The following is a 56,036-nucleotide window of genomic DNA, read 5'->3' as shown; positions in this document are numbered from 1 at the left end:
TCTCCCGCAGCGCATGGAAGCGGCCCTTGCGGGTGGTGAACACCATCTCGGCGTTCTGCACTTCGATGAATTGGCTGGTCATGGTGCTGTCCTCAGTCGTCGAAGGAGAAGCGGCGGGCCACCAGCATCAGCATCTGCTCGAGCAGCAGCCCGACGATGCCGATCACGAAGATGGCGATGATGATGTGCTGGACGTTGAGGTTGTTCCACTCGTCCCACACCCAGAAGCCGATGCCCACGCCGCCGGTCAGCATCTCGGCGGCCACGATCACCAGCCAGGCCGTGCCCACGGAGAGGCGCACGCCGGTCAGCATGTAGGGCAGCACGGCGGGGAACAGGATGCGGGTGATGATCTTCCACTCGCTGAGGTTCAGCACCCGCGCCACGTTCAGGTAGTCCTGCGGCACGCGCTGCACGCCCACGGCGGTGTTCACCACCATCGGCCAGATGCTGCAAATGAAGATGGTCCAGATGGCGGCCGGGTTGGCCGCCTGGAACACCAGCAGGCCGATCGGCAGCCAGGCCAGCGGGCTCACCGGCTTGAGCAGGCTGATCAGCGGCGAAAACATGCGGCTGAAGAACTCAAAGCGGCCGATGATGAAGCCCAGCGGAATGCCCACCAGCGCCGCCAGGCCGAAGCCGATGGCCACCCGCTGCAGGCTGAACAGGATGTTCCAGCCGATGCCCTGGTCGTTCGGGCCCTTGCTGTAGAAAGGGTCGGCGAACAGCTTGACCGCGGCGTCGAAGGTCTTGGCCGGTGACGGGAAGCTGGTGCTGTTCATCGTCAGCAGCGCCCAGACGCCGACCAGCAGGGCCATGCCCAGCACCGGTGGCAGCACCCGCATCGTCAGCTCGCGCCAGTCGAAGGGCTCGCGCGGCGGCTTGGCGGGCCGCTCGGCCGGCGTGGCCGCGGGCGTCGCCGCTGCACGCGGCGGGGACTCGGTGGCGGGACGGGGCTCGGTGGCGGCCGCGGCAGCAAGGCGGGGCTCGGCTGCCGCGGCAGCCTCGAGCGGGGTGTGGAAGACGGCACTGACCATGGGGGGCTCCTTCATGCGGTGGCTGGGCGCGCCGGCCTCAGGCCTTGATCTTGAAACCGTCGGCGTACTTGGCCGGGTCCTTGCCGTCCCAGACCACGCCGTCGATCATCTTGGTGCTGCGCATCACGTCCTTGGGCACGCTGATCTTCATCGCCGAGGCGACCTGCTTGTAGAGGTCGACCTGGTTGACCTGCTTGGCCACCGCGAGGTAGTCGGGGTGGTCCTTCAGCAGGCCCCAGCGCTTGTGCTGGGTGAGGAACCACATGCCGTCGCTCAGGAACGGGAAGTTCACCAGCCCGTCGTTGAAGAACTTCATGTGGTTGGGGTCGTCCCAGGTCTTGCCCATGCCGTTCTGGTAGCGGCCCAGGATGCGCTGGTTGATCGCGTCGACGCTGGTGTTGACGTAGCTCTTGTCGGCCACCGTCTCGGCCATCTTCATCTTGTTCTGCAGGCCGGCGTCGATCCAGCGGCCGGCCTCGATCACGGCCATCATCACCGCGCGCGTGGTGTTGGGATACTTCTTGACGAAGTCGCCGGTGGTGCCCAGCACCTTCTCGGGGTGGTCCTTCCAGATGTCCTGGGTGGTGTTGGCGGTGATGCCGATGCCGTCCATGATGGCGCGGTGGTTCCAGGGCTCGCCCACGCAGAAGCCGTCCATGTTGCCCACCCGCATGTTGGCCACCATCTGCGGCGGCGGCACGGTGATCAGCTTGGCGCCGCTGACCGGGCTGATGCCGGCGGCGGCCAGCCAGTAGTTGATCCACATCGCGTGGGTGCCGGTGGGGAAGGTCTGGGCGAAGGTGTAGTCGCGCTTGTCGCTGGCCATCAGCTTGGCCAGGCTGGGGCCGTCGACCGCGCCCTTGTCCGCCAGCTTCTTGGACAGCGTGATGGCCTGGCCGTTGTGGTTCAGGTTCATCAGCACGGCCATGTCCTTCTTGGGGCCGGCCGTGCCCAGGTGCACGCCGTAGACCAGGCCGTACAGCACATGGGCCATGTCCAGCTCGCCGTTGACCAGCTTGTCGCGCACGCCGGCCCAGCTGGCTTCCTTGGTGGGGATGATCTTCACGCCGTACTTCTTGTCGAAGCCCAGCACGCTGGCCATCACCACGCTGGCGCAGTCGGTCAGCGGGATGAAGCCGATCTTGACCTCCTCCTTCTCGGGCTTGTCCGAGCCCTGGGCATAGACGGCGGCCTGCAGGCCGGGAATCAACCCGGTGGCGCCCAGCGCCGCGCCGGCGCGGATCAGGCTGCGGCGGCCGGTGTCCACACCGGCATCGGTGGGCGCGGGGGTCGGGGTCGGGGGCAGGGCGGTCATGGGGCGGGCTTTCCGTGGAGACAAATGAAAAGGCGTCCGCACCGGGCAGCTCTGCAGAGCCAAAGGTGGGGACGCCATCGTCCGGTGCCGGTCGGGCGCGCACAGGGCGCCGGCGGCAGATCAGGGAAGGCCGTCGTTGACCTTCATGCCCATCCTCTCGCAAACCCTGTGCCAGGGCCTTGGCCCGGGGACGGACCGGCCCGGACATGCTGCGATGCACCAAAGGCGGATGCCTGCGGCTGAAATTTCGCACCACGGCGCCGCATTCCAGTGCGCCCGCACCGCCAGGCGGCCTGCCGGCTGGCGCCGGGTCGGCCCGTACACTCCGCCGCCATGCAAGTGCTGGGCATCGAATCCTCCTGCGACGAAACCGGCGTGGCCCTGGTGCGCACCCGCGCCGTCGGCACGCCGGAGCTGCGCGCCCATGCCCTGCACAGCCAGATCGCCATGCACCAGGCCTACGGTGGCGTGGTGCCCGAGCTGGCCTCGCGCGACCACATCCGCCGGGTGCTGCCGCTCACCCGGCAGGTGCTGGACGAGGCCGGCGCCACGCTGGCCGACGTCGACGTGGTGGCCTTCACCCGCGGCCCGGGTCTGGCCGGTGCGCTGCTGGTGGGCGCAGGCGTGGCCTGCGCGCTGGCCGCGGCGCTGGGCAAGCCGGTGCTGGGCGTGCACCACCTGGAGGGGCACCTGCTGTCGCCCTTCCTGTCAGCCGACCCGCCGGAGTTTCCGTTCGTCGCGCTGCTGGTGTCCGGCGGCCACACCCAGCTGATGCGGGTGGACGCGGTGGGCCAGTACACCCTGCTCGGCGAAAGCATCGACGATGCCGCCGGCGAGGCCTTCGACAAGAGTGCCAAGCTGATGGGCCTGGGCTACCCGGGCGGGCCGGCGCTGTCCAGGCTGGCCATCACCGGCCGTGCCGATGCGTTTGCCCTGCCGCGGCCCTTGCTGCACAGCGGCGACCTGGATTTTTCGTTCGCCGGCCTGAAGACGGCGGTGCTCACCCAGCACCGCAAGCTGGGGGACGCACCCACGCCGGCGCAGCTGGCCGACCTGGCGGCCAGCACCCAGGCGGCCATCGTCGAGGTGCTGGTGAAGAAATCCATCGCCGCGCTGAAGGCCACCGGCCTGCGGCGGCTGGTGGTCTCCGGCGGCGTGGGCGCCAATGCCGAGCTGCGCCGCCAGCTGGATGCCGCCGCACTGAAGCGCGGCTGGCGTGTGCACTACCCCGAGCTGGCGCTGTGCACCGACAACGGCGCCATGATCGCCTTGGCCGCGGCGATGCGGCTGCAGGCCGGCGCCGGCCAGGCGTCGATGGACCATGCCTTCGACGTGCGGCCGCGCTGGCCGCTGGACCAGATCGACAGCCCGGCAGCCCCGCGCGTCAGTTGACGGTCAGCTGCGTGGCGCGCACCGCGCCGCGCTTGGCCAGCTGCAGCGTCAGCACGCCGTGCTCCATCTTTGCGCTGGACTCGGCCTGGTCCACCTCCACCGGCAGCGTGAAGCTGCGGGCGAAGCTGGCCACCGAGCGCTCGGCGTACAGCACCCGCTCGCCATCCTTCTTCTCGCTGCTCTGCACTGTGCTGGCTTCCACGGTGACGCGGCGGCCCTCGATGGCGATCTTCACGTCTTCCTTGGTCACCCCAGGCAGGTCGAGCTTGACGGTGTAGCTGCGCTCGGTCTCGGCCACGTCCAGCGCGGGGCTGCGGGTGGCGGGGGCCTCGGCGCGGCTGGGCACGCCGAACAGGTTCTCGTCGAACAGGCGGTCGAAGCTGCGGGCGAGGTCGGCGCTGTGGCGGGTCAGGGGCACGAGAAACATGGTCAACTCCTGGATTGGTTGCGGGTGTCGGGCGGTGCGTGGCGGGTGTCCGCCGTGCTGCCCATGCCCCTGAATTGACCCCGCCGCGGCCTCTTTCAAGAGGCCATTTTTTGTGCTGGCGCAAGCCGCCGCACCCTTGAAATCGCCAGCCCTGACCACCATGCGCTCCACCATCGCCCAGCTGCCCGGCAGCAAGATCCGCGACGTCGCCAACGCCGGCCTGGGCCGGCCCGATGTGCTGGCCTTCTGGTTCGGCGAGAGCGACGAGGTGACGCCCGCAGAGGTGCGCCAGGCGGCCGCTGAGTCGCTGCAGCGCGGCGAGACCTTCTACAGCCACAACCTGGGCATGCCGGAACTGCGCGAGGCCCTGCGCGCCTACACCGCCGGCCTGCATGGCGACCCCGGGCCCGACCGCATCGCCGTCACCTCGTCGGGCGTGACCGCGCTGATGACCGCGATGCAGCTGCTGGTGGATGCCGGCGACGAGGTGGTGGTGGTGGTGCCGGTGTGGCCCAACCTGCCGGCCCAGCCGGCCATCCTGGGCGCGAACGTGGTGCGGGTGCCGCTGGCACCCGATGCCGCCGGCGCCTGGCGGCTGGACCTCGACCGCCTGCTGGCCGCGGTGACACCGGCCACCCGGGTGCTGCTGTTGAACGCACCCAACAACCCCACCGGCTGGGCGCTGAGCCGCACCGAGCAGCAGGCGCTGCTGGCCCACTGCCGCCGCACCGGCACCTGGATCGTGGCCGACGAGGTCTATGACCGTGTCTGGTTCGGCGCCGGCCGTGCTGCCCCCAGCTTCTCCGACATCAGCACCCCCGACGACCGCCTGATCGTCGTGCACAGTTTCTCCAAGAGCTTCCTGATGACCGGCTGGCGCCTGGGCTGGCTGCTGCTGCCCGCCGGCCACCTGGACGCGGTGGGCAAGCTGATCGAATTCAACAGCAGCTGCGCGCCGGTGTTTGTGCAGCGCGGCGGGCTGCAGGCGCTGGCGATGGCCGATGACTTCGTCCCGCCGCTGGTGGCGCGGCTGCGCGCCGGGCGCGATGCGCTGTGCCCGGCGCTGGCGGCGCTGCCGGGCGTGCAGTCGGCCACGCCGGACGGCGGCATGTATGCCTGGTTCCGCGCGCCGGGCGCCGGCGATTCGCTGGCCTTTGCCAAGCACCTGGTGGCCGATCACGGCCTGGGTCTGGCGCCAGGGGCCGCCTTCGGGCCCGAGGGCGAAGGCTGGCTCCGCTGGTGCTTTGCGTCACAGGACACGGCGCGCCTGCTGGCCGGCGTGGACCGGCTGAAGCACGCGCTCAGGCTATAATCCGCCGGTTTTGCGCGCTGGGGCCCTGCCTTGGTGCGTGGAACACAGCACGGCGCAGGTTGGTTTCACCCGCGACCGCAAGTCAAAACCGGAAACCGCCCCAGCATCGGAAATGGCTGGAGACGGCGGCTTCCATTCCAACAGGAAACACCATGTCCATCGACAAGGCCATCCGCGCCGACATCGTCAGCAACAACGCCCGCGGCACCGCCGACACCGGCAGCCCCGAAGTGCAAGTGGCGCTGCTGACCGCCCGCATCAACGACCTGACGCCCCACTTCAAGACCCACCTGAAGGACCACCACGGCCGCCGCGGCCTGCTGCGCATGGTCTCGCGCCGCCGCAAGCTGCTGGACTACCTGAAGGGCAAGGCGCCCGAGCGCTACACCGCGCTGATCGCCAAGCTGGGCCTGCGCAAGTAAGGTGTTGACACGATGAAGAGCCTGTCTGGCATTCCCCAGCACAGGCTCTTCTTGTTTTGGAGCTGAACTCCGCTTCGTCAACGGCAGTGCTGTGTCATTCCAACGGCGTCCTGGTGGACATCACTGGAATGGCATCCCGCCCACGAGGCTCTCCGCTCCCGGTTTCCATCGGCGCCACCGCAAGTGCGCCTGACAACCAAAGGAGATGATTCCATGGGTCTGTTCAACAAAGTCACCAAGTCCTTCACCTGGGGCAACCACCAGGTCGTGATGGAAACCGGCGAAGTCGCCCGCCAGTCCAGCGGCGCCGTCATCGTCGACATCGAAGGCACCGTGGTGCTGGCCACCGTGGTGGCCAAGACCGAGGCCAAGGCCGGGCAGGATTTCTTCCCGCTGACCGTCGACTACATCGAGAAGACCTACGCCGCCGGCAAGATTCCCGGCAGCTTCTTCAAGCGTGAAGGCCGCCCCAGCGAGCTGGAGACCCTGACCAGCCGCCTGATCGACCGCCCGATCCGCCCGCTGTTCCCCGAGGGTTTCTTCAATGAAGTCCAGGTGGTGGTGCATGTGCTGAGCCTGAACCCCGAGGTGCAGGCCGACATCGCCGCGATGATCGGCACCAGCGCCGCGCTGTCGATTTCCGGCATCCCGTTCACCGGCCCGATCGGCGCCGCCCGCGTGGGCTACGTCAACGGCCAGTACGTGCTGAACCCGGGCAAGACCGAGCTGGCCAACAGCCAGATGGACCTGGTGGTGGCCGGCACCGAAGCCGCCGTGCTGATGGTCGAATCCGAAGCCAACCAGCTGAGCGAAGAGGTGATGCTGGGCGCCGTGGTCTATGGCCACGACATGGGCAAGATCGCCATCAATGCCATCCACGAGCTGGTGCGCGACGCCGGCAAGCCCGAGTGGACCTGGGCCGCCCCGGCCAAGAACGAGCCGTTCATCGCCCGCGTGACCGAGCTGGCCGAAGGCCCGCTGCGCGCCGCCTACCAGATCCGCAGCAAGCAGGCCCGCACCCAGGCCTGCCGCGAGGTCACCAGCAACGTGATGGCCGCACTGAAGGCCGACGGCACCACCTTCGACAAGGTGGAAGTCGAAGGCCTGCTGTTCGAGATCGAAGCCCGCATCGTGCGTGGCCAGATCCTGGCCGGCGAGCCGCGCATCGACGGCCGCGACACCCGCACCGTGCGCCCCATCGAGATCCGCAACGGCGTGCTGCCGCGCACCCACGGCTCGTCGCTGTTCACCCGCGGCGAGACGCAGGCCCTGGTGATCGCCACCCTGGGCACCGACCGTGACGCCCAGCGCATCGACGCCCTGGCCGGCGACTTCGAAGACCGCTTCATGCTGCACTACAACATGCCCCCGTTCGCCACCGGCGAAACGGGCCGCGTGGGCAGCCCCAAGCGCCGCGAAATCGGCCACGGCCGCCTGGCCAAGCGCGCGCTGATCGCCGCCCTGCCCAGCAAGGAAGACTTCCCGTACACCATCCGTGTGGTGTCGGAAATCACCGAGTCCAACGGCTCCTCGTCGATGGCCTCGGTCTGCGGCGGCTGCCTGGCGCTGATGGACGCCGGCGTGCCGATGAAGGCCCATGTGGCCGGCATCGCCATGGGCCTGATCAAGGACGGCAACCGCTTCGCGGTGCTGACCGACATCCTCGGTGACGAGGACCACCTGGGCGACATGGACTTCAAGGTGGCCGGCACCACCGGCGGCATCACCGCCCTGCAGATGGACATCAAGATCCAGGGCATCACCAAGGAAATCATGCAGGTGGCACTGGCCCAGGCCAAGGAAGCCCGCCTGCACATCCTGGGCGTGATGCAGGGCGCCGTGGGCGAGGCCAAGGCCGAGGTCAGCCAGTTCGCCCCGCGCCTGTACACCATGAAGATCAATCCGGAGAAGATCCGCGACGTGATCGGCAAGGGCGGCGCCACCATCCGCGCGCTGACCGAAGAGACCGGCTGCACCATCGACATCGGCGAAGACGGCACCATCACCATCGCCAGCACCGACGGCGAGAAGGCCGAGTTCGCCAAGAAGCGCATCGCCGAGATCACCGCCGAGGCCGAGATCGGCAAGGTCTACGAGGGCCCGATCACCAAGATCCTGGACTTCGGCGCCCTGGTCAACATCCTGCCCGGCAAAGATGGTCTTCTGCACATCAGCCAGATCGCCCACCAGCGCGTGGAGAACGTGACCGACTTCCTCAAGGAAGGCCAGGTCGTCAAGGTCAAGGTCATGGAGACCGACGAGAAGGGCCGCATCAAGCTGAGCATGAAGGCCCTGATCGAGCGGCCCGAAGGCATGGAAGAAGAGCGCTTCGAGCGCCCGCGCCGCGAGTTCGGCGACCGCCCGGACCGCGGCCCCCGCGGTGACCGTGGCGACCGCCCGCCGCGCCGTGAGCGCAGCGAGCGCCCGGAGCGCAGCGATGCCCCGGCTGCCGATGCCGCACCGGCTGCTGACGCACCGGCCGCTGCACCGGCCCCGGCCGCCCCGGCTGCCGACAGCGGCACCGGCCAGGCCTGATCGCCCCCGCACGGCCCCAGGAGCACCCCATGCGCGCCATTGCCATGACCGCCGCCGGCGGCCCGGAAGTCCTGGTCGAGACCACCCGTCCCGACCCGGTGCCGGCCGCTGGTGAACTGCTGGTGCAGGTGAGCGCCTCCGGCGTGAACCGGCCCGACGTGCTGCAGCGCAAGGGCGCCTACGCGCCCCCGCCCGGCGCGTCGGACCTGCCGGGCCTGGAGATCGCCGGCACCATCATCGGCGGCGATGCGGCCGAGCTGGCCGCGGCCGGCTTCAAGCTGGGTGACCGGGTGTGCGCGCTGGTGGCCGGCGGCGGCTATGCCGAGCGCTGCACCGCGCCCATCCCGCAGTGCCTGCCGGTGCCCACGGGCCTGACCGACATCGAGGCGGCCAGCCTGCCCGAGACCTTCTTCACCGTGTGGTCCAACGTCTGGGACCGCGGCCGCCTGCAGCCCGGCGACACCCTGCTGGTGCAGGGCGGGTCCAGCGGCATCGGCGTCACCGCCATCCAGCTGGCCAAGGCCATGGGCAGCAAGGTGATCGTCACCGCCGGCAACGACGACAAGGTGGCCGCCTGCATCGCCTTGGGTGCCGATGTGGGCATCAACTACAAGACGCAGGACTTCGTCGCCGAGGTCAAGGCCGCCACCGGCGGGCAGGGCGTCAACGTCGTGCTCGACATGGTGGCGGGCGACTACCTGGCGCGCGAGCTGCAGTGCGTGGCCGACGACGGCCGCATCGTCATCATCGCGGTGCAGGGCGGCGTCAACTGCGCCGTCAATGCCGGCGAGGTGCTGCGCCGCCGGCTCACCATCACCGGCAGCACGCTGCGCCCGCGGCCTGTCCGCTTCAAGGGCGCCATCGCCGCAGCGCTGCGCCACCATGTCTGGCCGCTGATCGATGCCGGCCGCATCAAGCCGGTCATCCACACCGTGTTTCCCGCGGCCCAGGCCGCCCAGGCCCATGCGCTGATGGAAACCAGCCAGCATGTGGGCAAGATCATGCTCGACTGGACCGTCTGAGCAGTGCAAGCAAGGACCGACACCATGCGTCGCAAATTCGTCGCCGGCAACTGGAAGATGAACGGCAGCCATGCCGCCAATGCCGAGTTGCTGGCCGGCATCACCGCGGCGCGGCCGTTCGGCTGCGATGTGGCGGTTTGCGTGCCGTTTCCCTATCTGTCCGAGGCGGCCGTGGCCCTGTCCGGCAGCGACGTGCGCTGGGGCGCGCAGGATTGCTCGGTGCATGCGTCGGGCGCCTACACCGGTGAAGTGTCGGTCGGCATGCTGGCGGAGTTCGGCTGCCGCTATGTGATCGTCGGCCACAGCGAGCGCCGCCAGTACCACGGCGAGACCGACCAGCTGGTGGCCGACAAGGCCAAGGCCGCACTGGCCAAGGGCGTGACACCCATCGTGTGTGTGGGCGAGACCCTGGCCCAGCGCGAGGCCGGCGAGACCGAGGCGGTGGTCAAGCGCCAGCTGTCGGCCGTCATCCATGCCCTGGCGCACTGCGCCGGCGAGATGGTGGTGGCCTATGAGCCGGTGTGGGCCATCGGCACCGGCAAGGTGGCCACGCCCGAGCAGGCGCAGGCGGTGCACGCGCTGCTGCGTGCGCAGCTGAAGGCAGCCACGCCCAAGGCCGATGCGATGCAGATCCTCTACGGCGGCAGCATGAAGCCCGACAACGCGGCCAGCCTGCTGACCCAGCCCGACATCGACGGCGGCCTGATCGGCGGCGCCGCATTGAAGGCGGCCGATTTCGTCGCCATCTGCCGCGCAGCGGGCTGACCGCCCGGCCGCGCAGAACCCAAGTTATCTGGAGCAATCAAGTCATGCAAGTTTGGATGAACCTCGTGCTGGTGGTGCAGCTGCTGGCCGCCATCGCGATGATCGGCCTGGTGCTGGTGCAGCACGGCAAGGGTGCCGACATGGGCGCCTCGTTCGGCAGTGGTGCCTCGGGCAGCCTGTTCGGTGCCACCGGCAGTGCCAACTTCCTGTCGCGGTCCACCGCGGTCTGCGCCGCAGTGTTCTTCCTGTGCACGCTGTCGCTGGCCTACATGTCCAACAGCGTGGCCGGCCGCGCGCCCACGGAAGGCAGCAGCATCCTGGAGCGGGCAGCGCCGGCCAGCGCACCAGCAGCCAGCGGCGCAATGATCCCGGCCGTGCCGGCACCGGCCGCTGCGTCGGCACCAGGCACCATCCCCACGAAGTGACCGCCGGGTGGCTGGCGCCGCATGCTGGTGCAAGAACCCGACTGAAGCTCCGCACAAACCCTCAGATGTGGGGATTTCCGAGATAGAATTCAAGGCTGTTCAACAAGCAATGCCTCATGCACGTTGAGCAGTCATGCAGTGGGTCAGGCTTCGGTCTGGCAACTGTGCCGTCGTGGTGAAATTGGTAGACACGCTATCTTGAGGGGGTAGTGGCGAAAGCTGTGCGAGTTCGAGTCTCGCCGACGGCACCAACACAGATCCTGGCAAGCCAGCCCCTCATCCGGCACTGGCTTGCGCGCCCTCCGTCACTGCAGGGAGCACGAGCGGCGCGCACCGCAGGCAGCCACATGGTGGTTGCGGGCGGCGCGCCATTTTTTTGGCCGGATGAGACTGCTTCGATCACTGCCGCCGACACCATGGACCTGCAACAGTACCTCCCTGTCATCCTGTTCATCCTGGTCGGTGTGGCGGTTGGTGTGGCACCCCAGCTGCTGGGCTACCTGCTCGGTCCGCAGCGGCCCGATGCGGCCAAGAACAGCCCCTACGAATGCGGCTTCGAAGCCTTCGAGGACGCGCGCATGAAATTCGACGTGCGCTACTACCTCGTGGCCATCCTGTTCATCCTGTTCGACCTGGAAATCGCCTTCCTGTTCCCCTGGGCGGTCGCGCTGCGCGACATCGGGGCGTCAGGCTTCTGGGCGATGATGGTCTTTCTCACCATCCTCGTGGTGGGCTTTGTCTACGAGTGGAAGAAGGGCGCGCTGGACTGGGAATGATGGCGCACCGCACTGGAACACACGAGGAATCCCATGGGCATTGAAGGCGTCCTGAAAGAGGGCTTTGTCACCACCTCGGTCGACAAGCTGATCAACTGGTCGAAGACCGGCTCGCTGTGGCCGATGACCTTCGGCCTGGCCTGTTGCGCGGTGGAGATGATGCACGCCGGCGCGGCGCGTTATGACATCGACCGTTTCGGCATGCTGTTCCGGCCCAGCCCGCGGCAGAGCGATCTGATGATCGTGGCCGGCACGCTGTGCAACAAGATGGGGCCGGCGCTGCGCAAGGTGTATGACCAGATGGCCGAGCCGCGCTGGGTGCTGAGCATGGGCTCCTGCGCCAATGGCGGCGGCTACTACCACTACAGCTATTCGGTGGTGCGCGGCTGTGACCGCATCGTGCCAGTGGACGTCTACGTGCCGGGCTGCCCGCCCACGGCCGAGGCGCTGCTCTACGGCATCCTGCAGCTGCAGGCCAAGATCCGCCGCGAAAACACGATTGCCCGGGCCTGAGCCCGCCCACGCTCCATGACCCAACGACTGGACAAGCTGCAGGCGGCGCTGGACGCGGCCCTCGGCGACAAGATCAAGACCTGTGTGCGTGCCCGCGGCGAGATCACGCTGACGGTGACCGCCGCCAATTACCTGGCTGTGGCCACCATGCTGCGCGACCACCCGACACTGAAGTTCGAGCAGCTGATCGACCTCTGCGCGCTCGACTACAGCAGCTGGAAGGACCAGCCCTGGGATGGCCCGCGCTACTGCGTGGTCAGCCACCTGCTGAGCGTCAGCCTGAACTGGCGGGTGCGCCTCAAGGTGTTCGCCACCGATGACGACGTGCCGGTGGTGGCCTCGCTGAGCGACCTGTGGGCCGGCGCCAACTGGTTCGAGCGCGAGGCCTTCGACATGGTGGGCGTGATCTTCGACGGCCATGTCGACCTGCGCCGCATCCTGACCGACTACGGCTTCATCGGCCATCCGCTGCGCAAGGACTTCCCGGTGTCGGGCCATGTCGAGATGCGCTACGACGCCGAGAAGAAGCGCGTGATCTACCAGCCGGTCAGCATCGAGCCGCGCGAGATCACGCCGCGCATCATCCGCGAAGACAACTACGGCGGACTGCACTGACCATGGCCGAGATCAAGAACTACACCCTGAACTTCGGCCCCCAGCACCCGGCCGCCCACGGCGTGCTGCGCCTGGTGCTGGAGCTGGATGGCGAGGTCATCCAACGCGCCGACCCGCACATCGGCCTGCTGCACCGCGCCACCGAGAAGCTGGCCGAGAGCAAGACCTATATCCAGAGCCTGCCCTACATGGACCGGCTGGATTACGTCTCGATGATGTGCAACGAGCACGCCTACTGCCTGGCCATCGAGAAGCTGATGGGCATCGACGTGCCCGAGCGTGCGCAGTACATCCGCGTGATGTTCAGCGAGATCACCCGCCTGCTGAACCACCTGATGTGGCTGGGCGCGCACGGGCTGGACTGCGGTGCGATGAACATCTTCATCTACTGCTTCCGCGAGCGTGAAGACCTGTTCGACATGTACGAGGCGGTGAGCGGTGCGCGCATGCACGCGGCCTACTTCCGCCCGGGCGGCGTCTACCGTGATCTGCCCGACAGCCTGCCGCAGTACAAGGTCAACAAGCTGCGCAACGAGGCCGCGATCAAGGCGATGAATGCCAACCGCAGCGGCACGCTGCTGGACTTCATCGACGACTTCACCCGCCGCTTCCCGAAGCAGGTCGACGAGTACGAAACCCTGCTGACCGACAACCGCATCTGGAAGCAGCGCACCGTGGGCATCGGCGTGGTCACGCCCGAGCGGGCGCTGAACCTGGGCTTCACCGGCCCGATGCTGCGCGGCTCGGGCATCGCCTGGGACCTGCGCAAGACCCAGCCCTACGACGTCTACGACAAGATGGACTTCGACGTGCCGCTGGGCGTGAATGGCGACACCTACGACCGCTACCTGGTGCGGGTGGAGGAGATGCGTCAGAGCAACCGCATCATCCAGCAGTGCAGCCAGTGGCTGCGTGCCAACCCCGGCCCGGTGATCACCAGCAACCACAAGGTGGCGCCGCCGCCGCGGGTGGACATGAAGAGCAACATGGAGGAGCTGATCCACCACTTCAAGCTCTTCACCGAAGGCTTCCATGTGCCCGAGGGCGAGGCCTATGCCGCCGTCGAGCATCCGAAGGGCGAGTTCGGCATCTACCTGGTCAGCGACGGGGCCAACAAGCCCTACCGGCTGAAGATCCGCGCGCCCGGCTTCGCGCACCTGTCGGCCATGGACGAGATGTCGCGCGGCCACATGATTGCCGACGCGGTGGCGATCATCGGCACCATGGACATCGTGTTTGGCGAGATTGATCGATGAGCGGCCCCATGTCCTCCCTTCCCAAGACCGGCCCGCTGAGCGACGCGGCCTACGCCCGCTTCGCCCGCGAAGTGGCCAAGTACCCGGCCGACCAGAAGCAGAGCGCGGTGATGGCCTGTCTGTCGATCGCCCAGCAGGAGCAGGGCTGGGTCTCGCCCGAGAGTGAGGCGGCAATCGCCGCCTACCTGGACATGGCGCCGATCGCGGTGCGCGAGGTGACCACGTTCTACAACATGTACAACCAGCAGCCGGTGGGCCAGTTCAAGCTCAACGTCTGCACCAACCTGCCGTGCCAGCTGCGCAACGGCCAGGCGGCGCTGGAGCACCTGTGCCAGAAGCTGGGCATCGAGCCCGGCGGCACCACGCCCGATGGGCTGTTCACCGTGCAGCCCTGTGAATGCCTGGGGGCCTGCGCCGATGCGCCGGTCCTGCTGGTCAATGACCGCCAGATGGTCAGCTTCATGCACAACGACCGGCTCGATGACCTGGTCGACACGCTGAAGGCGCAAGCCCAATGAAGAACGCCGTTCTCGATCTGTCGAAGTTCCAGGCCCGCGGCCTGGAGACCTGCTTCCACGACCGCCACATCAACGCCCAGATCTACGCGGGCCTGGACGGCCGCAACTGGCGCCTGAAGGACTACGAGGCGCGCGGTGGCTACCAGGCGCTGCGCAAGATCCTGACGGCCAATGCCGAAGGCGCGCCGGGCATGACGCCCGACCAGGTGGTGGCCGAGGTCAAGGCCAGCGGTCTGCGTGGCCGCGGTGGTGCGGGCTTTCCCACCGGCCTGAAGTGGAGCTTCATGCCGCGCGCGCTGCCGGTGCAGAAGTACCTGGTGTGCAACAGCGACGAGGGCGAGCCGGGCACCTGCAAGGACCGCGACATCCTCGCCTACAACCCGCACATCGTCATCGAGGGCATGATCATCGCCGCCTACGCGATGGGCATCTCGGTGGGCTACAACTACATCCACGGCGAGATCTTCGAGATCTACGACCGCTTCGAGGAGGCCCTTGAAGAAGCCCGGGCCGCCGGCTACCTGGGCGACCACATCCTGGGCAGCAAGCACAGCTTCCAGCTGCATGCCTTCCACGGCTTCGGCGCCTACATCTGCGGCGAAGAGACGGCGCTGCTGGAGTCGCTCGAAGGCAAGAAGGGCCAGCCGCGCTTCAAGCCGCCGTTCCCGGCCAGCTTCGGCCTGTACGGCAAGCCGACCACGATCAACAACACCGAGACCTTCGCCGCGGTGCCGTGGATCATCCGCAACGGGGGCCCGGCCTACCTGGAATGCGGCAAGCCGAACAACGGTGGCACCAAGATCTTCTCGATGGTCGGTGACGTCGAGCGGCCCGGCAACTACGAGATTCCGCTGGGCACGCCGTTCAGCAAGATCCTGGAACTGGCCGGGGGCGTGAAGGGCGGCAAGAAGCTCAAGGCGGTGATCCCCGGCGGCTCATCGGCCCCGGTGCTGCCTGCGTCCATCATGATGGACTGCACCATGGACTACGACAGCATCGCCAAGGCCGGCTCGATGCTGGGCTCGGGTGCGGTGATCGTGATGGACGAGACCCGCTGCATGGTCAAGAGCCTGCTGCGCCTGTCGTACTTCTACAGCCATGAGAGCTGCGGCCAGTGCACGCCCTGCCGCGAGGGCACCGGCTGGCTGTGGCGCCTGGTCAACCGGCTGGAGCACGGCCAGGGCAAGGCCGAGGATCTGGCCCTGCTCGACAGCGTGGCCGAGAGCATCATGGGCCGCACCATCTGCGCGCTGGGCGACGCGGCGGCCATGCCGGTGCGCGGCATGCTCAAGCACTTCCGCGACGAGTTTGCCTACCACGTCGACCACAAGACCTGCATGGTCCCGGCCTACGTCTGAGAGCCGGGCTAGAACATGATCGAAATCGAACTCGACGGCAAGAAGGTCAGCGTCGCCGAAGGCAGCATGGTGATGCATGCGGCCGACGCGGCCGGCACCACCATCCCGCACTTCTGCTACCACAAGAAGCTCAGCATCGCGGCCAACTGCCGCATGTGCCTGGTCGACATCGAGAAGGCGCCCAAGCCCATGCCGGCCTGCGCCACGCCGGTGACCCAAGGCATGGTGGTGCGCACCAAGTCCGACAAGGCCATCAAGGCGCAGAAGTCGGTGATGGAGTTCCTGCTCATCAACCATCCGCTGGATTGCCCGATCTGCGACCAGGGCGGTGAATGCCAGCTGCAGGACTTGGCCGTGGGCTACGGTGGCAGTGCCAGCCGCTACCAGGAAGAGAAGCGCGTCGTCTTCCACAAGAACGTCGGACCGCTGATCTCGATGCAGGAGATGAGCCGCTGCATCCACTGCACCCGTTGCGTGCGCTTCGGCCAGGAGATGGCCGGCGTGATGGAGCTGGGCATGCAGCACCGCGGCGAGCACAGCGAGATCACCACCTTCCTGGGCCGCACCATCGACAGCGAGCTGTCGGGCAACATGATCGACATCTGCCCGGTCGGCGCGCTCACCAGCAAGCCCTTCCGCTACAGCGCCCGCACCTGGGAGCTGTCGCGCCGCAAGAGCGTGAGCCCGCATGACAGCACCGGCGCCAACCTGGTCGTCCAGGTCAAGGGCAAGCAGGTGCTGCGGGTGGTGCCGCTGGAGAACGACGACGTCAATGAATGCTGGATCGCCGACCGCGACCGCTTCAGCTACGAGGCGCTGAACAGCGACCAGCGGCTGAAGACGCCGATGGTCAAGCAGGGCGGCCAGTGGGTGGCCGTCGACTGGAACACGGCACTCGGCTATGTGGCCGACGGCCTCAAGCGCATCAAGGCCGAGCACGGCGTGGTGGGCATCGGCGCCGTGGCCAGCGCCCACCGCACGGTGGAAGAGCTGCACCTGCTGGCCAAGCTGGTGCGCGGCCTGGGCAGCGAGAGCATCGACACCCGCACCCGCCATGCCGATTTCGCCAACACCGCCGCGGCGGGCAAGGCGCGCTGGCTGGGCACGTCGATCGCGTCGCTGTCCAGCCTGGACCGCGCCTTCGTGGTCGGCAGCTTCCTGCGCAAGGACCATCCGCTGTTCTCGCTGCGCATCCGCCAGGCGGTGCGCAAGGGTGGTGCCCTGCTGAGCCTGCACGCGGTGCAGGACGACTGGGCCATGCCGGTGGCCGCCAGCATCACCGCGGCGCCGTCCGCCTGGGCCCAGGCGCTGGCCGATGTGGCTGGATACGTCGCCACCGCCAAGGGCGTGGACGCACCGGCACCGGCCCTGGTCAGTGCCGAGGCCGAGGCCATCGCCCAGGCCCTGCTGTCGGGCGAGCGCAAGGCTGTCCTGCTGGGCAACGCCGCCGCGCAGCATCCGCAGGCCACCACGCTGCTGGCCCTGGCCAGCTGGATCGCCGCGCAGACTGGCGCCACCGTGGGCTACCTGGGCGAGGCTGCCAACAGCGTCGGCGCCCAGCTGGTCAAGGCCCTGCCGGGTGCCGGCGGCCTGAACGCCGGCCAGATGCTCGGCCAGCCGATGAAGGCGCTGCTGCTGCTGGATGTGGAGCCGCCGCACGACGCGGCAGATGCCGCTGCCGCGCAGGCCGCACTGGCCGGTTCCGGTCTGGTGGTGGCGCTGACGTCGTTCCAGGATGCCGCCGTGCCCAACGCCGACGTGCTGCTGCCCATCGCCCCGTTCACCGAGACTGCCGGCAGCTTCGTCAATGCCGAAGGCCGGCTGCAGAGCTTCACCGGCGTGGTGCAACCCGCCGGCGAGGCCCGCCCCGCCTGGAAGGTGCTGCGTGTGCTGGCCAATCTGCTGGGCCTGTCGGGCTTCCAGCAGGAGACGGTCGACGACGTGCGTGCCGAAGCCCTGGGCGATGCGGCCAAGCTGGCCATGCGCCTGGACAACACCAGCGCCGCTGCCATCGCGCTGCCGGCCGCCACCGACGGTCTGCAGCGACTGGCCGACGTGCCGATCTACGCCACCGATGCGCTGGTGCGGCGTGCGCCGTCGCTGCAGCTGACCGCCGATGCCAAGCTGGCGCCGCAGGCCAGCCTGCCGGCCGCCTTGTGGCAGCAGCTGGGCCTGGCCGCCGGTGACCACGTGCGCGTGGCCCAAGGCGGCGCCCGTGCTGTGCTGCCGGCGCGGCTGGATGCCAGCCTGGCCGCCAACGTGGTGCGCGTGCCAGCCGGTCTGGCCGAGACCGCCACGCTGGGCGCCATGTTCGGTGCCATCACCGTCGAGAAGGCCTGATCCCCATGGTCGACCACATCAACCAATTCGGCGGCTCGCTGTTCGGCGGCCCGGTCTGGCCCTATGCCTGGCTGGTGATTTGGAGCCTGATCAAGATCGTGGCGGTGGTGCTGCCGTTGCTGGGCTGCGTGGCCTACCTCACGCTGTGGGAGCGCAAGGGCATCGCCTTCACCCAGATCCGCCCGGGCCCCAACCGCGTCGGCCCCTACGGACTGCTGACGCCGATCGCCGATGCGGTGAAGCTGATCTTCAAGGAGATCATCCGCCCCAGCGCGGCCAGCAAGGGCCTGTTCTTCCTGGGCCCGATCATGACCATCATGCCCGCCCTGGCGGCCTGGGCGGTGATCCCCTTCGGCCCCGAGGTGGCGCTGGCCAACATCAATGCCGGCCTGCTGTTCCTGATGGCCATCACCTCGCTGGAGGTCTACGGCGTCATCATCGCCGGCTGGGCCAGCAACTCGAAGTACGCCTTCCTGGGCGCGCTGCGTGCGTCGGCGCAGATGGTCAGCTACGAGATCGCGATGGGCTTCTGCCTGGTGGTCGTGCTGATGGTGGCGGGCTCGATGAACCTGAGCGAGATCGTCTCCAGCCAGGGGCAGGGCATGATGGCCAGCGCCGGCATGGGCATCTTCAGCTGGAACTGGCTGCCGCTGTTCCCGGTGTTCATCGTCTACTTCATCGCCGGTCTGGCCGAGACCAACCGCCATCCGTTCGACGTGGTGGAAGGCGAATCGGAGATCGTTGCCGGCCACATGATCGAGTACTCGGGCATGTCGTTCGCGATGTTCTTCCTGGCCGAGTACGCCAACATGATCCTGGTCAGCATGCTGTGCGTGCTGCTGTTCCTGGGAGGCTGGCTGCCGCCCTTCGCCTTCCTGGATTTCATCCCCGGCTGGATCTGGCTGGCAATCAAGGTGTTCGTGGTCGTCACCATGTTCCTGTGGGTGCGGGCTAGCTTCCCGCGCTACCGCTATGACCAGATCATGCGCCTGGGCTGGAAGATCTTCATCCCCATCACGCTGATCTGGCTGGTCGTCGTCGGCCTCTGGATGCAGACGCCCTTCAACATCTGGAAGTGACATGGCAGCTCAGACCGCATCACTCAAGGAATTCTTCTACAGCTTCCTGCTGCTGGAGATGCTCAAGGGGCTGAAGCTCACCGGCCGGCACTTCTTCCAGAAGACGCTGACGGTGCAGTTTCCCGAAGAGCGCACGCCGCTGAGTCCGCGCTTCCGCGGCCTGCATGCGCTGCGCCGCTACGAGAACGGCGAAGAGCGCTGCATCGCCTGCAAGCTGTGCGAAGCGGTGTGCCCGGCCATGGCCATCACCATCGAGAGCGACGTGCGCGATGACGGCAGCCGCCGCACCACCCGCTACGACATCGACCTCACCAAGTGCATCTTCTGCGGCTTCTGCGAAGAGAGCTGCCCGGTCGATTCCATCGTCGAGACCCACATCTTCGAATACCACGGCGAGAAGCGCGGCGACCTGTACTTCACCAAGGACATGCTGCTGGCCGTGGGCGACCGCTACGAGACCGAGATCGCAGCCAACAAGGCGGCTGACGCCAAATACCGTTGAGCCACTGCTGAGCACCGGGCCCCGGCCCGTTGCAACTCAGCCCACCTGCGAACCGCTCGCGCAACAACAACCATGACGACCACCGGCGCACTCTTCTACTTTTTCGCGGCCGTGCTGCTGTTTGCCTCGTTCCGTGTCATCACGGCGCGAAGCACGGTGCATGCGGCGCTCTACCTGGTGCTGGCCTTCGCCAACGCGGCGGTCATCTGGATGCTGCTGAAGGCGGAGTTCCTCGCCATTGCGCTGGTGCTGGTCTACGTGGGCGCTGTGATGGTGCTGTTCCTGTTCGTGGTGATGATGTTGGACCTGAACAGCGATGACTTCCGCGACGGCTTCTGGAAGCACCTGCCCTTGGCAGGGTTGATCGGTGCCGTGATCGCGCTGGAGATGGCCCTGGTGCTGATGGGCGGCTTCCGCCTGACCGATGTGCCAGCGCCCGATCCGCAGCTGGCCAAGCTGGGCAACTCGCGGCTGCTGGGCATCGAGATCTACACCAAGTACCTGTACCCGGTGCAGCTCGCGGCGGTACTGCTGCTGGTGGCCATCATCGCGGCCATCGCGCTGACGCTGCGCAAGCGCAAGGACAGCCGCTCGCAGGACCCGTCGCAGCAGGTGCTGGCCAAGAAGGCCGACCGCCTGCGCGTGGTCAAGATGGACCCGGTGCTGGACCTGCCTTCTGCGCCGCCCGCACCCCCCGCAGCCCCGGCCGCGCCCGCCGGTGGAGACAAGAAATGAGCCTCGGCCCCATCACCCTCGGGCACTACCTGTCGCTGGGCGGCATGCTGTTCGCCCTCAGCGTCATCGGCATCTACCTGAACCGCCGCAACCTGATCGTGCTGTTGATGGCCATCGAGCTGATGCTGCTCGCCGTCAACCTGAACTTCATCGCCTTCTCCCACTATCTGGGCGATCTGGGCGGCCAGGTGTTCGTCTTCTTCATCCTCACCGTGGCCGCGGCGGAATCCGCCATCGGCCTGGCGATCCTGGTGGTGCTGTTCCGCAACCGCTCGACCATCAACGTCGAAGAGCTCGACACGCTCAAGGGCTGACGCCGGGACGGACGACTACAACATGGCTGCACAACTCTCTCAGAACCTGCTGCTGGCGGTCCCGCTGGCGCCGCTGGCCGGCGCCATTGCCGCCGGCTTCTTCGGCAAGGCCATCGGCCGCAAGGGCGCCCACACCGTCACCATCCTGGGCGTGCTGGTCGCGTTCCTGATCTCGGTGTCGGTGCTGATCGACGTCATCGGCGGCGCCCGCTTCAACGCCACCATCTACGAGTGGATGGTGCTGGGCGGCCTGAAGATGGAAGTCGGCTTCCTGGTCGATGGCCTCACGGCGATGATGATGGTGGTGGTCACCTTCGTCTCGCTGATGGTGCACATCTACACCATCGGCTACATGGAAGAGGACCCGGGCTACCAGCGCTTCTTCAGCTACATCAGCCTGTTCACCTTCAGCATGCTCATGCTAGTGATGAGCAACAACTTCCTGCAGCTGTTCTTCGGCTGGGAGGCGGTGGGCCTGGTCAGCTACCTGCTGATCGGCTTCTGGTACAAGAAGCCCACGGCCATCTTCGCCAACATGAAGGCCTTCCTGGTGAACCGGGTCGGCGACTTCGGCTTCATCCTGGGCATCGGCCTGATCGTCACCTACGCCGGCACCCTGAGCTATGCCGAGACCTTCGCCAAGGCGGACGAGCTGGCCAAGCTGACCTTCCCCGGCACCACCTGGATGCTGATCACGGTCACCTGCATCTGCCTGTTCATCGGCGCGATGGGCAAGAGCGCGCAGTTCCCGCTGCATGTGTGGCTGCCCGATTCGATGGAAGGCCCGACGCCCATCTCCGCGCTGATCCACGCCGCCACCATGGTGACGGCGGGCATCTTCATGGTGGCGCGCATGTCGCCGCTGTTCGAGCTGTCGGAGACCGCACTGAACTTCATCCTGGTGATCGGCAGCATCACCGCGCTGTTCATGGGCTTCCTGGGCATCATCCAGACCGACATCAAGCGCGTGGTGGCCTATTCCACCCTCAGCCAGCTGGGCTACATGACGGTGGCCCTGGGCGTGTCGGCCTACAGCGTGGCGGTGTTCCACCTGATGACCCATGCCTTCTTCAAGGCGCTGCTGTTCCTGGGCGCCGGGTCGGTGATCATCGGCATGCACCATGACCAGGACATCCGCAACATGGGCGGCCTGCGGAAGTACATGCCCATCACCTGGATCACCTCGCTGCTGGGCAGCCTGGCGCTGATCGGCACGCCGTTCTTCTCGGGCTTCTACTCCAAGGACAGCATCATCCTGGCCGTGGGTGCCAGCCAGCTGCCGGCGGCCGGCTGGGCCTACTTCGCGGTGGTGGCCGGCGTGTTCGTCACCGCGTTCTACTCGTTCCGGATGTACTTCCTGGTCTTCCACGGCAAGGAAAACTTCCGCCACAAGCCCTTCCCGGGCGAGCATGACCACCACGACGACCACGGCCACGGTCATGCCCACACGCCGCATGAATCGCCCTGGGTGGTGACGCTGCCGCTGGTGCTGCTGGCCATCCCGTCGGTGCTGATCGGCTTCGCCACCATGGCGCCGATGCTGGTGGGTGATTTCTTCAAGGACGCGATCACCGTCGATGCTGCACGCCACCCGGCGATGGCAGCGGTGGCCGAGCATGCCGGCCATGCGGTGGGCATGGCGCTGCATGGCTTCGCCACGCTGCCGTTCTGGCTGGCGCTGTCCGGCGTGGTGGTGTCGTGGTTCTTCTACATGAAGGCGCCGCACATCCCGGCGGCCATCGGCCGCACGCTGGCACCGGTGGTCAAGGTGCTGGAGAACAAGTACTACCTGGACTGGTTCAACGAGCATGTGCTGGCCGCCGGCACCCGGCTGCTGGGCCGCGGCCTGTGGAAGGGCGGCGACGGCTTCCTGATCGACGGCCTGCTGGTCAACGGCTCGGCCAAGGTGGTGGGCCTGATGGCCGGGCTGTCGCGCCTGGTGCAGACCGGGCATGTGTATTGGTACGCACTGGTGATGCTGCTGGGCGTTTTCGGGCTGCTGACCTGGCAGCTGTGGCCCGCGTTGGCCGGCCTGGCTGGCCACTGATCACGCAGGGCGGAGAAGAACAATGGGTCTCTTGAGTGTTTCGATCTGGCTGCCGATCGCCTTTGGCGCGGTCTTGCTGGCCACCGGGCGGGATGACAAGGCTGACAGCGCCCGCTGGCTGGCCCTGGTGGGGGCGGTGCTGAGCTTCATCGTCACCATCCCGCTGATCACCGGCTTCGACACCGGCACCGCCGCGCTGCAGTTCAGCGAGAACCTGCTGTGGATCGAGCGCTTCAATGTGCGCTACCACCTGGGTGTCGATGGCATCTCGGTGTGGTTCGTGCTGCTCACCGCCTTCATCACCATCGTGGTGGTGGTGGCCGGCTGGGAGGTGATCACCGAGCGGGTGCACCAGTACATGGGCGCCTTCCTGATCCTGTCGGGCCTGATGGTGGGCGTGTTCAGCGCGGCCGACGGCCTGCTGTTCTATGTGTTCTTCGAGGCCACGCTGATCCCGATGTACCTCATCATCGGCATCTGGGGTGGCCCGCGCCGGGTGTATGCGGCATTCAAGTTCTTCCTCTACACGCTGCTCGGCTCGCTGCTGATGCTGGTGGCGCTGATCTTCCTGTACTACAAGTCGGGTGGCAGCTTCGACATCGCCAGCTGGCACAAGCTGCCGCTGCCGATGCCGGCGCAGGCCTTGCTGTTCTTCGCCTTCTTCGCGGCATTTGCGGTCAAGGTGCCGATGTGGCCGGTGCACACCTGGCTGCCCGATGCCCACGTCGAGGCGCCCACCGGCGGCTCGGTGGTGCTGGCGGCCATCATGCTGAAGCTGGGTGCCTACGGCTTCCTGCGCTTCTCGATGCCCATCGCCCCGGATGCCAGCCGCGAATACGCCTGGTTCATCATCGCGCTGAGCCTGATCGCCGTGGTCTACATCGGCCTGGTGGCCCTGGTGCAGCAGGACATGAAGAAGCTGGTGGCCTATTCGTCCATCGCGCACATGGGCTTCGTCACCCTGGGCTTCTTCGTCTTCAACGAGCTGGGCGTGTCCGGTGGCCTGGTGCAGATGATCAGCCACGGCTTCGTCTCGGGCGCGATGTTCCTGGCCATCGGCGTGCTGTACGACCGGGTGCACAGCCGCGAGATCGCCACCTACGGTGGCGTGGTCAACACCATGCCCAAGTTCGCCGCGTTCGCGCTGTTCTTCACCATGGCCAACTGCGGCCTGCCGGGCACCGGCGGCTTCGTCGGCGAGTGGATGGTGATCCTCGGCACGGTGCAGGCCAGCTTCTGGCTGGCGGCCATCGCCGCCACTGCGCTGATCTTCGGTGCCGCCTACTCGCTGTGGATGTACAAGCGGGTGTACTTCGGCGATGTGACGAATGACGAGGTGCGCGGCCTCACCGATCTGAACGCCCGTGAATTCGGCCTGATGGCCGTGCTGGCCATCGCCACGCTGTGGATGGGCGTGTACCCCAAGCCCTTCACCGATGTGATGCACCAGTCGGTGACCGAACTGCTCAAGCACGTGGCCACGTCCAAGCTGGTCGGCGGCTGAGCCGGCGGCGGAGAACTACAAGATGAATCCCATGAACTGGCTGGTCGTCTACCCCGAGGCGCTGCTGCTGCTGATGGCCTGTGCCGTGGCGCTGGTCGACCTCTACGTCACCGATGAACGCCGCCGCCCCACCTTCTGGCTGACCCAGGCCAGCCTGGTGGCCGTGGCCGCCATGCACCTGGCTTACTACCAGGGCGGTGCCACCGCCTACGGCATGCAGGGCATGATGGTCAGCGATCCGATGGGCCACCTGCTGGCCTTCTTCGCCACCGTGGCGGTGATCATCACCATCGCCTACGCCCAGCCCTACATCGCCAGCCGCGAGATGTTGAAGGGTGAGTTCTTCAGCCTCACCATGTTCGTGTTGCTGGGCATCTGCGTGATGTGCTCGGCCAACAACTTCCTGGTGGTCTACCTCGGCCTGGAGATCATGAGCCTGTCGCTGTACGCCCTGGTGGCGCTGCGGCGCGACCATGGTGTCAGCACCGAGGCGGCGATGAAGTACTTCGTGCTGGGCGCGCTGGCCTCGGGCTTTCTGCTCTACGGCCTGTCGATGATGTACGGCGCCACCAAATCGCTGGAGATCAACGAGGTCTTCGCCGCCATCGGCACCGGCCGCATCAACGGCACGGTGCTCACCTTCGGCGTGGTGTTCGTCGTCGCCGGCCTGGCGTTCAAGCTGGGCGTGGTGCCGTTCCACATGTGGGTGCCCGATGTCTACCAGGGTGCGCCCACGGCCGTCACCCTGCTGATCGGCGGTGCGCCCAAGCTGGCCGCGTTTGCCATCACCGTGCGCCTGCTGGTCGAGGGCATGCTGGGCCTGGCGGTCGACTGGCAGCAGATGATGGTGGTGCTGGCGGTGTCGTCGCTGGTCATCGGCAACCTGGCCGCCATCGCGCAGACCAACCTGAAGCGCATGCTGGCCTATTCCACCATCAGCCAGATGGGCTTCATGTTGCTGGGCATGACGGCTGGCGTGGTCAGCGGCAACACCCTGAGCGCGGGCAATGCCTACAGCTCGGCGATGTTCTACGTGGTCACCTACGTCATCACCACGCTGGGCACCTTCGGGCTGATCATGTTCCTGGCCCGTGGTGGGTTCGAGAGCGAGGAGATCGCCGACCTGGCGGGCCTCGGCAAGCGCGCGCCCTGGCTGGCCGGCATCATGACCCTCTTCATGTTCAGCCTGGCCGGCGTGCCGCCGATGGTGGGCTTCTATGCCAAGCTGGCCATCCTGCAGGCGCTGATCACCACCAATGTCACCGGCTACCTGGTGCTGGCGGTGGTGGCGGTGCTGCTGTCGCTGGTCGGCGCGTTCTACTACCTGCGCATCGTCAAGGTGATGTACTTCGACGAGCCGCTGCCCGCCAACGCCAGCCGTCCGGTGCAGGGCGGTGGCGTGAGCGCACTGCTGGCGGTCAACGGCGCGGCGGTGCTGGTGTTCGGCCTGCTGCCTGGCGGCCTGATGGCGATGTGCCGCGACGCGATCCTGCGCGCGCTGGCCACCTGACCGCCATGTCGGGGGCTGGTCCGGGCTGGGCGCTGCTGCTGGTGGGCTTCATCGCCGCCAATCTGCCGTTTCTCACCGACCGGCTGATGCTGGTCGGCCCGCGCCGGGCGCCCAAGGCGCTGGGCTGGCGCCTGCTGGAACTGCTGCTGCTGTCGGGCCTGACCATCGCACTGGGCATGCTCATCGAGACGCGGCTGGGCCAGCGTGCGCCGCAAGGCTGGGAGTTCTATGTCGCGGCCCTGTGCCTGATGGTCACCTTCGCGTTCCCGGGCTTCGTCTGGCGCATCCTGCGCAAGCAGTCGGCGGCCGACGCGACCCCGTGAGAGACGACGAGGCCCTGGTCGAGCGCCGCCTCAGCGGCGAGCAGGTCTGGCGCGGCCGCTTCCTCGACGTGCGGCGCGACGTGATCGTGCAGCATGACGGCCACACCGCGACGCGCGAGTACATCGTGCATCCGGGCGCGGTGATGGTGGTCCCCCTGCTGGACGACGGCCGGCTGGTGATGGAGCGGCAGTTCCGCTATCCGCTGGGTCGCATCCTGCTGGAGTTTCCTGCCGGCAAGCGTGATCCCGGCGAGCCGGTGCAGCGCTGTGCCCAGCGCGAGCTGGCCGAGGAGACCGGTTATGTCGCCCGCGAATGGGCCCGCGCCTGCCACATCCACAACGCCTGCGCCTACGCCGACGAGGCGATCGAGATCTGGTTCGCCCGCGGCCTGCAGCCCGGCCCGCGCCGGCTGGATGCGGGTGAGCTGCTCGACGTCTGCGTGATGGGCGAGTCCGAGCTGGATGCGCTGGCCAGCCGCGGCGAACTGACCGACGTGAAGACCCTGATCGGCTTGCAGTGGCTGCAGAAGTGGCGTGCCGGTCTGTGGGCACTCGACTGGGTGGCGCCCGTCTGACAGGTGCCGCGGGGATAATGTCAGCACGATGAAGGTGCTGAACCTGCGCTGCGACCACGACCACGCCTTTGAAGGCTGGTTTGCCTCCGAGGCGGATTTCCAGGACCAGGCCAGCCGGGGTGTGGTGGCCTGCCCGTTGTGCGGTTCGCTGCAGGTGCACCGGCTGCCCAGCGCGCCGCGGCTGAATCTCTCCGGCGCCCGCGAGCCGGACGCGCCGGCATCCGCAGCGCCCGAGTCCGCGGCACCGCCGCAGGCCACGCTGCAGGCCCAGTGGCTGCAGGCCGTGGCCCAGGTGCTGCAGAACACCGAAGATGTCGGCGAGCGCTTTCCCGAAGAGGCCCGCCGCATCCACTACGGCGAGGCGCCGCACCGCGGCATCCGGGGCCAGGCCAGTGCCGACGAGCGGGCCGAGCTCGCCGACGAGGGCATTGAGGTGGTGCCGTTGCCAGTCCCGGTGGCGCTCAAGGGCACGGCGCACTGACCCATTGCCGACCGGTGTGCACCACCGGTTTGCAGGGTGGGGTGGGCTGCCGAATGTGCACCGCATCACGCTTGAAATTCGATAAAAATGATAATCTGCGTGCTGCTGAACATGCCCTGCATGCCGGCGTCGACATGCCCGGCATTGGTGCTGGGTGCCCACCCGCTCCCGCCACGACCGATTGCCCTGCATGCACACCGCCGCGCCGCCACGTTCCCCGCAGGTCAACCCTGCCCAGGCCCAGTCCGAGCGCCTGGCCTGGCTGTTCCGCGGCTGCGACGGCACGCAAGGCCCGGTCCACCCGTTGCTGCAGCCGCTGTCTTGTCTGCGTGACCTGGGCGACGCGGCCGTGCTGATCCCGCCGCCGCCAACCCGCACGCCGCAACCGCAGCCGCCGCGCCACACCATCGACCGCGCCTGGCTCTGCGCCCGGGTGGACGCGCTGCCGGCCCTGCCGCAGGCGGTGCTGGCCGCCATCCGTGTGCTGCAGCAGGACGGCAGCAGCACCGCCCAGTGCGCCGCGGCGCTTGGCCGTGATCCGGCGTTGGCGGCCATGCTGTTGCGCCTGGCCAATGCCGCGGCTTACGGCCGCAGCGGCCGCATCGGCAGCCTGTACGAGGCCGTGGCCCTGCTGGGCCGCGCAGCGGTGGGTTCGGTGCTGACGGCCGCCGCCGTGGCGGCGCAGTTCCAGGATGCGCGCTGCCCCGGCTTCGACCGCCAGCGCTACAGCCGGCAGGCCTTTGCCAGCGGCATCGCCGCCCAGACCCTGGCCAACGAGCTGGGTGCCGATGGTGGCCTGGCCTTCACCGCCGGCCTGCTGCACGACATCGGCCACCTGGTGCTGGTGAGCCAGCTGCCGGCCGCCATGGCCCAGGCCATGGCCTGGGCCCGGCTGCATGACCAGCCCTTGCATCTGGCCGAGCAGGAGGTGCTGGGCATCGACCATGCCGAGGCCGGCGCCCTGGTGGCCCGGCACTGGCACTTCCCGCCGGCGCTGGTGGCGGCGGTGGCCGGCCACCACGGCACCGGCGCGCAGCCCGCGGCCGAGCATGCCTGGCTGCTGGACGTGGTGCAGGGCGCCGATGCGCTGGTGCATGCGCTGGACCTGCACCAGGCCGAGGACGAACGGGTGCCCGATCTGGACCCGGCGCTGTGGCAGCGGCTGGACCTGTCGCCGGCCCGCTGCGCGCGGGTGCTGGCGGTCACCGAGCAGGGCGTGGCGGCGCTGGCCGGCGCCCTGACGCCGTAGCCGGACAGGCAGCAGCTCAGACCACGCGGCCCGGGTTCAGCCGGCCCTGCGGATCCAGCGCCTGCTTGATGGCGCGCATCAGGCCCAGCGCCACCGGGCTCTTGCGGGTGGCCATCTCCTGCAGCTTGAGCGCGCCCACACCGTGCTCGGCCGAGAACGAGCCGCCGCAGGCCTGCACCGCGTCGTAGACGATGCGGTTGATCGCCGCTTCATGCGTGGCGAGGAAGGCCAGCGATTCACCGCCTTCGGGGCACTGCACGTTGTAGTGCAGGTTGCCGTCACCCAGGTGGCCGAAGTTGACCAGCCGCACGCCGGGGATGGCCGCCAGCAGCGCGGCATCGGTGCGCTGGCAGAACGCCGGGATGGCCGAGACCGGCAGCGCGATGTCGTGCTTGACGTTCAGGCCTTCCTCGCTCTGCGCCAGCGGGATGGATTCCCGCAGGTGCCACAGCCCGGCCGATTGCGCCAGGCTCTCGGCCACGGCGGCATCGCCGATCAGGCCCTGGTCCAGCGCGGCTTCCAGCAGCCCCTCGAAGCGGCTGCGCGCACCGGCTTCGCCGTCGGCATCGGCGTACTCCAGCAGCACCGTCCACGGTGCCGCCGCCAGCGGCTGGGCCAACTGCGGAAAGTGCCGCCGCACCAGCTGCAGCGAGAAGGTGTTCATCACCTCGAAGCCGGTCAGCCCGGCGCCCAGGCGGGCCTGCGCCAGCCCCAGCAGGCCCACGCACTGCTCCAGCGAGGCGGTGCTGGCAAGCGCTGTCAGGCTGGCCGCGGGCTGCGGGTAGAGCTTCAGCGTGGCCGCGGTGATGATGCCCAGCGTGCCTTCGCTGCCGATGAACAGGTCGCGCAGGTCGTAGCCGGTGTTGTCCTTGCGCAGCCCGCTCAGGCCGCTCCACACCTCGCCGGCCGCCGTCACCACTTCCAGGCCCAGGCACAGCTCGCGGGCATTGCCATAGCGCAGCACCTGGGTGCCGCCGGCATTGGTCGCCAGGTTGCCGCCGATGGTGCAGCTGCCCTCGGCCGCCAGGCTCAGCGGGAACAGCAGGCCGGCGTCGGCCGCGGCCTGCTGCACCGCCTGCAGCACCATGCCGGCTTCCACCGTCATCGTCAGGTTGGCTGGGTCGGTGGCGCGCACCCGGTTCAGCCGCTGCAGGCTCAGCAGCACCTGGCTGCCGCTCTTGTCCGGGACGCCGCCGCCCACCAGGCCGGTGTTGCCGCCCTGCGGCACGATGGCCACGCCGTGTTGTGCGCAGGCCTGCACCACTGCAGCCACCTCGGCGGTGCTGCCGGGCCGCACCACTGCCAGGGCCTGGCCATGCCAGCGCTTGCGCCAGTCGCGCTCCCAGGCCGACAGGTCGCCGTGGCTGTCGCGGGTCAGCACATTCGCGGGGCCGACCAGGGTGCGCAGGGCGTCGAGCAGGGCCGTCATGCGGCCGCCACCGTCTTGTGCTTCAGCCGCCAGCGCACATGCGCGGCGCAGGCGGTGAACAGCAGGCAGCACAGCAGCACCTGGCCCCAGGCCAGCCACTCGCCGATGCCCAGCGCCGCGCCGGGGGGCAGGCCGGTGGCCCGCACCACGCCCTCGGTGAAATACAGCCACACCAGCAGGCTGACCCAGCGGTAGGTGTAGAGCCGGTGCTTCAGCAGCCCCGCCAGCGGGATCACCAGCGGCAGCACCTTGAAGGCCAGGAAGCGCGAGCCGGTGGGTGCCAGCCACAGCTCCCAGGCCAGACCCAGCAGGATCAAGCCGACCAGCGCGCCCACGGCCAGCGTGCGGGTGGCCTGCACGAAGGCATGGGGGGGTTGGGGTGCCAGGCCGTCGGCGTGGGGCAGGGCGGGCGAGGCCGGGGCAGGCGAGGTGGACACGGCGGACGGGCGCGGAGCGGGCAGCAGGCAAGGTGGCGGCTGGCATCATAGACGGATGACTTCCACCCCTTCGGCCCTGCGGCGATGGCGGCAGTGGCTGGCCGGGTTGGCCGGTGTGCTGCGGCACTGGCCCTGGTTCGACACCCTGCGCACGCTGCGCCAGCGCTTCCGCGAAGACCACCTGGCGCTGACCGCCGGCAGCCTGACCTTCACCACGCTGATCAGCCTGGTGCCCCTGGTCACGGTGATGCTGGCGATCTTCACCGCGTTTCCGATGTTCGCGCGCTTCCAGCTGTCGGTGCAGCAGTACTTCGTGCAGGCCCTGGTGCCCGACAGCATCGCGCGGCCGGTGCTGCAGGCGCTGACACAGTTCGCCGGCAAGGCCAGCAAGCTGGGCAGCCTGGGCCTGCTGCTGCTGGGCCTGACCGCGCTGGCGCTGATGTTCACCATCGACCGCACGCTCAACGGCATCTGGCGGGTGCCGCGGCCGCGGCCGCTGGCGCAGCGGGTGCTGGTGTACTGGGCCGCACTGACCCTGGGCCCGCTGCTGCTGGGGGCCAGCCTGTCGCTGACCTCGTACGCGGTGTCGGCCTCGCGCGGGCTGGTCGGCACGCTGCCGGGCAGCCTGTCGCTGCTGATCGACCTGGCCGAGTTCACGTTGCTGGCCACTGGCATGGCGCTGCTGTACCGCTTCATGCCCAACACCCATGTGCGCTGGCGCCATGCCTGGGCCGGCGCGCTGTTCGTGGCCCTGGGCTTCGAGCTGGCCAAGCGCGCACTAGCCTGGTATGTGAAATCGGTGCCGGCCTACTCGATGGTGTACGGCGCCTTTGCCACGTTGCCGATCTTCCTGCTGTGGATCTACCTGGGCTGGCTGATCGTGCTGTGCGGCGCGGTGATCGCCGCCTATGCGCCCAGCCTGGCGCTGCGGGTGGTGCGCCGGCCCGACCGCCCTGGCGAGCGCTTTGCGCTGGCGGTGGCCCTGCTGCAGGCGCTGGCCGCCGCCCGCGCCACCGACCACCGTGGCCTCAGCGCCGAGGCCCTGGCCGGCCAATTGCGCACCGATCCGTTGCAGGTGGAGCCGGTGCTCGACGACCTGCTGGCCCTGGGCTGGTGCGGCCGGCTGGACGAAGAGGGCGCGCAGCGCCATGTGCTGCTGATCGAGCCGCCGCACACGGCGGCCCAGCCGCTGGTCGACCGCCTGCTGCTGCAGGACCAGGCCAGCACGGCGGCCTTCCGCCAGCGCAGTGGCTGGGCCGGCATGACGGTGGCCGATCTCCTGCGCTGACGCCTGTCGCCCCGGCCGGGGATAATCGGCGGTTCCGTGAACCTGCCCGCCCAACCGGTGCGGCCGCCGCGGCCCGATGCCGCCGCGCGACCCGCGCGCGAGCCCCGGCCGCCGCGCCCCGCCACACCGATCCCGCCCATCACCTACCCCGAGTCGCTGCCGGTCTCCAGCCGGCGCGAGGAGATCGCCCGCGCGCTGGCCACCCACCAGGTGGTCATCGTCTGCGGCGAGACCGGCTCGGGCAAGACCACCCAGCTGCCGAAGATCGCGCTGGAGCTGGGCCGCGGCCTGGGCGCCGGCGGCACCGGCCTGATCGGCCACACCCAGCCGCGCCGGCTGGCCGCCACCAGCGTGGCCAAGCGCATCGCCGACGAGCTGAACAGCCCGCTGGGCGAGGTGGTGGGCTACAAGGTGCGCTTCCAGGACCGGCTGCAGCCCGGCGCCAGCGTCAAGCTGATGACCGACGGCATCCTGCTGGCCGAGACCCAGGGCGACCCCGACCTGCGCCAGTACGACACGCTGATCATCGACGAGGCGCATGAGCGCAGCCTGAACATCGACTTCCTGCTGGGCTACCTGCGCCAGCTGCTGCCGCGCCGGCCGGATCTGAAGATCGTGGTGACCTCGGCCACCATCGATGCCGACCGGTTTGCGAAGCACTTTGAAAGCCGCCTTGGGCCGGCGCCGGTCATCCAGGTCAGCGGCCGGCTGTTCCCGGTGGAGCAGCGCTGGCGGCCGTTCGAGGATTCACGCGAGTACGGGCTCGATGAAGCCATCGCCGATGCGGTGGACGAGCTGTGGCAGGGCCATGGCGCCGGCGACATCCTCGTCTTCCTGCCCGGCGAGCGCGAGATCCGCGATGCCGCTGACCACCTGCGCAAGCACCTGGCCAAGCAGCACCGCGGCGGGCCGCAGCCGGAGATCCTGCCGCTGTTCGCGCGCCTGTCGCAGGCTGAGCAAGAGGCGGTGTTCAACCCCGGCAACGGCCGGCGCATCGTGCTGGCCACCAACGTGGCCGAGACCTCGCTCACCGTGCCGGGCATCCGCTATGTGATCGACTCCGGCTTCGCCCGGGTCAAGCGCTACAGCTACCGCACCAAGGTCGAGCAGCTGCAGGTCGAGGCCATCAGCCAGGCGGCGGCCAACCAGCGTGCCGGCCGCTGCGGCCGGGTGGCCAACGGCATCTGCATCCGGCTGTACGACGAGAAGGACTTCACCGGCCGGCCCAGGTTCACCGACCCCGAGATCCTGCGCAGCAGCCTGGCCGGCGTGATCCTGCGGATGAAGAGCCTGCGCCTGGGCCAGGTGGAGGACTTCCCGTTCCTGGAGGCGCCGCGCGCCAAGGCGATTGCCGACGGCTACGAGCTGCTGGGCGAGCTGGCCGCGGTGGACGACGACAACCAGCTCACGCCCATCGGCCGTGAACTGGCCCGCCTGCCGCTGGACCCGCGGGTGGGCCGCATGATCCTGGCCGCCCGCGAGCGCGATGCGCTGCACGAGGTGCTGATCATCGCCAGCGCGCTGAGCGTGCAGGACGTGCGCGACCGGCCGATGGATGCCGCCCAGGCCGCCGACGAGAAGCACAAGAAGTTCGACGACGAGAAGTCGGAATTCATGGGCTACCTGAAGCTGTGGAGCTGGATCGAGGAAGGCCGCGGAGTGCACGGCCACCCCGGCTCGGCCCAGCAGAAGACCGACAGCCACAAGCTCAGCAACCGCCAGCAGGAGCAGCGGCTGCGCGAGAGCTTCGTCAACCCGCGCCGGGTGCGCGAATGGCGCGACATCCACTCGCAGCTGCACACCGTGGTGGCCGAACAGGGCTGGCGGCTGAACGGCAGCCCGGCCACGTACGAGCAGATCCACCTGGCCATGCTGGCCGGCCTGCTGGGCAACGTGGGCTGCAAGAGCGACGACGACGAGTGGTACCTGGGCGCACGCGGCATCAAGTTCTGGCGCCACCCGGGCGCCCACCTCAGCAAGAAGCCCGGCCGTTGGCTGATCGCCGCCGAGCTGGTCGACACCACCCGTCTGTATGGCCGCGGCCTGGCCGGCATCGAGCCGCAGTGGATCCCGCCGCTGGCCGGCCACCTGCTCAAGACCCAGCTGCTGGAGCCGCACTGGGAGAAGAAGGCCGGCGAGGTGGTGGCGCTGCAGCGCGCCACGCTGTACGGCATCGTGATCTACGCCAACCGGCGGGTGAACTTCGGCAACGTCGACCCCAGGGCGGCGCGCGAGATCTTCATCCGCGAGGCGCTGGTGGAAGAGGACTGGGACAGCAAGCTGCCCTTCATCGCCCACAACCGCAAGCTGCTGGCCCAGGTGGAAGAGCTGGAGCACAAGAGCCGCCGGCAGGATGTGCTGGTCGACGACAGCCTGATCTTCGCGTTCTACGACCAGCAGCTGCCGGCCACGGTGTTCTCAGGCGCCACGCTGGAGCGCTGGTACCGGGACGAGGTGAAGCGCCAGCCCGAGCTGCTGAAGCTGACCCGCGACGAGCTGATGCGCCACGAGGCCGCCGGCATCACCGGCCAGGCCTTTCCCAAGACCATCCGCCTGGGCGGTGTGGACTGCACCGCCACCTACCTGCACGACCCCGGCGACCCCAAGGACGGCGTCACGGTGACGGTGCCGATCTACGCGCTGAACCAGGTCAGCGAGGAGCGCTGCGAGTGGCTGGTGCCCGGCATGCTGGCCGCCAAGGTGACGGCGCTGTGCAAGAGCCTGCACCAGCGCCCGCGCAGCCGCCTGGTGCCGCTGCCCGACTACGTGGCCGAGTTCGTCGAGACCCACCCCTTCGCCCAGGGCGCGCTGATGGACGTGCTGCTGAAGGCGGTGCGCGAGCGCAGCCAGATCGCCGTGCAGCGCAACGACTTCAAGCTCGACATGCTGCAGCCCCATCTGTTCATGAACTTCCGCGTGGTCGACGAGCATGGCCGCCAGCTGGGCATGGGCCGGCACCTGGCCACGCTGAAGGCCGAGCTGGGTGGCCAGGCGCGGTCGGCCTTCCAGGCGCTGGCGGCGCTGAAGCTGGGCAGCGGGGCGGCACCGGCTCCGGCCACCCCCGCCCCCGCGCCTGCCACCGGCGGGCCGCGGCGTGTGGAGAAGGCCGCTGCAGCGCCACCGGCACCGCCACCGCCACCGCCACCGCCGGCCGCGCCGGTCGCCCACACCGCCTGGACCTTCGGCGCGCTGCCCGAGCTGATGGAGATCCACAAGGCCGGCCAGGTGCTGATCGGCTTCCCGGCGCTGATCGACAAGGGCGCGCATGTGGAGATCGAGGTCTTCGACGAGCCCGACGTGGCCGCCGCCAGGCACCGCGCCGGCCTGCGCCGGCTGGTGGCGCTGGCCATCAAGGAGCCGCTGAAGTACCTGGAGAAGAACATCCCCGATCTGGTGAAGATGGCGGCGCTGTACATGCCGCTGGGCACGGCCGACGAGCTGCGCAACCAGATCATCGCGGTGGCGCTGGACCGCGCCTTCCTGGCCGAGCCGCTGCCCGCCGATGCAGACGCCTTCGCCAAGCGCATCACCGAGGGCCGCGGCCGGCTGAACCTGATCGCGCAGGAAGTGGCGCGCCTGGCCGGCACCATCCTGGCCGAGTACGCCACGGCCCAGCGCAAGCTCAAGGACAGCCGGCCGGCCAAGGAGGTGGCCGATGACGTGACCGCCCAGCTGCAGCGGCTGGTGCCGAAGCACTTCCTGCAGGCCGCGCCCTATGCCCAGCTGGCGCACTTCGCCCGCTACCTGAAGGCGGTGACGCTGCGGCTGGACAAGTGGCGCGCCGACCCGGCGCGCGATGCCCAGCGCCTGGCCGAGCTGCGGCCGATCGAGCAGCGCTACATCCGCCGCCTGGCCGAGCAGAAGGGCGTGGCCGATGCCCGGCTGGATGAGTACCGCTGGCTGCTGGAGGAGCTGCGGGTCAGCTTCTTCGCTCAGGAGCTGCGCACGCCGCAGCCGGTGTCGGTCAAGCGGCTGGACAAGGCCTGGCAGCAGCTGTCGAGCTGACTGCCGACTGGGCGTTGCGCCGGCCGCGCCACAGCAGCAGCGCTGCACCGGCCGCCAGCAGGGCCCAGGTACCCGGCTCCGCCACCGGCGCGGCATGGGCCCCGGCCCAGTTCACACCGCTGCCGGCGTGCACCGACGAGGCCACCGGCGCGCCCGCCACCTGCACGCCGGTGATGCCGTTCCAGGCGACGCTGCCGAACTGGTTGCTGGCCTCGCTCCACCAGTTGGGACCGGCGCGGTGCCGCTGTACGCCCCGCTGCTCAGCCCGCCCACACCGACAACATCGCCGCCGACGCGGTGAGCGCGCTGCGGGTGAGCTGCTGCGCCTGGGCGCCGCCGGCGCAGGCCAGCAGCAGGGCCCAGGCCAGCGGGTGGGCCGGCGGGCAGCGTGGCGGGCGGGCGGCGGTCTGAGGCATGGCAACTCCGGGTCGGTGTGGACTGCACCGGGCCGGCTGGCCCGGGTCTGGGAGCACACTGTCCCGCCGCGCCGTTGCAAAGGCGTTGCAAGCCGCGCCAGACCCGTCCTCTGTGGGAGGGAGGCCGGGCGCGGCCCGCGTGCCGTCAGAGCCGCACCAGCGCGTCGTTCTCCACCTTCACCCGGGCGCCGGCCTGCAGGCCCGGGTCCTGGGCGTAGTCGAAGCTGCGGGTGGTGCCGTTGTCCAACCGCACCGTCACCCGGTGCACCTGCTTCTTGTTCATGTTGTTCTCCACCCGGTTGCCGGCGTAGGCACCGCCCACGGCACCGGCGATGGTGGCCAGGTCGCGGCCGCTGCCGCCGCCCACCTGGTTGCCCAGCACGCCGCCGATCACGCCGCCCGCAATCGTGCCCAGCACATTGGGATGGTCGTCCTTCACCGTGACCAGCTTCACCGCGGTGACCGCGCCACACTGGGCGCAGCTGGCCACCGGCTGGCTGCCGTGCTGGCCACCGTGCTGCCCCGCGTCGAAGCGCAGCGTCGATTCGCGCCGGTCGACGACCAGGCGGCCGTCGGCCACCAGCTTGCCGCGCAGGTTGTCCTTGCGGCGCAACACGTAGGTGGCCTCGTAGACGCCCGGCCGCACCTCGGTCAGCGGAATGCGCTGGGCAATGCCCTGCACCGACGCGCTGGCCTGACCGCCCGGCTTGCCCTGCAGCGTGAAGGCCAGCTCGTCGCCCGGCCGCACCGGGTCCGGCGCGCTGACCTGGAAACTGCTGATCGGCGCCGTTGCCGCAGGCGCTGCCCCGGCCTGCAGCGACTGGCCCAGCGTGGCGGTGGTGGCCTGGCCGTTCTTCTCGAGCCTGGCGGTCACCGTGCTGCTGGCCGACAGCCGGTCACGCTGGCGGATGGTGTATTCACCCTCGTAGCGGCCGGGCGAGGTCTCGTTGAGCTGCAGCGCCGCGGTGGCGCCGCTGATCTGCAGGCTGACCCGCGCGTCGGGCGTGCCGTCGACGCGGAAGACCAGCACCTCGCCGGGGCGCAGCTGTTCCAGGGGCGTGACACCGAAGCCGGAGATGCCCTGGCCGACCTGCTGGGACCAGGACTGCGCCAGCGCAGGCGTGGCCGGCAGGGCCAGCGGCAGGGCGGCCGCCAGGGCCAGGGTCAGGGCAGAGAGGGGGCGTTGCAGGAGCATGGTCAACCTGGTGTGTGGTGGTGGATGGTTCGGGATCCGCTGACGCTGGCATCTTGCCGGCGCCGCTCTGCCTGTACAACGGCCGCTGGCCGTCCCCTGCCGACAGTGCCGGCCGCAAGCCCGTGTAGGACGGGATGCCGTGCTCAGCGCTGCGGCACCTGCTGCCCGGCCAGGAAGCTGGCCAGGTCGGCGCACACCGCCTCGGGCAGCTCGAACTGGGGCAGGGCACCGGTGGGGTAGACGCTGAACTGCCAGTTCGGCTGCTGGCGCAGGAAGCCGCAGCCGCGGTAGTCGGTGAAATCACCGCGCACGCCATGGCTCATCCACACCGGCAGCTGCAGCTGGCCGTAGACGGTGTGGATGTCCGCCGAGAACAGTCCGGCCGACAGGAAATGCAGCGGCGCGAACTCGGCACCCGGCTGGCGGGTGGTCAGCACGTCGTACTGCCACAGCGCCTCGTCGATGGCCTTGGCGCCCCAGGTGCGCTCCAGGAAGTAGCGGATCACGCCGGGCCGCGTCAGCCCGCGGAACAGCGCGCCACCCCAGCCCGGGCCGCGCAGGGCCTTCAGCAGGCCCGGCACCGCACGGGTGCTGCCCGGCGCGCCGCGCCACACCCGCGTGCCCATGAAGCCGGTGGGGCTGACCAGGGCCAGGCTGCGGTAGTCGGCCGGCCGCTCCACCGCGGCGCGGGCCAGGAATTCGCAGCCCAGCGACAGCGCCAGCGCATCCACCGGCGTGCCGCCGCAGCGCTGGCGCAGCCAGGCGCTGGCCGCATGCAGTGCGTCGGTCATCAGGCGCGGGGTGTAGGCCACATCGGGCCGGTCGCTCAGGCCGTAGCCGGGCAGGTCGATCGACAGCACGGTGCGGCTGTGGCGGAAGTGCTCGTGCAGCGGCCGCACCTCGGCGGCCGAGGCGGCGGCATTGACGCTGTGCAGCAGCAGCAGCGGGGCACCTTGCCCGGCCACCAAGGCCACCACCCGGCCGAAGCCCGGCAGCTGCAGCACCACCGGGTCGCCCGACACCGGCGCCGGCAGGGGCGGGCTGGGGGCGGTGGCGGGCGGCATGGGGGTGGTCGTCGGTGGCACGAGGGCTGCCACAGTGTGCCACCCGCCCGGCATGCCGCCGGGCGCCGCCGTCAGAAGAACTCGATGCGGGCGCCCTGGTTGCCGGCCAGCGACAGCTCGGCCGGCGGGGGGCTGGTGCTGGCCCGTTCGGGCGCCGGCGTGGGCGCAGGCACGTCGCCGCGGCCGGTGCCCTGGGCATGCGCCACCCGCTGCGAGTGCATCACGTAGTTGTCGGTCCAGCGCGCCAGCAGTTCTTCCAGCAGGATCGGCGGCGGCGGTGCCTGGCCGTCGATCAGGCTGTAGATCTGCGCGAAGTGCTCCGACAGCGAGGCCAGCGCCGCATTGATCTGCTCCAGCAGCTGGCGGTTGATGTCCTGGAACTGCATCTCGGCCAGGATGTCCATGACATCGTGGTCGATGGTGGCCATGCCCTGGTCCATGTGCTGCGAGAGCTCGCCCAGGTAGGGCACCACGTCGCTCAGGGTGTCGCTCATCAGCTGGATGTGCTGGGCGATCTCGCCAAGCTGGCGGGCTGCGCTGGTGCCGTGTTGCGACTCGGCGCGGGCCATCTCGGCATCGATGGTGCCGGCAGCCTGGTGGATGCCCTCGCTGATCTGCCGGGCGGCCTCGGCCGTCTGCTGCGACAGCCGCCGCACCTCGGCCGCCACCACCTTGAAGCCGGCGCCTTCGGGGCCGGCGCGGGCCGCCTCGATCGAGGCGTTGATCGCCAGCAGATTGGTCTGGCGCGAGATGTCGGTGATCAGCGTGGCCAGCGGCGTCAGCTGGCGCACCCGCTCGGCCACCGCGCCCACGCGCTGCTGGTTCTCGGCCTGCACCGTTTCCAGCGCCTGCTGGTGCTCGGCCAGCGACGCCACGGCCTGGCCGTGCTGGCCGGCGCGGCTGAGTGAATCGGTGCTCAGCGCCTGCGAGCGGCCGACCGCGGCATGGATCTTGGTCTGCAGCGACTGGGCATGGTTGTGCACCCGGTGCACCCGGTCGATCATCGACATCACGGCCGACTCCGACGCCTGGATCGTGGCGTCCACCTGCTTGGTCAGCACGTTGAACGCCTGGCGCAGGGTGTGGATGTCCTGCACCACCACGGCGGTGTCGCGGTGGTTGCGGCCCAGCATCGGCCGGTGGAAGCGCTGCAGCCAGTTGCCCAGCACCACCCCGACGCCCACGCCGAAGACCGCCGACCAGGGAACCTCGTCCGCCCACAGGCTGTGGGCCAGCATTGCGCCGCCGAACAAGGCAAGCAAGCCCAGATCACGCAGCGAGGGGCGTGGCCAGGAAGCGGGTCGTGCCATGGTGTGTCCTCCCGGTATCAGGCGCCCGGCAGGACCTGCTTGATCACCTTCACCAGCTCCGCACCGCCCACCGGCTTGACCAGCCAGCCCGTCGCCCCGTTCTTCTTGGCATCGTCGCGCTTGCCCTGCTGGCTCTCGGTGGTGAGCGCCAGGATCGGCGTGAAGCGCAGCAGCTTGCGCGCCTCGCGGATCAGTCCGATGCCGTCGAGCTTGGGCATGTTGATGTCGGTGATGATCAGGTCGGGCTTGAGGCCGGCCTTCAACTTGGTCAGCGCCGCCTCGCCGTCGCTGGCGGTCTCCACCTTGTAGCCGCTGATCTCCAGCGTGCCCTTCAGGCTCATCAACATCGTGGCGGAGTCGTCGACCAGGAACACGCTTTTCATCAGGACACCTGTGTGGAGGGCTGGGATCCTGGCGCCGCCGCAGCGCCATTGCAGACCCGAATTGATAAAAATATCGGCGGTCTTGCGGAGAACTTGAGGAGGGTTTTGCAGCCGCTGTGCAGGCAGTCCGGTCGAGCGCTGGCGTTCAGAACAGCTCCACACGCGGTGCGGTGCTGGCCGCGGCCGCGGCCGCCCCACCGGCGACGCTGGCGTGGGTGATGCGCTGGCTGTCCATCACGTAGCGGCCGGCCTGTTCCTGCAGCTGCAGATGCAGCGGCTTGAGCGCCGGCAGCACCTCGCCGCCCTGCAGCAGCGTGGCCATGCCCTGCAGGTGCTCCTGCAGCGCGTCCAGCGCCTGCTGCACCGATTCCACCCGCTGGCGCATCACATCCTGGCCCTGCAGCTGCGACAGCGCGTCGCTCAGCCGCTCGGCGATGTCCTCGTGGCCGGCCTTGATGTCGGCGATCACCCGGCCCAGCTGCAGCTGCTCGATGCTCTCGGCAAAGCGCTTCTGCATCTCGGCGATGTCGGTCAGCACCTGGCGCATGTTGCTGCTGGTGGTGCTGACACCGCCCTGGTTGGTGGCGGCGGCCAGCTCGGCATCGATGCCGTCGGTGGCGGCGGTGATCTTGGCGGCGATCTCCACCGCCACCGCCGCGGTGCGGGTGGACAGCTGGCGGATCTCGGAGGCCACCACCGCGAAGCCGCGGCCGGACTCGCCGGCGCGGGCGGCTTCCACCGCGGCGTTGATCGACAGGAAGTTGGTCTGCCGTGCCACGGTGGCGATCACGTCGACCATGGGCGTGAGGTCCTTCACGCCCTGCAGCCGCTTGATGCGTTCCAGGTTGGCCTGCAGGTCGGCCTCCTGCTTCTCGACGAACATCGTCAGGATCGAGCCCAGCTGGGTGTCGACCATGACCTTGTCGCGCACCACCTGGGCCAGCGCGTCGCTGTTGCCCTCGGTGGTGCGGATGCGTTCCAGCTGGTCGGCCGACAAGCGGTGGATGGCGTTCATGCGCTCGATGGCCTGCAGCGTGCCGCCTTCGGACTCGTCCAGGGCGCCGCCCAGCTGCTGCTTCATCAGCGTGACATAGGGGCCCATGTCGCGCACCTCCTGCGCCGCGGCATCGCGCGGCAGCACGCGGTGGCGGGCGCCGGCCAGGCGGCCCCAGCCCCAGGCCAGCAGGCCGGCCAGCGCCAGCGTCAGCGCGGCCAGCGCGGCGGCGGCGGCGGCACCCGCCAGCCCCAGCGCCGGGCCCAGCCCGGCCGTGGCCAGCAGGCTGAGGGCGGCCACGCCGGCCAGCAAGGGGGCGCCCAGCGGGGGACGCGGCGCGGTCGGGAGTTCGGGAATCGGCATGCGCGGGTCTTCGGCCTGTGGCGGCGGTTCTTGAGTCAGGCCGTGGCCGCGGTCAGCTTGTCCACCAGCGCCACCAGCTCCCAGGGGCTGAAGGGCTTGACCAGGTAGGCGCGGGCGCCGGTCTGCAGGCCGGCCTGCACCGCATCGGCCGTGCCCAGGGCCGACAGCATGATCACCGGCGTCTGCTGCAGCGCAGCATCGCTGGCCAGGGTCTGGCTCACCGTCAGCCCGTCCATGCCCGGCATCATCACGTCCAGCAGGATCAGGTCGGGCTGCTGGCTGCGGGCCAGCTGCAGGCCTTCCGGGCCGTTGGCCGCCTCCAGGACGCGGAAGCCCTTGAACTCCAGCGTCATGCGGATCAGCCGGCGGATGTCGGCCTGGTCTTCGATGGTGAGCACGGTGCGGGTCATGGCAGGGCCTCGGCGGGCAGGGGGGTGGTGGATGGCGGGGCGGGGCGTGTACCGGCCGGGGACTGGTCGGCCGCCGGGCGGGCAGGCTGGACCAGCGCGGCCGCGGCGGGCAGCCACAGGCGGATGCAGGCGCCGCCGTCGTGCGCGTTGGTGGCGAGGATGATGCCGCCGTGGGCCGTCATGATCTTGCGGCAGATCGTCAGGCCCAGGCCGGTGCCGCCAGATCCGTCACGGGTGCGGCTGGATTGCACGAAGGCGTCGAAGATGGTCTCCAGCTCGTCCGGCGGAATGCCGGGGCCGTGGTCGCGCACCTCCAGCAGCACGCCTTCGCTGCCCAGGTCGTCGCCGGTGAGTTCGATGTCGCTGCCCTCGGGCGCGAAGCGCAGCGCATTGGCCAGCACATTGCGCAGCACCTGCTGCATGCGGAAGCCGTCCACCCGCGCCGGCAGCGGTGGCAGCGGATCGGGCAGGCGGAGCTGCACGCCGCGCTTGTCGCCCAGCGGGCCCAGCTCGCGCACCACGCCGGCGGCCAGGGCGAACAGGTCGCTGCGGTGCAGCGACAGCGCACCCGGGCTGCCGTCGATCTTGGACACGTCCAGCAGCGCGTTCACCAGCGTCAGCATGCGCTGGCCGCCGGCATGGATGTCGTCGAACATCGCGTCGAACGGCGCCTGACCCTGCGCAAAGGCCTTGCCCAGCTCGGAGAAGCCGATCACCGACTGCAGCGGCGTGCGCAGCTCGTGGCTGACGGTGTTGATGAACTCGCCCTTGGCCCGGTTGGCCCGCTCGGCCGCCTCGGTGGCGCGGGTGAGGTCGGTGATGTCGAAGCGGAAGCCCACCAGGTGCCCGTCGGGCATGCGGCGGTTGAGCAGGCGCATCACCCGGCCATCGCCCAGGTGCAGGGTGGTGGTGAGGTTGCCCTGGCGGTGCCTGGCCAGGCGCTCGGCCATCCAGTCGTCCAACGGCATGTCCAGCTTGCCGTACAGGCCCTGCTCCGCACCGTGGCGCAGGATGGTCTCGAACGGCGTGCCCGGCTTCAGCAGGTGCGCCGACACGCCGTGCACCTGGCGGTAGCGGTCGTTGCAGAACACCAGCCGGTCGGCCGGGTCGAACAGCACGAAGGCCTCGTCGATGGTTTCCATCGCGCCGCGCAGCAGGGCTTCGCTGCGGCGCATCTCGGTCTCGAGCTGGCGGCGCACGGTGATGTCCTGCAGCGCGCCGACGATGCGCACCAGGCCGTGGTCGCCGAACTCGCCCTCGGCCACCAGCTGCACCCAGATGCGCTTGCCGCCGAAGGTGATGACCGGCAGCTGCACGTCCCAGCCGGTGCCGGCGCGCTCCAGCCCCTCGGCCAGCAGCTGCTGCACCTGGCTGCGCGCCTCGGGCGCCACCAGGGCGATGCAGTCGGCGGCACTGGGATGGTGGCCGGGCGCCGCCTCCAGGATGTGGCAGGCCTGCTCGGTCCACTGCAGCAGGCCGGTGTCCAGGTCCAGCTCCCAGCCGCCAACGCCGGCGATGCGGCCGGTGTTGTGCAGGAAGGCCTGGCTCACCCGCAGTGCCTGCTCGGTCTGGCGGCGCTCGGTCACGTCGCTGTTGATGCCGATGAAGCCCACATGCCGGCCGCCGGCATCACGCAGCAGCTGGATGTCGAGGTTGATCCAGTACAGCCGGCCGCTCTTGCTGCGGTTGAGGATGTCGCCGCGGAAGGGCTGGCCGGTGGCCAATGCCTGGCGGATGCGCAGCCGGGTGGTGCGGTCGCTGGCCTCGCACTGCAGCATGGCGCCGGGCGTCTTGCCCATGAGTTCGGCCCTGCTGTAGCCGGTGATGGTCTCGCAGGCGTTGTTCACCCAGGTGATGCGGCCCTGCAGGTCCGTGACCAGCACGGTGTTGGTGGTGCTGTGCGCCACCAGGGCCAGCAGCTCCAGGTCGGCCGACATGCCTTGCGCGGCGGCCTCGGCCCGCCGCCGGCTGGTGATCTGCCAGTGCAGCAGCAGCGCCAGCAGGGTGCTGGCCAGCAGGCCGCACAGGAAGAACAGCGCCGGCCAGGCACCACGCACCGTGGCCTCCAGCACCGAGCTGCCCTGGTGGAACAGCCACAGCGTCAGCACGTCCAGCGCCAGGCCGCCGCCGAACACCAGCCACGGCAGGCGGTGCAGGTGGCGGTCGATCCAGGCGCGCATGGCGGCGGGCGGCGGCCGGCCTCAGGCCGGCGCCTGGCTGGCGTGCAGGTCGCCCGACTGCTGCAGCGCCGCCGCCAGCCAGGGATCGGCCGGCGGCGCGCTGATGCGCGGGTTCAGCGCCAGCAGCACCTGCAGCACGGCGCTGTGCACCTGCTCGCACTTGCCCAGGTGCACCGCGGGCGCGTTCTGGTTGCGCAGCCACTGGCCCAGCGCCTCGGCATCGTCCACGCCCACATGGCCTTCCAGGGCGGCGTGCTTCTTCAGGTAGCGGATGGTCATGCCAGCTCCTTCGGGTTGAGGATCATCAGCACGCTGCCGTCGCCCATCAGGGCGGTGCCCGCAAAGCCGGTGAGGCCGGCCAGCACGCCTTCCAGCGGCTTGAGGATGATGTCGCTGGTGCCGTGGAAGTCGTCCACCAGCAGGCCCAGGGTCTCGTGGCCCAGGCGCACCACCAGCACCGCATGCTCGCCATCGCCGTTGCGCAGGGCGGCCTCGTCCAGGGCCAGCAGGGCGTTGAGCGGGCGCAGCGGCACGATGCGCCCGCGCAGCACCGTGGTCATGGCGCTCTTGAAGTGGTGGATGTCGTCGGCATGCACCCGCACGGTTTCCACGATCAGGTCCATCGGCACGCCGAAGCGGCGGCCGGCGGTCTCGATCATCATCACGTTGGTCACCGCCATCGACAGCGGCAGCGCCAGCCGGATGGTGGTGCCCTGGCCGCGCACGCTGGACAGCTCCACCGTGCCGTTGATGCGTTCCACTGCCGAGCGCACCACGTCCATGCCCACGCCGCGGCCCGACAGGTCGCTGATGGACTCGGCCGTGCTGAAGCCCGGCAGGAAGACCAGCTGCACCGCCTCGTGGTCGGTCAGCGTGCCGGCGCGGTCGGCGGCGATCAGGCCGCGTTCCACCGCCTTGGCGCGCACCCGCTCGGTGTCGACACCGGCGCCGTCGTCGCTGATGTCCAGCAGCACGCGGTCGGCCTCCTGGCGGGCCGACACCCGCAGCGTGCCCTGGGCCGGCTTGCCGGCGGCCTGCCGCACGGCGGGCAGCTCGATGCCGTGGTCCAGGCTGTTGCGCAGGATGTGGATCAGCGGGTCCGCCAGGCTCTCGATGACGTTCTTGTCGGCCTCGGTGTCCTCGCCCTCGATGACCAGCTGCACGTCCTTGCCCAGCTTCTTGCTGATGTCGCGCACCAGCCGGCCGAAGCGCTGGAAGATGGTGCCCACCGGCAGCATGCGCACCTGCATGATGGCGTGCTGCATGTCCTCGGCGATGCGGTTGATCACGCTGTACTGCGTCTTGATCTCTCGGGCCAGCTCGCGCTGCTTGAACACATCCTCGGCGCGCTGGGCCAGGTAGGGCAGGGCGTTCTTGGCCACCACCATCTCGCCGATCAGGTCCATCAGCCGGTCGATCTTGTCCTGGCCGACCTTGAGCACCTTGTGGCCGCCGGCATTGCCGCCGCCGTCGTCGGGTGGCGTGGCGCCGCGCTTGAAGTCGGTCACCGTGGCGGGCGTGCCGGTGGTGTCGCCGGCGCCGTCGCCGTCGGCCTGGCCTGCAGCGCTGGCGGCATCGGCCAGCTGCGCGATGTCGGCGCCGGTGGCGTCGGACGGCCGGTGCTGCAGCGCCCAGGTGGCCAGCGCCTGGGCGCCGGGCGGCAGGCTCTCCAGCGTCGGGTGCAGGGCCCGGTACAGCGCCTCGTCGCCCCAGCACTGCAGCAGGTTGGCCAGCACGCGCCGCGTGGCGGCCACGGTGCCGGCGGCAATGCCGGGGCGGGCCAGCAGCGCACGCTGCTCGTCCCAGGCCAGCGCGATGCGGCCGCGCAGGTAGGCCAGCTCGGCGCCCACCACCGCGGGTGCCTCGGCCGGCATGCGCAGGCTGTGCCACTGCAGCTGCTCGGGCACGTAGCGGAAGTGCGCCTCCAGCTCGGCGCGCGGTGCGTCGCTGACGATCAGCAGGTCCAGGTTGCAGCGGTAGCAGTCGAAGGCCTCCGCCGTGGCCCAGGGTGCGGCCGGGCGCACCGCCAGGTGGCGCAGCCCGGGGGTGCTGCGCGCCAGGTGCCAGGGGTCTTCGCCCTTGAAGAAGCATTCCGCCTCGGGCTGGTAGCGCAGCGCGGTGCTGCCAGGCAGCTGCAGGGCCGGCGGCAGATCGGCAGCCCAGTCCGGCAGCGGCGGTGCCACCACGGCGGCCGGTGCCGGTGCCGCCGCGACCACGGCGGCCGCTGCCGGGCCGGCCAGGTGCTGGCGCAGGGCGGCGGCCAGGGTCTGGGCGCGCGGCGCGGCGCCGGCCGGCAGGGCGCCGTCCTGCGCGATCGTGTCGATCAGCTCGGAGGTGTAGTCCATCGCCTCCAGCAGGGCATCGGCGATGGCGCCGCTGTAGGCCAGGCTGCCGTTGCGCACCCGGTCCAGCAGGTCTTCACCGGCATGCACCACGGTTTCCAGCGGCTTGAAGTCGAACAGCCCGCAGTTGCCCTTGAGGGTGTGCACCTGGCGGAACAGGTCGTTCAGCAGCTCGGCATCACCGGGGCTGCGCTCCACCTCCAGCAGGCGCTGGCCGATGGTTTCCAGACCCTCGCGGGCCTCCTGGATGAACTGGTCCAGCAGTTCGGAGGTGTTCATGCGGACGCTCCTGCAACGAGTTTGCCGGCCGCGCGCAGCGACGCGGCGGCATCGCCCAGCATCAGCGCGGCGGTCAGCATCAGTTCGGCCGGCTTGGCCGGCTTGACCAGGTAGCCATTCGCGCCGGCATCGCGGGCCGCGGTGGCATCCTGCATCTGCGATTCGGTGGACACCATCAGCACCGGGGCCGGCGGCGTGCCGCCCAGGCGGCGCAGCTCGCGCACGAAGGTGTAGCCGTCCATCTTGGGCATGTTGATGTCGACCACGTACAGGTCGAAGGCCTGTCCCGGCGGGCGGCTCATCACCTTCTCCAGCGCCTCCAGGCCGTTGACCGCCTCGTCGACCTGCCAGCCGGCGTCGCTGAGCATCTTGCGGTGGTACATGCGCACGGTGGCGGCATCGTCGATGACCAGGACATGGTGGGTCATGCGCGATCTCCCTTGATCGGTTTCTGGTGCACCATGGCGTCGGCAAAGCGGCGCGGCTGGAACAGCGGTGTGATGCGGCTCATCGATTCCGAATGGCCCAGGCAGATGAAGCCGCCCGGGCTCATCGCGTCGTACATGGCCTCGGCGGCCACCCGGCGCGACAGGTCGTCGAAATAGATCAGCAGGTTGCGGCAGAAGATGATGTCGATGTCGCGGAAGGCGCGGGTGTCGCTCGCATCGGTCAGGTTGACGCGGCTGAAGTCCACCGCCGCCACCAGATCCCGCGAGATCACGAACTCGTTCGCATTGCGCTGCTTGAAGTAGCGCGCCAGGTACTCGGGCGGCAGCTGCCCCACCGAGCGCGCCGAGTACACGCCGCGCTGCGCCGACTCGAGCACCGTGGTGTCGATGTCCGACGACAGGATCTCCACCTCGTACTGGTCGATCAGCGGCCAGCGTTCGAGCAGGTAGATGGCGATGGAGTAGGGCTCCTCGCCGGTGGACGACGGGATCGACCAGATGCGGATGCGCCCGCCCGGGCGCTTGCGCTTGACGATCTCGTTCAGCATGTCCTTGACCATGCAGTCGAACTGGTAGGCCTCGCGGAAGAAGTAGGTCTCGTTGACCGTCATCGCGTTGACCAGCTGCTGCAGCTCCGTGCCCTTGGTCTCGAAGCGCAGGGCGATGAAGTAGCTGCGGAAGTCGTCCGCGCCGGTGGCCTCGATGCGTTCGATCAGCCGCTTGTCGACGAAGTAGCGCTTGCCCTCGTCGAAGTGGATGCCGGTCTTGCGGTAGAAGAAGTCGCGGAACTTCAGGAAGTCCGCGTCGGTGATCTCCTGCCGCCGGTTCAGTGCGGTGGCCTTCATGGCACGCTCCCCCCGTGGCAGGCAGGCGGCAGGCGCCGTGCTGGTGTGTTGTTCATGCGGCCTCGATCCGTTCGACGGCCATGTCCACCGCAAAGCCGATGAAGTCATCCCCGGCGAACCGGGCCCGTGCTGCGCGCAGGGCGTCGCCATGCTCAGGGCTGCCCACCTCGGCCAGCACCTCCACCGCGGCGGCCACCACGTTCACCTCGGGGTCCCGGGCCAGCACCTGCAGCAGCCAGGGCAGCACCTGCGGATGGCGCAGTTCACCCAGCAGGTTGACGGTGAAGATGCGCACGTCCACATCGGCGTCGCGCAGCAGGCCGGCGATGCGCGGCCCGGCGGCCTGCGGCATGCCGGCCAGGGCCTCGATGGCGCCGTTGCGCAGCTGGGCGTCCTCGCTGCGCAGCAGCGGCAGCAGGGCACCGGCCGCGGCCTCGCTGGCCTGGCTGGTCAGGCTGGTGAGCATGGACTCGCGCACCGACGCGTCGGTCTCCGTCAGCAGCTGCTCGCCCAGCGCGCTGGCGGCCTGCGGGTGGGCGGCCAGATCCCGTGCGGCCCAGCGGCGCTGCTCCACATCCCCGCTGCGCAGCTGACCCAGCAGGCCGGCCAGGTCGCGCGGGTGTTCGCGTTCCACCACTTCGCGCAGAGCGTCGTGGCTGTTGGTCTTTCGCAGTCCCATGGCGTGTGTCCTTGTTCAGGTCTTCTTGTGGATCCAGTGGCACAGCTGGCGTGTCACGTCGGTGCAGGGCAGCACCAGGCTGGCGCCGCCGAGCTCGATCAGCTCCTGCGGCATGCCGAAGACCACCGCCGTGTCCTTCGATTCGGCGATGGTGCGGCCGCCCCTGGCCTTGAGCTGGGCCATGGCGCGGGCACCGTCGTTGCCCATGCCGGTGAGCAGCACGCCCACGATGCGCTCGGGCGGCAGCAGCTTCATGGCGCTGTCGACGAGCACGTCCACGCTGGGGTGCCAGGGGTGACCGGGCGTCTCGGGCCGTGGCTGCACCGCGATGCGGCCCAGCCGTTCCACCACCACCATGTCGGTGCCGCCCTTGCCGATGTAGGCATGGCCCGGCTCCAGCGGCAGCGTGGTGTTGCACTCGCGCACCGCGATGCGGCTGAGCTTGTCCATGCGCTTGGCGAAGGTGTCGGTGAAGTTGCTGGGCATGTGCTGGGCCACCAGCACCGGCCACGGAAAATCTGCCGGCAGCGTGGGCAGGATGTCTTCCAGCGTGCGCGGCCCGCCGGTGGACACGCCGATGATCACCAGGCCATCCAGCTTGGCCAGGGCCGCGCTCGCGCGCGGTGCCGTGCTGGCCGGTGCGGCCGCCGGCGCCGGCGCGGCAGCCGGTGGCCTGGGCGCGCCGCGGCCCAGGGCCATGCGCGCCGGCGCCTCGGCCGCCCGGGTGGTGGCGCTGGACGCCGGCCGCATGCGGGCCCGCGACGCGGCCTTCACCTTCTGGATCAGCTGGTCGGCGATGTCCTCCACCGACAGCGAGATGGTGCCGCCGGGCTTGGCGATGAAGTCCACCGCGCCCAGGGCCAGCGCCTCGAAGGTGGCCTGCGCCCCCTTCTCGGTCAGCGACGACACCATCACCACCGGCGTGGGCCTTGCCTGCATCATCAGCGAGAGGGCGGTCAGGCCGTCCATCTCGGGCATGTTGATGTCCAGCGTCACCACGTCGGGCTGCCATTCGGTGAGCTGCTGCACGCCCTCCACGCCGTTGCGGGCCGAGGCCACCTGGAAGCCGGCGTCGGTCAGCAAGCCGGACAACAGGCGGCGCATCAGCGCCGAATCGTCCACCACCAGCACCTTGGTCACCGTGCGTCTCCTGCCATGCGGTGCGTGGGCGTCAGGCCGCCTGGGCCCAGGGCGCTGCGGCGCCGTCGTCGGGCTGCAGGCCGTCGATGCCGGCCATGGCCTTGGACTCGCGCGCACCCAGCAGCTGGCTGGGTTCGATCAGCATCACCAGACGCTTGTCGCCGTCGAGCTTGGCCACCTGGGTGATCAGGCCGGCCTGCTCGTCGCCCAGCTCGGGCGCCCGCTCGATCTGGCTGCGACCGATGCGCAGCACCTCGGCCACCGAATCGACGATGAAGCCGGTGCGCAGCCCGTTGAGCATGTAGACCATGATGCGCTGGCGGTCGTTGCGGGCGATGGACGCCATGCCGAAGCGGGTGCGCTGGTCGATCACCGGCAGCACCGTGCCACGCAGGTTGATCACGCCTTCGACGAAGCGCGGCGTCTTGGGCACGCGGGTCAGCACCTCGGGCACGCGCACGATCTCCTGCACGCTCATGATGGGCACGCCGAACTCCTCGGCGCCGAGGCGGAAGATCACCACCTGGGCGTCGTCGTCGGTGGCGGTGGCGGTGCTGGCAGCGCGCGACATGTCGGTCTCCTCGTGGTCGGTGGAAGCGTCGCCAGGCGTGGCGGCGCTGTCGGTGGCGTTCAGGGCCTCGCGGATGGCCGGCACGCCCAGCAGCTTGTCGGCGGCGATGATCGACACCAGGCGCTTGCCGCCGTCCAGGCGGCAGATCGACTCGAACTCGCCGAGCTGGCTGTCACGCGAGAGCACGCCGGGCATGGCATCGGCCTGGCTGCGCGGCACGCTCAGCACTTCCTTGACGGTGTCGGTCACCAGGCCCACCTGGGCGCCGCCGGGCAGGGCCACCACCACGATGCGGTGCTGCTCGTCGCTGTCCACCGCGGCAAGGCCGAACAGGCTGCGCAGGCTCACCAGCGGCAGCAGGCGCTGGCGCAACGAGATCAGGCCCAGCACATGGTGCGGCGTGTTGGGCACGGCGGTGACGGCCTCCGGCACCTGCACGATCTCCTGCACATTGGCGATGTCGATGGCGTATTCCTGCCCCTGCACGGTGAAGCTCACCAGGCGCAGTTCATCGGCGCTGGCCACGCGGCTGGCTTCGTCGTGGCTGCCACCCTCGCCGGCCAGCTGCGACACCGCGCCCACGCCCTTGACCTGGCTGAACTGGTCGGCCACCAGGCGCTCGAAGTCCAGCACCAGCATCAGCTGGCGCTGGCCGTCGGCGCCGGCGCGGTTGATCACGCCGGTCAGGTAGTCGGCCTGCACGATGGTCTGGATGGCGGTGGCCGGCTCGATCTCGCCAGGTTCCACGCTGACCACGCTGGCCACGCGGTCCACCACGAAGCCCAGCGGCTGGCCCAGGTTGATCACCAGGGCGCGGGTGGCGTCGTCATGGGCGCGCTCGTCGGTGTTGAACAGCCGGCGCAGGTTGACGATGGGCAGCACCCGGCCGCGCAGGTTGGACAGCCCGTCCAGCGCGGCTGGCGCCAGCGGCAGGCGGGCCACGTCCGGCACGCGGATGATCTCCTGCACCGGTGCCATCGGCACGGCGAACATCTCGCCGGCCACGTTGAAGGTGACGAACTGGCGGTCCGTCACCGCCGCGCCGGTCTCGGCCGCGGCGTCTTGGTCAGGCGCACCCATGGCACACCTCCTTCTGAAGATGGGAAGGTCGGGGCGGGGCGGCTCAGTTGCTCTGCAGCTCGTCGGCCAGCGACGAGATCTCCTCGATCGCGGCGCTCAGCTCCTCGGCGCCCTGGCTCTGCTGCTTGGCAGCGCTGGCGGCCTGTTCGGCGGCCTTCTCGGCTTCCTGCGCGGCCGAGGACACCTGGTCCACGGCGATCTTCACCTGGCTCAGCGCGGTGACGATCTCCTGCGAGGCGCTCACCGCCTCGGCATTGCCCTTCTCCACCGACACCACGTCGGCTTCCATCGACTCCAGGTTCACCGTGATGGACTTGGTCTTCTCCACCTCGGTCAGGCTGGCGGCCATGATCTCGGCCAGGTCGCGGCCCACGGTGCCGATCTGGTCCTGGATGCTCTTGACCAGGTCCTTGATGCGGTCGGCGTTCTCGGCCGAATCGTGCGCCAGGTTGCGGATGTCGGTGGCCACGACCACGAAGCCCTTGCCGTACTCGCCGGCGCGCGCAGCCTCGATGCTGCCGTTGACGGCCAGCATGTTGGTCTGGATGCTGACCTGGGTGATGGCGTCGACGATCTTGTCGATCTTGCGGCTCACCAGCTCCAGGTCCTTGATCTGCTGCATGCTGGTGCGGGTGCTGTCCACGCCGCTGGCGATGCTGGCCACCAGGCCGTTGATGTGGGTCTTGTTCTCGCCCAGCAGCTTGCGGATGGCGGAGGCCCGCTCGCGTGCCTGGCCGGCACGCTCCTCGGCCAGCTGCGCGCCCTTCTCGATCTGGGTGATGGCGGCAGCCGATTCGGTGGTGGCGGCGGCCTGGGTCTGGGCGCCCTGGCGCACCTGGTCCAGCGCCACCAGGATCTGCGCGGCCGAGCGGTTGATCTCCTGCACCGCGCTGCTCAGCTCCTCGGCGGCCGAGGCCACCTCCTCGGCGCTCTTGGCGATGTCGGTGCTGTTCTTCAGGTCGTCGGCGATCTCCGACAGGTTGCTGGCGGTCTGCTCGCACTCGCTCAGCGCGGCGCTCTGCTCTTCCACCGTCTTGGCGGTTTCCTCGCAGGCGCTGCTCTGCTCGGCGGCGGCCGAGGCGATCTGCTCGGCGCCCTTCAGCGCCTGGGCCGAGGCCACGTTGCTCTGGGCGGCGGCCGAGGCGATCTCGGTGGCGCCGGCCACGATGTCGGCGGCGTCGGCCCGGATCTGCTCGAGCTGCTGCACGATCAGCGCGCTCTTCTCCACTTCGGCCTCGATCACCTCGGCCGAGGTGTTGATGCCGCCGGCGATGACCTTCACCTCGCCCTGGATCTGGCCGACCAGGTCCTGGATCTGCTTGGCGCTCTTCTCGCTGGTCTCGGCCAGGGTGCGCACCTCGTCGGCCACCACCGCGAAGCCCTTGCCATGCTGGCCGGCGCGGGCGGCCTCGATCGCGGCGTTCAGCGCCAGCAGGTTGGTCTGGTCGGCGATGCGGGCGACGGCCTTGACGATGTCGCCGATGTTGGCGGCCTGGCGCTCCAGCTCGCCCACCATCTTGACCGATTCACCCTGGCGCTTGGCCGCCACGTTCAGCGCGCCCACTGTGGCCTGCACTTCGGTGTTGATGCGGCCGACCAGGGTCTGCATGCCCTCGGCCTTGCCCTGGGCATTGTTGGCGGAGGCGAGCTGGCGGGTGATGGCGCCGCTGACCTGGGTGATGGCGGCCAGCGATTCCTGCGCCGCGCCCGAGGCTTCCTCGGCGCCGCTGGCGATCTGGTCGGCGGCGCGCTTGAGTTCCTCGCTGGCCGAGGCAGCCTCGTTGATGCCGGCCGACAGCTGGCTGGACGCGCTGGCTACCCGCTCGGCGGCCTGCTGCTGCTTGGCCAGCGTGCGGGCCCGCTTGCGGTTGGCCTCGGCATCGCGGGCCATGGTCTTGGTCAGGCCCTTGGCCATGACGGGGGCAGGGGCGGCATCGGCAGCCGGGCTGCGGTTCTTCATCACCAGGGACATCGCGTTTTCCTCTTGGGGTGGCGGCTTGTGCATGCCGCATCGATCCGGTGCGTCCGGAAGGCCGTCTCTCGGGGATGGATCGGGGTGGCCAGCGCTGACCGGCTGGAGTCCGGCCGGTGGGTGGGTGGTGGGGTCAACGAGAGCACGGTCATTGGAGGGCTCGACCTCCGGTCTCAATCGATCAAAGTGACGCGAAGCCGGCCGGCAATTCCGGTCGTTCCGCAGTGGTTGCGGGAACTGTTGTCGGGAGTTATGGACAGCGTGCGACAGGATCTCTCGCGACGTTGACCGCCGCTGCCCAGTCGCGTTGCGGACGCCCCCGTGGGGCCGCAAGATGTCGCCTCACATGCACCGCGCAACCTGCGCGGCACGCTCACCCGGATGACCGACAAGGCACCCCATGGACCGCTGCGCGATCACCCCCCATGCCCAAGGCCTTCCGCCGGGCACGCCGCTGCCGCTGCGCACCGCCATGCCGGCGCCGCTGCCCCAGCCGCGGGGGCGCGTGCTGTACGTGGACGACGAGGAGCTGAACCGGCTGCTGATGCTGGCGCTGCTGGAGCTGCGGCCTGGCCTGGCGCTGGATCTGGCGGTCGACGGCGCCAGCGGCCTGGCCGCTGCGCGCGCCGCGCCGCCCGACCTCCTGCTGCTGGACATGCGGCTGCCCGACATGAGCGGCCTGCAGCTGCTGCAGGCGCTGCGGGCCGACCCGCAGCTGGCGGGCGTGCCCTGCGTGGCGGTGTCGGCCAATGCCATGCCCGACGACATCGCCGAGGCATTGCGCGGCGGCTTCGACGCCTACATCACCAAGCCGATCGCCAGCGCCCGGCTGTTCGGCGAGATCGATCGCTTCCTGGCGCCGGCGCCAGCCTGACCGCTCAGGGCGCGTCCAGCGCCGGCAGCAATGCCTGCCAGCGCCCCAGGCTGCCGGCCAGCCGGGCCTGCCGCCGGGTTGCGGCGCCTGCACCTCGGTGTAGAGCACCTGGCCGGCCAGCGGCGCCAGCCAGTCCAGCGCGCCGGCAGCGTCGCCATCGGCCAGGGCCAGCTCGGCCAGGCGCTGGCGGGCGGCGGCGCGGTCGGGCGGGATGCGCAGCGCCGCCACACCGCCCACGGCCGCCAGGTGGGCGCGGGCGTCGTCGCGCCGGCCCTGCTGCAGCGCATGGCCGGCCAGTTCCAGCGCCACCTTGGCGCCGAAGTAGCCCAGGCCGTCCAGCCGGCGGCCGGCCATCGCCTCCAGCAGGCGCTGCACGCCGGCCTGGTCGCCCAACGCGCTGCGCAGGCCCAGGGTCATCAGCAGGCAGTCGGCCAGGTTGAGGGTCTCGTCCAGCGCGATGGCGCGGTCCAGCGCCTCGTCGGCCAGATCGAGCGCGGTGCCCAGTTCGCCCAGCTGGGCATGGGCCTGCACCAGGATGCCCAGGCAGAACACCGGCATGGCCGGCATGGTGAAGTGCGGTGCCAGCGCCTGCGCCTCGCGGATCACCCGGATCGCCCGCGCCGGACCGCCGTGGTTGATGCGGTTGTTGGCCAGGTTGTTGGCCACCACCCGCTGCAGGTCGACCATGCGCAGCGTCGCGGCCTGGGCGAAGGCGTCCTCCAGCGCGGCCCAGGCGACTGAGCACCTGGCTCTGCACCCGCAGGGCCTGGGCGCGGTCCACCGTGCCCAGCGCCGGGTGGGCCAGGCAGGCCTGGATGCGGGCCAGCGCGTCGTCGTTGCGCTGGCTGTGCGCCAGGATCTCGGCCGCATGCACCTCGGCGTCCAGCGCCAGGGCCTCGGCGCCGGCGCCGGCGCCGGTACGGGCCGCATCGCGGGCGGCGTCCAGCGCTTGCACCGCGGCCAGCAGGTCGGGCTGGTCGCCCCGGTGGCCCAGGATCTGCCAGCGCTGGCCCAGGATGCGCACCCGCTGCGCCAGCGTGGGCTGGTCGTCCAGCGCCGCCTGCCAGTGGGCCTGGGCGTCGGCGTCGGCATACAGCGCCAGCGCCGCTTCGGCCGCGGCCAGGCGGTGGGCCACGGCGCGGGCCGGCTCGCCGCCGGCTTCCCAGTGGCGTGCGATGTCGGCGCTGTCCTGGCCGGCCGCCTCCAGCACCCGGCGTACCGCCTCGGGCTGGCGCTGCACCCGGGCGATCACAGCGTTGCGCACGCTGTCGGGCACCGGCAGTTCGGCATCGTCCTGCGTGGCATCGTCGAACGGCGTCTGCCAGGCGCCATCCGGCCCCAGGCGCAGCAGGCCCGGGCCGCGCCACTGGCGCAGCGTCTCGCCCAGGAAGAACGGGTTGCCGCCGGTGGCGCGTTCCAGCCGCTGGGCGAAGCGGCGCGGGTCGCCGGCGCCCGACAGCCGATTGACCAGTGCAGAGACGCCGTCGCCATCCAGCGGCGCCAGGCGCAGCACGCAGGCGCCGGCGGCCTGCTGCAGCGCCTGCTGCCGGGCTGCGGCCTCGGCCGACGGCCATTCGGGCCGCTGCACCCAGATCTCACCGACCGGCCAGGCTGTGCCGCCGGCCTGCGCGGCGGGCGGCGCGGCCACCGCCGTGCTGGCCACGCCCAGGCCGGCGCGGATGCGTGCGGCCAGTTGCTCGGTCTCGGCGCCGGGTGCCAGGCCCAACTCGCGCACCAGGGCGTCGCGGCAGCGCACGTGCTGGGTCAGTGCGGCGCTGCGGTCGCCCGCGGCGGCGTGCAGGCGCATGGCCTGCGGTGCAATTGTTCCTGCAGCGGGTCGTCGGCCAGCAGCTGCTGCACCGTGTCCAGCGCCCGCGGCAGGTTGCCGGCCGCTTCGGCCGCTGCGGCCTCGGCCGCCAGCAGCTGGCGCCGGCGGCCGGCCAGGCGCTGGCGTTGATGGGCCAGCCAGTCGTCGAAGGCCTCG

General features: G+C 69.6%; 50 protein-coding genes, 1 tRNA gene and 1 pseudogene (2 of these 52 running past the window's edge). 29 read left to right on the top strand and 23 right to left on the bottom strand.

The genetic code is table 11. The annotated features are described in order from the left end of the window. The 3 genes in view from FFT10_RS05585 to FFT10_RS05575 are tightly spaced (at most 37 nt apart) and all read right to left on the bottom strand, a layout consistent with a single transcriptional unit that may run on beyond the window. Window positions 1-82 carry the 5' portion of an ABC transporter ATP-binding protein gene (locus FFT10_RS05585; RefSeq protein WP_137731790.1) on the bottom strand. 719 nt of this gene lie to the left of the window's left edge, so the window shows 82 of its 801 coding nt (coding positions 1-82); the start codon lies at window positions 80-82; its stop codon lies off the left edge, out of view. A gap of 10 nt (window positions 83-92) precedes the next feature. After that, a complete protein-coding gene (ntrB, locus tag FFT10_RS05580) occupies window positions 93-1,037 on the bottom strand; it encodes a nitrate ABC transporter permease (RefSeq protein ID WP_137731789.1) in 945 nt (314 codons plus the stop codon). A 37-nt stretch (window positions 1,038-1,074) separates the two neighbouring features. Next, window positions 1,075-2,352: a CmpA/NrtA family ABC transporter substrate-binding protein gene (locus tag FFT10_RS05575; protein WP_137731788.1), complete on the bottom strand. Its 1,278-nt coding sequence runs from the start codon at window positions 2,350-2,352 to the stop codon at window positions 1,075-1,077. A 333-nt stretch (window positions 2,353-2,685) separates the two neighbouring features. Here FFT10_RS05575 and tsaD point away from each other — a divergent pair, with 333 nt between their 5' ends. Then, entirely contained in the window at window positions 2,686-3,744 is a 1,059-nt protein-coding gene (tsaD, locus tag FFT10_RS05570) for a tRNA (adenosine(37)-N6)-threonylcarbamoyltransferase complex transferase subunit TsaD (protein WP_137731787.1), read from the top strand. Here the strand turns inward: tsaD and FFT10_RS05565 are convergent. Further along, a complete protein-coding gene (locus tag FFT10_RS05565; protein WP_162520698.1) occupies window positions 3,737-4,171 on the bottom strand; it encodes an Hsp20/alpha crystallin family protein in 435 nt (144 codons plus the stop codon). The two genes, tsaD and FFT10_RS05565, sit on opposite strands and share 8 nt — an antisense overlap. A 160-nt stretch (window positions 4,172-4,331) precedes the next feature. On the opposite strand from FFT10_RS05565, the gene FFT10_RS05560 reads away from it, so the two are divergent. From FFT10_RS05560 to FFT10_RS05440, 25 genes are all read left to right on the top strand, one after another. After that, on the top strand, window positions 4,332-5,483 hold the full coding sequence (locus FFT10_RS05560) for a pyridoxal phosphate-dependent aminotransferase (RefSeq protein WP_137731785.1): 1,152 nt from the start codon (window positions 4,332-4,334) through the stop codon (window positions 5,481-5,483). Between the two features lie 152 nt (window positions 5,484-5,635). Continuing rightward, complete coding sequence (gene rpsO / locus FFT10_RS05555) at window positions 5,636-5,905, top strand: 30S ribosomal protein S15 (protein ID WP_137731784.1); 270 nt, start codon at window positions 5,636-5,638, stop codon at window positions 5,903-5,905. Between the two features lie 213 nt (window positions 5,906-6,118). Continuing rightward, window positions 6,119-8,440: a polyribonucleotide nucleotidyltransferase gene (gene pnp / locus FFT10_RS05550; protein WP_137731783.1), complete on the top strand. Its 2,322-nt coding sequence runs from the start codon at window positions 6,119-6,121 to the stop codon at window positions 8,438-8,440. 29 nt (window positions 8,441-8,469) lie between these two features. Next, entirely contained in the window at window positions 8,470-9,462 is a 993-nt protein-coding gene (locus tag FFT10_RS05545; RefSeq protein WP_137731782.1) for an NAD(P)H-quinone oxidoreductase, read from the top strand. A 24-nt stretch (window positions 9,463-9,486) separates the two neighbouring features. Then, on the top strand, window positions 9,487-10,227 hold the full coding sequence (gene tpiA, locus FFT10_RS05540) for a triose-phosphate isomerase (RefSeq protein WP_137731781.1): 741 nt from the start codon (window positions 9,487-9,489) through the stop codon (window positions 10,225-10,227). Window positions 10,228-10,271: 44 nt separating this feature from the next. Further along, window positions 10,272-10,652, top strand: coding sequence for a preprotein translocase subunit SecG (secG, locus tag FFT10_RS05535; RefSeq protein ID WP_137731780.1), 381 nt, complete (start codon window positions 10,272-10,274; stop codon window positions 10,650-10,652). Window positions 10,653-10,818: 166 nt separating this feature from the next. After that, window positions 10,819-10,903, top strand: a tRNA-Leu gene (locus FFT10_RS05530). 165 nt (window positions 10,904-11,068) lie between these two features. After that, on the top strand, window positions 11,069-11,428 hold the full coding sequence (locus FFT10_RS05525; protein WP_137731779.1) for an NADH-quinone oxidoreductase subunit A: 360 nt from the start codon (window positions 11,069-11,071) through the stop codon (window positions 11,426-11,428). 33 nt (window positions 11,429-11,461) lie between these two features. Beyond that, window positions 11,462-11,941, top strand: a complete 480-nt coding sequence (locus tag FFT10_RS05520; RefSeq protein WP_137731778.1) for a NuoB/complex I 20 kDa subunit family protein — start codon at window positions 11,462-11,464, stop codon at window positions 11,939-11,941. A gap of 15 nt (window positions 11,942-11,956) precedes the next feature. After that, a complete protein-coding gene (locus FFT10_RS05515; RefSeq protein ID WP_137731777.1) occupies window positions 11,957-12,556 on the top strand; it encodes an NADH-quinone oxidoreductase subunit C in 600 nt (199 codons plus the stop codon). Window positions 12,557-12,558: 2 nt separating this feature from the next. Then, on the top strand, window positions 12,559-13,812 hold the full coding sequence (locus FFT10_RS05510) for an NADH-quinone oxidoreductase subunit D (protein WP_137731776.1): 1,254 nt from the start codon (window positions 12,559-12,561) through the stop codon (window positions 13,810-13,812). A gap of 8 nt (window positions 13,813-13,820) precedes the next feature. Continuing rightward, on the top strand, window positions 13,821-14,330 hold the full coding sequence (gene nuoE / locus FFT10_RS05505; RefSeq protein WP_228026965.1) for an NADH-quinone oxidoreductase subunit NuoE: 510 nt from the start codon (window positions 13,821-13,823) through the stop codon (window positions 14,328-14,330). Further along, window positions 14,327-15,688 carry an NADH-quinone oxidoreductase subunit NuoF gene (gene nuoF / locus FFT10_RS05500; protein ID WP_137731774.1) on the top strand — a complete coding sequence of 454 codons (1,362 nt, stop codon included), beginning with the start codon at window positions 14,327-14,329 and terminating at the stop codon, window positions 15,686-15,688. Before nuoE ends, nuoF begins: the two co-directional genes overlap by 4 nt. Before the next feature lie 15 nt (window positions 15,689-15,703). Continuing rightward, window positions 15,704-18,028 (top strand): NADH-quinone oxidoreductase subunit NuoG, encoded by a 2,325-nt coding sequence (gene nuoG, locus FFT10_RS05495; RefSeq protein WP_137731773.1) that lies wholly within the window; start codon window positions 15,704-15,706, stop codon window positions 18,026-18,028. A 5-nt stretch (window positions 18,029-18,033) separates the two neighbouring features. Further along, complete coding sequence (gene nuoH, locus FFT10_RS05490; protein ID WP_137731772.1) at window positions 18,034-19,107, top strand: NADH-quinone oxidoreductase subunit NuoH; 1,074 nt, start codon at window positions 18,034-18,036, stop codon at window positions 19,105-19,107. A 1-nt stretch (window position 19,108) separates the two neighbouring features. Beyond that, a complete protein-coding gene (nuoI, locus tag FFT10_RS05485; RefSeq protein WP_137731771.1) occupies window positions 19,109-19,609 on the top strand; it encodes an NADH-quinone oxidoreductase subunit NuoI in 501 nt (166 codons plus the stop codon). Between the two features lie 72 nt (window positions 19,610-19,681). Then, complete coding sequence (locus FFT10_RS05480) at window positions 19,682-20,344, top strand: NADH-quinone oxidoreductase subunit J (RefSeq protein ID WP_137731770.1); 663 nt, start codon at window positions 19,682-19,684, stop codon at window positions 20,342-20,344. Next, window positions 20,341-20,658, top strand: a complete 318-nt coding sequence (gene nuoK / locus FFT10_RS05475; RefSeq protein WP_137731769.1) for an NADH-quinone oxidoreductase subunit NuoK — start codon at window positions 20,341-20,343, stop codon at window positions 20,656-20,658. Before FFT10_RS05480 ends, nuoK begins: the two co-directional genes overlap by 4 nt. Window positions 20,659-20,680: 22 nt before the next feature. Then, a complete protein-coding gene (gene nuoL / locus FFT10_RS05470; RefSeq protein WP_137731768.1) occupies window positions 20,681-22,705 on the top strand; it encodes an NADH-quinone oxidoreductase subunit L in 2,025 nt (674 codons plus the stop codon). A 22-nt stretch (window positions 22,706-22,727) separates the two neighbouring features. After that, window positions 22,728-24,209, top strand: a complete 1,482-nt coding sequence (locus tag FFT10_RS05465; RefSeq protein ID WP_137731767.1) for an NADH-quinone oxidoreductase subunit M — start codon at window positions 22,728-22,730, stop codon at window positions 24,207-24,209. 22 nt (window positions 24,210-24,231) lie between these two features. Then, window positions 24,232-25,719, top strand: a complete 1,488-nt coding sequence (gene nuoN, locus FFT10_RS05460) for an NADH-quinone oxidoreductase subunit NuoN (protein ID WP_137731766.1) — start codon at window positions 24,232-24,234, stop codon at window positions 25,717-25,719. A gap of 5 nt (window positions 25,720-25,724) precedes the next feature. Then, a complete protein-coding gene (locus tag FFT10_RS05455; RefSeq protein WP_137731765.1) occupies window positions 25,725-26,042 on the top strand; it encodes a DUF2818 family protein in 318 nt (105 codons plus the stop codon). After that, window positions 26,039-26,617, top strand: coding sequence for an NUDIX domain-containing protein (locus FFT10_RS05450; protein ID WP_137731764.1), 579 nt, complete (start codon window positions 26,039-26,041; stop codon window positions 26,615-26,617). The genes FFT10_RS05455 and FFT10_RS05450 overlap by 4 nt, the downstream gene beginning before the upstream one ends. Window positions 26,618-26,645: 28 nt before the next feature. Beyond that, window positions 26,646-27,098, top strand: a complete 453-nt coding sequence (locus FFT10_RS05445; protein ID WP_137731763.1) for a DUF1178 family protein — start codon at window positions 26,646-26,648, stop codon at window positions 27,096-27,098. A gap of 190 nt (window positions 27,099-27,288) precedes the next feature. Next, on the top strand, window positions 27,289-28,347 hold the full coding sequence (locus FFT10_RS05440; protein ID WP_137731762.1) for an HDOD domain-containing protein: 1,059 nt from the start codon (window positions 27,289-27,291) through the stop codon (window positions 28,345-28,347). A 16-nt stretch (window positions 28,348-28,363) separates the two neighbouring features. On the opposite strand, the gene FFT10_RS05435 is transcribed toward FFT10_RS05440, so the two are convergent. Continuing rightward, window positions 28,364-29,776, bottom strand: coding sequence for an FAD-binding oxidoreductase (locus FFT10_RS05435; RefSeq protein ID WP_137731761.1), 1,413 nt, complete (start codon window positions 29,774-29,776; stop codon window positions 28,364-28,366). Then, complete coding sequence (locus FFT10_RS05430; RefSeq protein ID WP_228026987.1) at window positions 29,773-30,180, bottom strand: DUF2069 domain-containing protein; 408 nt, start codon at window positions 30,178-30,180, stop codon at window positions 29,773-29,775. Before FFT10_RS05430 ends, FFT10_RS05435 begins: the two co-directional genes overlap by 4 nt. 88 nt (window positions 30,181-30,268) lie before the next feature. Between FFT10_RS05430 and FFT10_RS05425 the strand changes: the two genes are divergently transcribed. Together FFT10_RS05425 and hrpA are read left to right on the top strand one after the other, a co-directional pair. After that, the gene (locus tag FFT10_RS05425; protein WP_137731760.1) at window positions 30,269-31,501 is read left to right on the top strand and encodes a YihY family inner membrane protein; all 1,233 of its coding nucleotides are present in this window, start codon (window positions 30,269-30,271) and stop codon (window positions 31,499-31,501) included. Window positions 31,502-31,537: 36 nt separating this feature from the next. Then, on the top strand, window positions 31,538-35,506 hold the full coding sequence (gene hrpA / locus FFT10_RS05420) for an ATP-dependent RNA helicase HrpA (RefSeq protein ID WP_137731759.1): 3,969 nt from the start codon (window positions 31,538-31,540) through the stop codon (window positions 35,504-35,506). A 260-nt stretch (window positions 35,507-35,766) separates the two neighbouring features. Here hrpA and FFT10_RS27625 read toward each other — a convergent pair whose 3' ends face one another. From FFT10_RS27625 to FFT10_RS05345, 16 genes are all read right to left on the bottom strand, one after another. Beyond that, window positions 35,767-35,922 carry a hypothetical protein gene (locus FFT10_RS27625; protein ID WP_154694078.1) on the bottom strand — a complete coding sequence of 52 codons (156 nt, stop codon included), beginning with the start codon at window positions 35,920-35,922 and terminating at the stop codon, window positions 35,767-35,769. A 145-nt stretch (window positions 35,923-36,067) separates the two neighbouring features. Next, window positions 36,068-37,117: an outer membrane lipoprotein gene (locus FFT10_RS05415; protein WP_137731758.1), complete on the bottom strand. Its 1,050-nt coding sequence runs from the start codon at window positions 37,115-37,117 to the stop codon at window positions 36,068-36,070. A gap of 143 nt (window positions 37,118-37,260) precedes the next feature. Beyond that, a complete protein-coding gene (locus tag FFT10_RS05410; RefSeq protein WP_137731757.1) occupies window positions 37,261-38,181 on the bottom strand; it encodes an alpha/beta fold hydrolase in 921 nt (306 codons plus the stop codon). 71 nt (window positions 38,182-38,252) lie between these two features. Continuing rightward, entirely contained in the window at window positions 38,253-39,491 is a 1,239-nt protein-coding gene (locus tag FFT10_RS05405) for a methyl-accepting chemotaxis protein (protein ID WP_137731756.1), read from the bottom strand. Between the two features lie 17 nt (window positions 39,492-39,508). Then, entirely contained in the window at window positions 39,509-39,877 is a 369-nt protein-coding gene (locus FFT10_RS05400; RefSeq protein WP_137732066.1) for a response regulator, read from the bottom strand. 142 nt (window positions 39,878-40,019) lie between these two features. Then, a complete protein-coding gene (locus tag FFT10_RS05395; RefSeq protein WP_137731755.1) occupies window positions 40,020-41,231 on the bottom strand; it encodes a methyl-accepting chemotaxis protein in 1,212 nt (403 codons plus the stop codon). Window positions 41,232-41,266: 35 nt separating this feature from the next. Beyond that, complete coding sequence (locus tag FFT10_RS05390; protein WP_137731754.1) at window positions 41,267-41,641, bottom strand: response regulator transcription factor; 375 nt, start codon at window positions 41,639-41,641, stop codon at window positions 41,267-41,269. Further along, a complete protein-coding gene (locus tag FFT10_RS05385) occupies window positions 41,638-43,821 on the bottom strand; it encodes a PAS domain S-box protein (RefSeq protein WP_137731753.1) in 2,184 nt (727 codons plus the stop codon). The genes FFT10_RS05390 and FFT10_RS05385 overlap by 4 nt, the downstream gene beginning before the upstream one ends. 21 nt (window positions 43,822-43,842) lie before the next feature. Then, on the bottom strand, window positions 43,843-44,100 hold the full coding sequence (locus FFT10_RS05380; protein ID WP_137731752.1) for a hypothetical protein: 258 nt from the start codon (window positions 44,098-44,100) through the stop codon (window positions 43,843-43,845). Next, window positions 44,097-46,442, bottom strand: a complete 2,346-nt coding sequence (locus FFT10_RS05375) for a chemotaxis protein CheA (RefSeq protein ID WP_137731751.1) — start codon at window positions 46,440-46,442, stop codon at window positions 44,097-44,099. Before FFT10_RS05375 ends, FFT10_RS05380 begins: the two co-directional genes overlap by 4 nt. Beyond that, window positions 46,439-46,870, bottom strand: a complete 432-nt coding sequence (locus FFT10_RS05370) for a response regulator (protein ID WP_137731750.1) — start codon at window positions 46,868-46,870, stop codon at window positions 46,439-46,441. Before FFT10_RS05370 ends, FFT10_RS05375 begins: the two co-directional genes overlap by 4 nt. Further along, window positions 46,867-47,736 carry a CheR family methyltransferase gene (locus FFT10_RS05365; RefSeq protein WP_137731749.1) on the bottom strand — a complete coding sequence of 290 codons (870 nt, stop codon included), beginning with the start codon at window positions 47,734-47,736 and terminating at the stop codon, window positions 46,867-46,869. The genes FFT10_RS05370 and FFT10_RS05365 overlap by 4 nt, the downstream gene beginning before the upstream one ends. A gap of 52 nt (window positions 47,737-47,788) precedes the next feature. After that, window positions 47,789-48,415, bottom strand: coding sequence for a HEAT repeat domain-containing protein (locus FFT10_RS05360; protein WP_228026964.1), 627 nt, complete (start codon window positions 48,413-48,415; stop codon window positions 47,789-47,791). Window positions 48,416-48,430: 15 nt separating this feature from the next. After that, window positions 48,431-49,555 carry a protein-glutamate methylesterase/protein-glutamine glutaminase gene (locus FFT10_RS05355; RefSeq protein ID WP_137731748.1) on the bottom strand — a complete coding sequence of 375 codons (1,125 nt, stop codon included), beginning with the start codon at window positions 49,553-49,555 and terminating at the stop codon, window positions 48,431-48,433. Between the two features lie 31 nt (window positions 49,556-49,586). Continuing rightward, complete coding sequence (locus FFT10_RS05350; RefSeq protein ID WP_137731747.1) at window positions 49,587-51,206, bottom strand: chemotaxis protein CheW; 1,620 nt, start codon at window positions 51,204-51,206, stop codon at window positions 49,587-49,589. 43 nt (window positions 51,207-51,249) lie between these two features. Then, entirely contained in the window at window positions 51,250-53,178 is a 1,929-nt protein-coding gene (locus FFT10_RS05345; RefSeq protein ID WP_137731746.1) for a methyl-accepting chemotaxis protein, read from the bottom strand. Window positions 53,179-53,578: 400 nt separating this feature from the next. Here FFT10_RS05345 and FFT10_RS05340 point away from each other — a divergent pair, with 400 nt between their 5' ends. Beyond that, complete coding sequence (locus FFT10_RS05340) at window positions 53,579-54,052, top strand: response regulator (RefSeq protein ID WP_137731745.1); 474 nt, start codon at window positions 53,579-53,581, stop codon at window positions 54,050-54,052. A 4-nt stretch (window positions 54,053-54,056) separates the two neighbouring features. On the opposite strand, the pseudogene FFT10_RS05335 reads toward FFT10_RS05340, so the two are convergent. Beyond that, a pseudogene (locus FFT10_RS05335) lies at window positions 54,057-56,036 on the bottom strand (AfsR/SARP family transcriptional regulator); it runs 311 nt beyond the window's last position.

It is taken from the genome of Pseudaquabacterium pictum (assembly GCF_005403045.1).
GTDB lineage: Bacteria > Pseudomonadota > Gammaproteobacteria > Burkholderiales > Burkholderiaceae_C > Pseudaquabacterium > Pseudaquabacterium pictum.
This window is presented reverse-complemented; position numbering and strand designations above follow the sequence as displayed.

What these genes read in the sequence shown, in the direction of transcription:
- tpiA (WP_137731781.1), top strand. Translation starts at nt 9,487, where the DNA reads ATGCGTCGCAAATTCGTCGCCGGCAACTGGAAGATGAACGGCAGCCAT.
- FFT10_RS05365 (WP_137731749.1), bottom strand. Translation starts at nt 47,736, where the DNA reads ATGAAGGCCACCGCACTGAACCGGCGGCAGGAGATCACCGACGCGGAC.
- FFT10_RS27625 (WP_154694078.1), bottom strand. Translation starts at nt 35,922, where the DNA reads ATGCCTCAGACCGCCGCCCGCCCGCCACGCTGCCCGCCGGCCCACCCG.
- FFT10_RS05480 (WP_137731770.1), top strand. Translation starts at nt 19,682, where the DNA reads ATGACGACCACCGGCGCACTCTTCTACTTTTTCGCGGCCGTGCTGCTG.
- nuoK (WP_137731769.1), top strand. Translation starts at nt 20,341, where the DNA reads ATGAGCCTCGGCCCCATCACCCTCGGGCACTACCTGTCGCTGGGCGGC.
- FFT10_RS05515 (WP_137731777.1), top strand. Translation starts at nt 11,957, where the DNA reads ATGACCCAACGACTGGACAAGCTGCAGGCGGCGCTGGACGCGGCCCTC.
- FFT10_RS05380 (WP_137731752.1), bottom strand. Translation starts at nt 44,100, where the DNA reads ATGACCATCCGCTACCTGAAGAAGCACGCCGCCCTGGAAGGCCATGTG.
- nuoF (WP_137731774.1), top strand. Translation starts at nt 14,327, where the DNA reads ATGAAGAACGCCGTTCTCGATCTGTCGAAGTTCCAGGCCCGCGGCCTG.
- FFT10_RS05455 (WP_137731765.1), top strand. Translation starts at nt 25,725, where the DNA reads ATGTCGGGGGCTGGTCCGGGCTGGGCGCTGCTGCTGGTGGGCTTCATC.
- FFT10_RS05520 (WP_137731778.1), top strand. Translation starts at nt 11,462, where the DNA reads ATGGGCATTGAAGGCGTCCTGAAAGAGGGCTTTGTCACCACCTCGGTC.
- FFT10_RS05465 (WP_137731767.1), top strand. Translation starts at nt 22,728, where the DNA reads ATGGGTCTCTTGAGTGTTTCGATCTGGCTGCCGATCGCCTTTGGCGCG.
- FFT10_RS05360 (WP_228026964.1), bottom strand. Translation starts at nt 48,415, where the DNA reads ATGGGACTGCGAAAGACCAACAGCCACGACGCTCTGCGCGAAGTGGTG.
- FFT10_RS05385 (WP_137731753.1), bottom strand. Translation starts at nt 43,821, where the DNA reads ATGCGCGCCTGGATCGACCGCCACCTGCACCGCCTGCCGTGGCTGGTG.
- FFT10_RS05405 (WP_137731756.1), bottom strand. Translation starts at nt 39,491, where the DNA reads ATGGCACGACCCGCTTCCTGGCCACGCCCCTCGCTGCGTGATCTGGGC.
- nuoH (WP_137731772.1), top strand. Translation starts at nt 18,034, where the DNA reads ATGGTCGACCACATCAACCAATTCGGCGGCTCGCTGTTCGGCGGCCCG.
- FFT10_RS05415 (WP_137731758.1), bottom strand. Translation starts at nt 37,117, where the DNA reads ATGCTCCTGCAACGCCCCCTCTCTGCCCTGACCCTGGCCCTGGCGGCC.
- FFT10_RS05425 (WP_137731760.1), top strand. Translation starts at nt 30,269, where the DNA reads ATGACTTCCACCCCTTCGGCCCTGCGGCGATGGCGGCAGTGGCTGGCC.
- FFT10_RS05350 (WP_137731747.1), bottom strand. Translation starts at nt 51,206, where the DNA reads ATGGGTGCGCCTGACCAAGACGCCGCGGCCGAGACCGGCGCGGCGGTG.
- FFT10_RS05440 (WP_137731762.1), top strand. Translation starts at nt 27,289, where the DNA reads ATGCACACCGCCGCGCCGCCACGTTCCCCGCAGGTCAACCCTGCCCAG.
- FFT10_RS05375 (WP_137731751.1), bottom strand. Translation starts at nt 46,442, where the DNA reads ATGAACACCTCCGAACTGCTGGACCAGTTCATCCAGGAGGCCCGCGAG.
- FFT10_RS05410 (WP_137731757.1), bottom strand. Translation starts at nt 38,181, where the DNA reads ATGCCGCCCGCCACCGCCCCCAGCCCGCCCCTGCCGGCGCCGGTGTCG.
- FFT10_RS05545 (WP_137731782.1), top strand. Translation starts at nt 8,470, where the DNA reads ATGCGCGCCATTGCCATGACCGCCGCCGGCGGCCCGGAAGTCCTGGTC.
- FFT10_RS05395 (WP_137731755.1), bottom strand. Translation starts at nt 41,231, where the DNA reads ATGCCGATTCCCGAACTCCCGACCGCGCCGCGTCCCCCGCTGGGCGCC.
- FFT10_RS05560 (WP_137731785.1), top strand. Translation starts at nt 4,332, where the DNA reads ATGCGCTCCACCATCGCCCAGCTGCCCGGCAGCAAGATCCGCGACGTC.
- nuoL (WP_137731768.1), top strand. Translation starts at nt 20,681, where the DNA reads ATGGCTGCACAACTCTCTCAGAACCTGCTGCTGGCGGTCCCGCTGGCG.
- secG (WP_137731780.1), top strand. Translation starts at nt 10,272, where the DNA reads ATGCAAGTTTGGATGAACCTCGTGCTGGTGGTGCAGCTGCTGGCCGCC.
- nuoG (WP_137731773.1), top strand. Translation starts at nt 15,704, where the DNA reads ATGATCGAAATCGAACTCGACGGCAAGAAGGTCAGCGTCGCCGAAGGC.
- FFT10_RS05565 (WP_162520698.1), bottom strand. Translation starts at nt 4,171, where the DNA reads ATGTTTCTCGTGCCCCTGACCCGCCACAGCGCCGACCTCGCCCGCAGC.
- FFT10_RS05340 (WP_137731745.1), top strand. Translation starts at nt 53,579, where the DNA reads ATGGACCGCTGCGCGATCACCCCCCATGCCCAAGGCCTTCCGCCGGGC.
- FFT10_RS05510 (WP_137731776.1), top strand. Translation starts at nt 12,559, where the DNA reads ATGGCCGAGATCAAGAACTACACCCTGAACTTCGGCCCCCAGCACCCG.
- nuoI (WP_137731771.1), top strand. Translation starts at nt 19,109, where the DNA reads ATGGCAGCTCAGACCGCATCACTCAAGGAATTCTTCTACAGCTTCCTG.
- FFT10_RS05345 (WP_137731746.1), bottom strand. Translation starts at nt 53,178, where the DNA reads ATGTCCCTGGTGATGAAGAACCGCAGCCCGGCTGCCGATGCCGCCCCT.
- FFT10_RS05370 (WP_137731750.1), bottom strand. Translation starts at nt 46,870, where the DNA reads ATGACCCACCATGTCCTGGTCATCGACGATGCCGCCACCGTGCGCATG.
- FFT10_RS05445 (WP_137731763.1), top strand. Translation starts at nt 26,646, where the DNA reads ATGAAGGTGCTGAACCTGCGCTGCGACCACGACCACGCCTTTGAAGGC.
- FFT10_RS05525 (WP_137731779.1), top strand. Translation starts at nt 11,069, where the DNA reads ATGGACCTGCAACAGTACCTCCCTGTCATCCTGTTCATCCTGGTCGGT.
- ntrB (WP_137731789.1), bottom strand. Translation starts at nt 1,037, where the DNA reads ATGGTCAGTGCCGTCTTCCACACCCCGCTCGAGGCTGCCGCGGCAGCC.
- tsaD (WP_137731787.1), top strand. Translation starts at nt 2,686, where the DNA reads ATGCAAGTGCTGGGCATCGAATCCTCCTGCGACGAAACCGGCGTGGCC.
- rpsO (WP_137731784.1), top strand. Translation starts at nt 5,636, where the DNA reads ATGTCCATCGACAAGGCCATCCGCGCCGACATCGTCAGCAACAACGCC.
- FFT10_RS05390 (WP_137731754.1), bottom strand. Translation starts at nt 41,641, where the DNA reads ATGACCCGCACCGTGCTCACCATCGAAGACCAGGCCGACATCCGCCGG.
- nuoE (WP_228026965.1), top strand. Translation starts at nt 13,821, where the DNA reads ATGTCCTCCCTTCCCAAGACCGGCCCGCTGAGCGACGCGGCCTACGCC.
- FFT10_RS05575 (WP_137731788.1), bottom strand. Translation starts at nt 2,352, where the DNA reads ATGACCGCCCTGCCCCCGACCCCGACCCCCGCGCCCACCGATGCCGGT.
- FFT10_RS05435 (WP_137731761.1), bottom strand. Translation starts at nt 29,776, where the DNA reads ATGACGGCCCTGCTCGACGCCCTGCGCACCCTGGTCGGCCCCGCGAAT.
- nuoN (WP_137731766.1), top strand. Translation starts at nt 24,232, where the DNA reads ATGAATCCCATGAACTGGCTGGTCGTCTACCCCGAGGCGCTGCTGCTG.
- pnp (WP_137731783.1), top strand. Translation starts at nt 6,119, where the DNA reads ATGGGTCTGTTCAACAAAGTCACCAAGTCCTTCACCTGGGGCAACCAC.